Consider the following 57,671-nt stretch of genomic DNA (forward strand, 5'->3'; position numbering starts at 1 on the left):
CTCCCGTACGGCACCCCCGACGCCCCCCGCCTCGCCGTGCGCGGCGAAGCCCGCCTCGAGGTCGACCCCGAAGTCGCCCACCTCACCATCACGGTCAGCGCCCGCGGCACCGACCGCACCACCGCGCTCACCGACCTCACCCGCCGCAACGACCACGCCCTCACCCTCATCAAGAGCTACGGCACCGCCGTCGAAAAACTCGAAACCGGCAGCTTCACCCTCACCCCCCAACTCACCGACAAGGGCCGCCACGAACGCGTCCGCGCCTACCACGGCCGCGTCACCCTCACCGCCACCCTCAACGACTTCACCGCCCTCGGCGAACTCACCACCCGCCTCGCCGACCTCGAACTCACCCGCGTCGACGGCCCCTGGTGGGCCCTCCGCCCCGACTCGCCCGCCCACCGCACCGCCCGCACCCAGGCGGTCCGCGAAGCCGTCCAGCGCGCCCGCGAATACGCCGAAGCCCTCGGCGCCGACCTCGACGCCGTCCTGGAAATCGCCGACCTCGGCGCCGAAAACCAGCCCCCCGCCTACGGCTACGGCATGCCCGCCGCCCCCGGTGGCGCCCGCGCCGCCCTCCAGGAATCCGCCCCCGCCCTCGACCTCGAACCCCGCCGCCAGACCGTCTACGCCGGCGTCAACGCGCGCTTCACCATGACCCGTCCCACGCTGTGAGACGACCCGCGCGAAGCCGCATTTTCCGCTCATCGGAGCGGCTTCGCGCCCATTCCAAAAGTTGTCAACAGCCTTTCACCCAACGGTCGTTGAGCAGTCATGTCCCCACAGTTCCCTACCCCCCGGTAAGTCATAGGGTCGACCCATGCGCCGAGCAAAAATCGTCTGCACCCTGGGACCCGCCACCGACTCGTACGAGCAGATCAAAGCCCTCGTCGACGCCGGAATGGATATCGCCCGCTTCAACCTCAGCCACGGCACCTACGCCGAACACGAAGCGCGTTTCGACCGGGTCCGCAAAGCCTCCGAGGAAGCCCACCGCAGCGTCGGCATCCTCGCCGACCTTCAAGGCCCGAAGATCCGCCTGGGCCGTTTCCGTGAAGGCCCCGTACTTCTCGAACGCGGCGACGAGTTCACCATCACCGTGGAGGACGGCGTAGAAGGCGACCGCCACCTCTGCGGCACCACCTACGCCGGCCTCGCCGACGACGTCACCCCCGGCGAACGGATCCTCGTCGACGACGGCAAGGTGACCCTCGAAGTCACCGCCGTCGACGGCCCCCGCGTCCGGACCACCGTCCTCGAAGGCGGCATGGTCTCCGACCACAAGGGCCTCAACCTCCCCGGCGTCGCCGTCTCCGTCCCCGCGCTCTCCGAAAAGGACCAGGACGACCTGCGCTGGGCGCTCCGCTACGGCGCCGACGTCATCGCCCTTTCCTTCGTCCGCAGCGGCCGCGACATCACCGACGTGCACCGCATCATGCGCGAGGAGAACCGCCGCCTGCCGGTCATCGCCAAGGTCGAGAAGCCCCAGGCCGTCGAGAACATCGACGAGATCGTCGCCGCCTTCGACGGCATCATGGTCGCCCGCGGCGACCTCGGCGTCGAAATGCCCCTGGAAACGGTCCCGATCGTTCAGAAGCGCGCCATCAAACTGGCCCGCCGCAACGCCAAACCGGTCATCGTCGCCACCCAGATGCTCGACTCGATGATCGACAACTCCCGCCCCACCCGGGCCGAGGCCAGCGACGTCGCCAACGCCGTCATCGACGGCACCGACGCCGTGATGCTCTCCGGCGAGACCAGCGTCGGCAAATACCCGGTCGAAACGGTCCGCACCATGAGCCGCATCGTCGAGGCCGCCGAGGAGGACATCCTCGCCAACGGCCTCCCGCCGCTCACCGAACGCAACAAGCCCCGCACCCAGGGCGGTGCCGTGGCCCGCGCCGCCGCCGAGATGGGCGACTTCCTCGGCGCCAAGTTCCTGGTGGCCTTCACGCAGTCCGGCGACACCGTCCGCCGCCTGTCCCGCTACCGCTCCCCGATCCCGCTCCTCGCCTTCACCCCGGACCCCGCCACCCGCTCCCAGCTCAACCTCACCTGGGGCGTGGAGACCTTCCTCGGCCCGACCGTCGACTCCACCGACGAGATGGTCGCCCAGGTCGACGAGCAGCTCCTGAAGATCGGCCGCTGCCGCAAGGGCGATGTCGTGATCATCACCGCCGGCTCCCCGCCCGGCGTCCCCGGCTCCACCAACCTCGTCCGCGTCCACCACATCGGCGAGGACGACCTCCCGCACCAGTAGCCCCACCCGCACGCCGATCCCCCTGGGCCGAGGTACCTGACTGCCGTCCCGTCAGGACTTCGGCCCGATGTGTGCGTGCGGGGGCGCGGCATCGGCGGTGGTGTTCCGGGGGTGGCGGTGCGAAGGACGATCATGCCGGCCGGCCGGCGCTCGTACACGCGGGCGGGACCGCCGCGTGGAGCATCCGCGAGAGGTCATCGGAGTGGCGGTTCGCCTCATCGGGCGAACTTCGCGGTAACTCAGGTGACCTTGGAATCGAAGGTAAAGTGCCCCGGGTCGGACTCGAACCGACACTGTATGGGTTTTGAATCCATTGCCTGCTGCCAATTGGGCTACCGGGGCCAGCGGATCCAAGGTTTGTACCTACCTGCTGTGGGACCACCCTACAGGAGATAGGTAGGCTCGTGGGGCACCACCTGCCTGGAACGAGGAGTCCCCTTGAGCGCCGCCGAGCCCCAGCAGCCCGTCGCCGATGGCGACCAGTCGCACGTCCCGCCGCTGACCACGCGCGTCGTGATCGCCGAGGACGAGGCGCTGATCCGCCTCGACCTCAAGGAGATGCTGGAGGAGGAGGGCTACACCGTCGTCGGTGAGGCCGGGGACGGCCAGAAAGCCGTCGAGCTGGCCCGGGAGCACCGCCCCGACCTGGTGATCCTGGATGTGAAGATGCCCATCCTGGACGGTATCTCCGCCGCCGAGCAGATCGCCGAGGAGTCCATCGCGCCGGTCCTGATGCTGACCGCGTTCTCGCAGCGCGAGCTGGTGGAGCGGGCCCGGGACGCCGGGGCGATGGCGTATCTCGTGAAGCCGTTCAGCAAGAGCGACGTCGTGCCCGCGATCGAGATGGCGGTGTCGCGCTTCACCGAGCTGAAGGCGCTGGAGAAGGAGGTCGCCGACCTCAGCCAGCGGCTGGAGACGCGGAAGCTGGTGGACCGCGCCAAGAGCATTCTGCAGACCGAGTACGGGCTGAGCGAGCCGGCCGCGTTCCGGTGGATCCAGAAGACGTCGATGGACCGGCGGCTGTCGATGCACCAGGTGGCCGAGGCGGTCATCCAGGACGCGGCGGAGCGCCAGCAGCAGAAGCAGCAGAAGGAGCCGGGGAAGGGCCAGTAGGAGGCCGGGGCCCGGTTCGCGGATCGCCGGCGGTGCCCGTGGGGGCGCCGCCGGCGATTTTTCGTACGCGTCGCGCGCGGGCCGTACGCGTTCCCGCGCCGGGCCCGTGGCCGGTCAGGCGCGGTACATGCCCGGGTCGGCGTCGCGCAGCAGGCAGGTCAGGCGGGCGCTGCACACCCGCTTGCCGTCCTCGTCGGTGATGACGACCTCGTAGGTGGCGGTGGTGCGGCCGCGGTGTACGGGGGTGGCGGTGCCGGTGACGAGTCCGGAGCGGACGCCGCGGTGGTGGGTGCAGTTGAGGTCGACGCCGACCGCGGCCTTGGTGGGGCCGCCGTGCAGCATCGCGCCCACGGAGCCGAGGGTTTCGGCGAGGACGGCGGAGGCGCCGCCGTGCAGCAGGCCGTAGGGCTGGGTGTTGCCCTCGACGGGCATGGTGCCGACGACGCGGTCCGGTGCGGCCTCGGTGACGTGGACGCTCATCCGCTCGCCGAGGTGGCCGGCGGAGAACAGGGCGGGCAGGTCGATACCGAGGCCGGACCACTGGTCGAGGACTTCCTGCGGGAAGGTGGTCGTGCGCTGCTCACCCATGGGTGCTCCGTTTCGCTCGCCGTGGACGTGCCCTGGGCGCGCCGGTGGACGCGCCGTTGATCGTCGCGGATGTGCGCCTGTTCCTATCAGGCCGGCGGGTGGGCGTGGCCTCCGGGGTGTCCGTTCGCCGCTTCGGGCCGGGGGGCCGCGGGGGCGGTGGTGGGTTCCAGCCGGATGACGAGGGATTTGGAGGCGGGGGTGTTGCTGGTGTCGGCGGTGTGGTCGAGGGGGACCAGGACGTTGGTCTCGGGGTAGTAGGCGGCGGCGCAGCCCCGGGCGGTGGGGTAGTGGACGACGCGGAAGCCGGGGGCGCGGCGTTCGCTGCCGTCGGTCCATTCGCTGACGAGGTCGGCGTAGCTGCCGTCGGGGAAGCCGAGTTCGCGGGCGTCGTCGGGGTGGACGAGGACGACGCGGCGGCCGTTCTTGATGCCGCGGTAGCGGTCGTCGAGGCCGTAGATGGTGGTGTTGTACTGGTCGTGGGAGCGGAGGGTCTGGAGGAGCAGCCGGCCTTCGGGGAGGGCGGGGTGTTCCACGGGGGCGGCGGTGAAGTTGGCCTTCCCGGTGGCGGTGGGGAAGCTGCGGCTGTCCCGGGGGGCGTGCGGGAGGGCGAAGCCTCCGGGGCGGGCGACCTTGGCGTTGAAGTCCTCGAAGCCGGGGATGACGCGGGCGATGCGGTCGCGGATGGCGGCGTAGTCGCGCTCGAACTCCTCCCAGGGGGTGCGGCTTCCGGGGCCGAGGACGCGGCGGGCGAGGCGGGCGACGATGGCGGGTTCGGAGAGCAGCTGGGGGCCGGCCGGTTCGAGGCGGCCGCGGGAGGCGTGGACCATGCCCATGGAGTCCTCGACGGTGACGAACTGGTCGCCGCCGGCCTGGCGGTCGCGTTCGGTGCGGCCGAGGGTCGGCAGGATCAGGGCGTGGGCGCCGGTGACGGTGTGGGAGCGGTTGAGCTTGGTGGAGACGTGCACGGTGAGGCGGGCGCGGCGGATGGCGGCTTCGGTGACGTCGGTGTCGGGTGTGGCGGCGACGAAGTTCCCGCCCATGGCGAAGAAGACCTTGGCCTGGCCGTCGCGCAGGGCGCGGATGGCGCGGACGACGTCGTAGCCGTGCTCCCGGGGCGGGGCGAAGCCGAACTCCTTCTCCAGGGCGTCGAGGAAGGCGGGTGCGGGGCGTTCGAAGATGCCCATGGTGCGGTCGCCCTGGACGTTGCTGTGGCCGCGGACGGGGCAGACGCCGGCGCCGGGGCGGCCGATGTTGCCGCGCAGCAGGAGGAAGTTGACGACTTCCTGGATGGTGGGGACGGAGTGCTTGTGCTGGGTGAGGCCCATGGCCCAGCAGACGATGGTGCGCTTCGACGCGAGGACCATGGCGAGGGCGCGTTCGATCTCGTCGCGTGACAGGCCGGTGGCGCGGAGGGTTTCGTCCCACTCGCCGGTGCGGGCGAGGTCGGCGAAGTCCTCGAAGCCGTGGGTGTGGTCGCGGATGAAGTCGGTGTCGAGGGCGCCGTCGGTCTCCAGGATGCGGCGGTTGAGGGCGCGGAAGAGGGCTTGGTCGCCGCCGATGCGGATCTGGAGGAAGAGGTCGGTGAGGGCGGTGCCGCCGCCGGCGAGGCCGCGCGGGGTCTGCGGGTTCTTGAAGCGTTCGAGGCCGGCCTCGGGCAGCGGGTTGATCGAGATGATCTTGGCGCCGGCGGCCTTGGCCTTCTCCAGGGCGCTGAGCATCCGGGGGTGGTTGGTGCCCGGGTTCTGGCCGGCGACGATGATCAGGTCGGCCTGGTAGAGGTCGTCCAGCAGGACGCTGCCCTTGCCGACGCCGAGGGTCTCGGTGAGTGCCGAGCCGGAGGACTCGTGGCACATGTTGGAGCAGTCGGGGAGGTTGTTGGTGCCGAATTCGCGGGCGAAGAGCTGGTAGAGGAAGGCGGCTTCGTTGCTGGTGCGGCCGGAGGTGTAGAAGACGGCTTCGTCCGGGGTGGCCAGGGCGGTGAGTTCCCCGGCGATGATGTCGAAGGCGCGGTCCCAGGTGACGGGCTCGTAGTGGGTGCCGCCCTCGGGGAGGTACATGGGGTGGGTGAGGCGGCCCTGCTGGCCGAGCCAGTAGCCGCTGCGGTTGGCGAGGTCGGCGACCGGGTGGGCGGCGAAGAAGTCGGGGGTGACGCGGCGGAGGGTGGCTTCCTCGGCGACGGCTTTGGCGCCGTTCTCGCAGAATTCGGCGGTGTGGCGCTTGTCGTCCTCGGGCCAGGCGCAGCCGGGGCAGTCGAAGCCGTTCTTCTGGTTGACGCGCAGGAGGGTGAGCGCGGTGCGGCGGACGCCCATCTGCTGCTGGGAGATCTTCAGGGCGTGGGTGATGGCGGGGATGCCGACGGCGGAGTGCTGGGGGGAGCCGACCTCGGGGGCGTCCTGGACGGGGTCCGTCGCGGGCGGCTTGCCTGCCATTGCGCTCTCCTCGGGGCGTGCGCCGGGCGGGGCCGCCGGGTGGTGGCGGGCGGGTGCCGGCGCGGGTGGGTGCTGGTCTTCGATCCTGTCATGGACGGTGCGCGGGGAGTAAGGCGCCGGGGCGGTGTACGGGCGGGTGGCAGGGGGCGTCGTCCGGCGCGGCGGGGATTGTCAGTGGGGCGTGGCAGGATCGGGGGCGTGGCAGGAAAGGCAGTGACAATGAGCGAAGCGACCGGCACCGAGGCGGCGGGCGGCCGTCCGCGCCTGCTCCTGATGGACGGGCATTCCATGGCATACCGGGCGTTCTTCGCCCTGCCCGTGGAGAATTTCACCACCGCGACCGGGCAACCGACCAATGCGATCTACGGCTTCGCGTCGATGCTCGCCAACACGCTGCGTGATGAGGCGCCCACGCACTTCGCGGTGGCGTTCGACGTCTCCCGGAAGACCTGGCGCTCCGAGGAGTTCCCCGAGTACAAGGCGAACCGCTCCAAGACGCCCGACGGCTTCAAGGGCCAGGTCGAGCTGATCGGCGAGCTGCTGGACGCGATGCACGTCCAGCGCTTCGCGGTGGACGGCTTCGAGGCCGACGACGTCATCGCCACGCTGGCCACGCAGGCCACGGCGCTCGGTTTCCAGGTGTCGATCGTCACCGGTGACCGCGATTCCTTCCAGCTGGTCTCCGAGGACGTCACGGTCCTCTACCCGACCAAGGGTGTCTCCGAGCTGACGCGCTTCACGCCGGAGAAGGTCGCCGAGAAGTACGGCCTGACCCCTGCCCAGTATCCGGACTTCGCCGCGCTGCGCGGCGACCCGTCCGACAACCTCCCCGGTATCCCGGGCGTCGGCGAGAAGACCGCGACGAAGTGGATCAACCAGTTCGGTTCGTTCGCCGAGCTGGTGGCGCGCGCCGACGAGGTGAAGGGCAAGGCGGGCCAGAATCTCCGCGACCACCTGGAGTCGGTGAAGCTGAACCGCCGGCTGACCGAGATGGTCCGCGACGTCGAGCTGCCCTGCGGCCCCGCGGACCTGATCCGGCAGCCGTACGACCGCGAGGCCCTCAAGGTGTTCCTGAACGCCCTGGAGATCCGCAATCAGGGCCTGCGGGACCGCCTCCTGGCGGTGGACCCGGGGACCGGCGAGGGCGACGAGGCCGTCGAGCCGGCGGCCGGCGTCGAGGTGGACGGCACGGTCCTGGGCACCGGCGAGCTGGCCCCGTGGCTGGCCGAGCACGGCACCGGCCCGCTGGGTGTGGCCACGGTGGACGTGTGGGCGCTGGGCAGCGGCAGCGTCGCCGAGGTGGCGCTGGCCACCGGGCACGGCCCGGCCGCGTGGTTCGACCCGGCCCAGCTGGACGAGGCCGACGAGCGCGCGTTCGCCGCCTGGAGCGCGGACCCGGCGCGGCCCAAGGTGATGCACAACGCCAAGGGCCTGATGCGGGTCTTCGGCGAGCACGGCTGGCGCATCGAGGGCGTCTCGATGGACACCGCGCTGGCCGCCTATCTGGTCAAGCCGGGCCGCCGCTCGTTCGCGCTGGACGCGCTGTCGATCGAGTATCTGGGCCGGGATGTGGCGCCGGCCGCGGCCGGCGACGGCCAGCTGGCCTTCGGGGCGGACGAGGAGGCCGAGGCGGAGGCGCTGATGGCGCAGGCCCGTACGGTCCTCGACCTCGGGACGGCGTTCGGCACCAAGCTCGCCGAGGTCGGCGCGGCCGATCTGCTGAAGGACGTGGAGCTGCCCACCAGCGATCTGCTGGCCCGGATGGAGCGGGCGGGCATCGCCGCCGACCGGGGCTGGCTGGAGCGGATGGAGCAGCAGTTCGCCGGGGCGGTCCAGCAGGCCGTCAAGGAGGCGCACGCCGCGGCCGGCCGGGAGTTCAATCTCGGCTCGCCCAAGCAGCTCCAGGAAGTCCTCTTCGGCGAGCTGGGCCTGCCGAAGACCAAGAAGACCAAGACCGGCTACACCACCGACGCCGACGCCCTGGCCTGGCTGGCCGCCCAGACCGAGAACGAACTCCCGGTGATCATGCTCCGCCACCGGGAGCAGGCCAAGCTGCGCACCACGGTCGAGGGCCTGATCAAGTCCATCGCCGCGGACGGCCGGATCCACACCACGTTCAACCAGACCGTCGCGGCCACCGGCCGGCTCTCCTCCACCGACCCCAATCTGCAGAACATCCCGGTGCGGACGGACGAGGGCCGGGCGATCCGCCGCGGTTTCGTCGTCGGCGAGGGCTTCGAGTCGCTGCTGACCGCGGACTACAGCCAGATCGAGCTGCGGGTGATGGCGCACCTCTCCGAGGACGAGGGCCTGATCGAGGCGTTCACCTCCGGTGAGGACCTGCACACCACCGTCGCCTCCCAGGTCTTCTCGGTCGCCAAGTCCGAGGTCGACCCGGAGATGCGCCGCAAGATCAAGGCGATGTCGTACGGCCTGGCCTACGGACTCTCGGCGTTCGGGCTGTCGCAGCAGCTGGGGATCCAGGCCGACGAGGCCCGGAAGCTGATGGACACCTTCTTCGAGCGGTTCGGCGGGGTGCGGGATTATCTCCAGCGCGTCGTCGAGGAGGCCCGCGCGACCGGTTACACCGAGACGATCCTGGGCCGCCGCCGCTATCTGCCGGACCTCAACAGCGACAACCGCCAGCGCCGCGAGATGGCCGAGCGGATGGCGCTGAACGCCCCGATCCAGGGCACCGCCGCCGATATCGTCAAGATCGCGATGCTGCGGGTGGACACGGCGCTGCGCGCGGCGGAGCTGTCGTCCCGGATGCTGCTCCAGGTCCATGACGAAATCGTGGTCGAGGTGGCCCCGGGCGAGCGCGCCCGCGTCGAGGAGCTGGTCCGCCGGGAGATGGCCGCGGCCGTCGAACTCCGCGCACCGCTGGACGTCTCGGTGGGTTCGGGCGCGGATTGGGAGTCGGCGGCGCACTGAGGGGGTGGCGGGGGTACGCGGCTGGGGGTGCGGGCTTGCGCTGCGTGCGTGCCCCTGCCGCTGCTCGTGCTCCGGCCTCCTGCCCCTGAGCGCTGGGGGCCGGCTCCCGTTCGTGGTGGCGCGCTGCTGGGGACGGGGGCGGCCAACCTCCCCTGCGCCGCCCCCCGTTCGCCGTTCCCCGGATGGCCGGCGGAGCGGCCAGGTCGTATCGGCCGCATCCCTCAACGGGCCGGTATCCGCCCACCGTTGATCGATTCGGCTCGTTATGTGGCCGATGGGAGTGGTGGCCGTGCGGCCCGAGTTGTCGTAGTGTCGCCGCAGTTGACGCGCGGGGGAGCGCGCTACGGCGTCGTACGCGGCGGTCGGCCACCGGTGCCGAACGGGCGGCGCGGTAGGCCGACATGGAGGGGACACCAGAAATGGCAGCCACATTCCGGCGGCGGCTCCACAGGGGAGTGGCCTCGACGGCGGTGGCGGCGCTGGCGCTGGCCGCGCTGACCGCTTCCCAGGCGCCCGGAGCCGCCGACCAGGCGCCCGCCCGCACCGAATCGGCGCCCGGGCCCTCCAAAGACACCCCGATAGACGGCGGCTCGTCCTTCTACACCGACCGCCCGCCCGCCAAGTCCCCCGCGCCACCGCATGATTCCGGCCAACCCGGCGGCTCCGGGACCGTCGTCCACGGCCCGTCCCAGGCGGGCATCCCGGCCACCGTCCTGGCCGCGTACAAGAACGCCGAGGCCCGGCTGCACGACTCGGCTCCGGGCTGCAAGCTGCCCTGGCAACTGCTCGCCGCGATCGGCGAGGTGGAGTCCGGCCACGCCCGCGGCGGCGCGGTCGACGCCCGGGGCACCACGCTCCGGCCGATCCTCGGCCCCCAGCTCAACGGCCAGGGCTTCGCCCTGATATCCGACACGGACGGCGGCCGCTACGACGGCGACACCACCCACGACCGCGCGGTCGGCCCGATGCAGTTCATCCCGTCCACCTGGTCGCAGGGCGGCCCGGAGGGCGCGGGCTGGGGCGCCGACGGCAACGGCGACGGGGTCAAGGACCCCAACAACGTCTTCGACGCCGCCCTCGCCGCCGGGCGCTACCTCTGCGCCAACGGGCGGGACCTCTCCGTCCAGGGCGACCTGGACCGCGCCGTCCTCGGCTACAACTACTCCGGCGAGTACCTCCGGCTGGTGCTGTCCTGGTACGGGTTCTACCGGAAGGGCACGTTCGAGGTACCGGACGGTACGGGTGTGGTCCCCGTCCGGCGCGGCGGCGGCACCTCCGCCACGGCGGGCGGCCCGGCCGGGAAGCCCGGCCGCGGCGGCGCCAAGGGGACGCCGCCGGCCGCGGGCGGCCAGGGCGGCGGCACGTCCGGCAAGGGCCCGGCGCACCGGCCGGGCGGCCAGCCCGGAACGGGTGGTTCCACCGCGCCCTCGCACGACGGCACGCCCGCCCCGGGGCCGTCCCCGAAGCCCACTCCGGACCCGAAGCCCACCCCGACGACCCCCACCCCGAAGCCGCCGGCCGAGCCCGCCCCGCTCGCCACCCTCGAAGCGGCCGGCGCGAACGGCGGCACGGAGCCCGCGAAGCTGACCGCCACCGCGGGCACCGACTTCCCGACCGCCCCGCGGGTCCTGGCCAAGGACGCGGGCGGCAAGCCGGTGGCCGGCGCCGCCATCCGCTTCACCGTCACCGGCGGCACGGGTACCCGCTTCGCCGGCGGTGCCGCCGAGGTCACCGTCACCACCGGCAAGGACGGCCTGGCCGCCGCTCCGGTGCTGCACGCCGGCGACACGCCCGGCCGGTTCACCGTCCGCGCCACCGCCGCCGTCCGCGGCGTCCACCCGGTCGACTTCACCGGCACCGTCACCGCCCGGCCCGCCCCGAAGGCCGACGCGCTGGTCCGGACCTCCGACGACAAGAAGCTGACCGCGGCCGCCGGCGGCGCGTTCGCCGACGACGCCGTCCAGATCAAGGCCACCTGCCGGGGCAAGGCGGTGGCGGGTGTCCCGGTCACCGCCACCCTGGTCACCGACGACCCGAAGCAGCCCGTGGAGAACGACCGCGGCCCCTATTTCAAGGACCCCGCGGCCACCGGGGACGCCAAGGACAAGCCCATCCGCACCCTGACGGGCCTCACCACCGACGCCGACGGCCTGCTCACCCTCCCGAAGCTGTACACGGACGCCCACCCGGGCACCTTCCGGCTCCGGCTGACCACCGCCGACGGCACCGTCCTCACCGTCACCCTCACGGTGACAGCCCCGGCGGCTTCCTGACCGATCCGGTCGCTTTCCGGCCGCCCCGGCCGCTTCCCGACCGTCCCGGCTCCGGCCTCGGCCGGACTGCCCGCCGCCGCCCCGCCCGTACACCGGACGGGGCGGCGGCGGTGCAACGTGTTCTCATCTGCGCCGCCCGTTGCTACGGTGCCCCCGCCCTGACGCTGCATCAGTTCAGTTCTCCGGGAGGACGGCCATGCGCGCCCTGACAGCAGCCGCGATCGGCCTGGTCGCCGCGCTCGCCCTCATCGCCGTCGTCACCGCGATCGGCGCCCCCGAGGGGCAGACCTCTCCGCAGCCGCTGCTCACCACCGTCCCCGCGCACCCCTGAGGGGAGGGACGCCACGCCATGCGCCGAACCCCGCCCGCCACCGGGAGCCGCCCGCCGAAGCCGCCCAAGGGCATGCGCCGCACCGCGAGCCTCGTCCTGCTCGGCTTCGCCGTCTTCTTCACCGCGCTGTCCCCGCTGCTGCGGTGGTACGCCTTCCCCCGCCTGGCCAAAATCCCGGCCGGCCAGTACCAGACCATGGTCCTGGAGGCCCAGCCCGCCACCCTCCTCGACTACGGCACCATGAAGGCCCGGCAGGTGCCCCGGGTCACCATCGTGCAGACCCTCAAGGGCGACGTCGCCGAGGCCCGCCGCGTGAAGACGGCCACCGGCCGCTCCGTCGTCGTCTGGGACACGCTCTCCTACGTGGCCGGACCCGACGGCAAGATGGTCTCCGAGATCCCCGAGCGCTACGTCTTCGACGCGCACAGCCAGGAACCCGTCCACGCCGCCGGGGAGATGGTCGACGGCGACCCCGTACGCCGCACCGGCATCGAGTACAAGTGGCCGTTCCTCACCCAGAAGCGCGACTACGCCTACTTCGACCCGCAGACCCGCGCCGCCGCCCCCATCCACTACAAGGGGACCCGCACCTTCCACGGCCTGGAGGTCTACTACTTCGAGCAGACCATCCCGTGGACGAAGGTGCCGCTCCCCAAGAAGATGCCGGTCCAGGGCATCACCCCGGAGACCGTCGCCAAGACGGGGACCACCCGGTGGTACTCCACGACCCGGATGTTCTGGGTCGATCCGGTCACCGGCGCCCCCGTCAACGGCGAGGAGATCCACAAGGAGGAGCTGCGCGGCGGCCAGCTGGTGCCCGGCGGCGGCACGGTCACCGCCTTCGCCGGCCATGTGAAGATGCGCGCCGACTACGTCGACGCCACCGTGGCCCTGGTGTCCTCCCAGCGCACCCTCGTCCTGCTGCTCACCAGCTACCTGCCGTGGGGCTTCCTCGCCCTCGGCGCCGCGCTGCTGGCCCTCGGCCTCCTCCTCGAAGCCCGCGCCCGGCGGCCCCGCCCGGCCGCCGCGCCGCCGTCCGGCGGCGTTGTCAGTGGTGGGTCGTAACGTGGAGTCATGGCATCGACACAGTACGCACAGCGCCCGACGAGCCCCCGACGCGCCTTCCGCGCACGGCAGTTGACGCACCCCGCCGGCCGGGACGGAGCGGGCCCGCCGGCGCGTCCACCGCGCCCCGGGTCCGGGCCGCCCGGCCGGTCCTCACCCCCGCCGCAGCCGCGCAGAGGTGTGCCGGGTCGGCTCGGCCGACGAAGGGTCCTCCGGCCAGGGGTGCTTGGGGTAGCGGCCGCGCAGCTCGGCGCGCACGGCCCGGTAGCCGTCCCGCCAGAAGGACGCCAGATCCGCCGTGACCGCCGCCGGCCGCCCGGCGGGCGAGAGCAGATGCACCAGCACCGGCACCCGCCCCCCGGCCACCCGCGGCGACTCCCGCAGCCCGAAGAGCTCCTGGAGCTTCACCGCCAGTACGGGCTGCTCGCCGCCGTAGTCCAGCCGCACCCGCGATCCGCTGGGCACCTCGATCCGCTCCGGCGCCAGCTCCTCGAAGCGCGCCGCCTCCCCGGTCGCCCACGGCAGCAGCCGGGTCAGCGCCTGGCCCGCGTCGATCCGGGCCAGATCGGCCCGCCGCCGGGCCCGCCCCAGCTCGGTGCCCAGCCACTCCTCGACGCGCTCCAGCAGCGCCGCGTCGGAGACATCCGGCCACGGCGCGCCCAGCTCCCGGTGGAGGAAGGCCATCCGCTGCCGCACCGCGGCCGCCGCGGCCGTCCACCGCAGCAGCCCGAGCCCCTCCCGCCGCAGCCCGTCCACGACCGCGTCCCGCAGCAGTCCGGCATCCGGTTCGGCCAGCGGCCGGGCGGCCAGCTCGATCGCCCCCAGCCGGGACACCCGCCGGGCCACGACCTCCCCGTCCGCCCAGCGCACCTCCTCCCCGGAGGAGCACAGCGCCCCGGCCGCCGCCCGGGCGGTCTCCTCGTCGATCACGGCCGCCAGCCGCACCCGCGCGGACGCCGCCGCCACCGGCCGGTCGGCGACCGCGACCGCCAGCCACTGTGCGTCCCGCAGCCGCGACCCGTCCCCGGACAGCTCCGCCCCGGTGCCGGACGCCATCAGGAAGCTCCCGCCGCCGCGCGCCCGCGCCACCCGCTCCGGGAAGGCCAGCGCCGCGACCAGCCCGGCCACCGCGTCATCGGAGCGCGCGCCCCCTGGCCGGCCGGGGGCCTCGCCCCGGCCCTGGCCCTGCTGCTGGTGCGGGCCCTGGTCCCGGCTCTGGCCCTGCTGCTGCTTCGCATCCTGGTCCCGGTCCTGCTGCGGGTCCCCGGCCGCCGAGGCGAGCCGGCGCGCCTCCTGCCGCCACCGCGCCGCGTAGCCGTCACCGCCCCGCCGCGCGGCGCGCCAGGCGGCCGCCAGATCGTCCCCGTAGGTCCGCGGCGGCTCCTCGCTGAGCAGCGCCACCACCTCGGCGGCGCGCCGCACCCCGACCTCCGGCGCGCCGTCCAGCAGCGCCCGGGCCAGCCGCGGATGCAGCCCGAGGCGCGCCATCCGGACGCCCCGCCCGGTGGCGCGCCCGGCGCCGTCCACCGCGCCGATCGCCGTCAGCACGTCCCGGGCCGCGGCCAGCGCCCCGGCAGGCGGCGGGTCGAGCAGCGCCAGCCCGCTCGCCGACGGATCTCCCCAGCACGCCGCCTGGAGGGCGAAAGCGGTCAGGTCAGCGACCTTGATCTCCGGGTCCGGGAAGCGCGGCAGCCGCCCGTCCTCCCCTTCGGACCAGCAGCGGTAGACGACGCCGGGCCCCTGCCGTCCGGCCCGTCCGGCCCGCTGCCGCGCGGCCGCCCGCGAGGCCCGTACGGTCGCCAGCGCGCTCAGCCCGCGCGCGTGGTCCATCCGGGGCACCCGCGCCAGCCCGCTGTCCACCACGATCCGCACCCCGGGCACGGTCAGGCTGGACTCCGCCACCGAGGTCGCCAGCACGACCCGCCGGGCGCCGTCCCCGCCGGCCAGCACGGCGTCCTGCACCTCGGCCGGCGCCCGCCCGTGCACCTGGAGCACCTCGGCGTCCACGCCCGCCAGCAGGCCGGCCACCCGCGCGATCTCCCCGACCCCGGGCAGAAAGCACAGCACGTCACCGGCCCGCTCGCGCAGCGCCCGCCGGACCACGGCGGCGACGTGCGCCAGCAGCGCCGGGTCCACCCGCGTCCCGTGGGGCGGCGCGACCGGCCGCTCCGGGGGCGCCCACTCCACGTCCACGGGGTGCGAGACGCCCTCGGCCACGACCACCGGCGCCGGTTCCCCGCCGCCGCCCAGCAGCCGCGCCCAGCCCTCGGCGTCCGTGGTGGCGGAGGCCGCCAGCAGCCGCAGTTCGGGCCGCAGCGCCGCCCGTACGTCCAGCAGGAAGGCCGCGCAGGTATCGGCGTCCAGATGCCGCTCGTGGCACTCGTCCAGCACGACGGCGTCCACGCCGGCCAGCTCCGGATCGCGCTGCAGCCGCTGGAGCAGTACGCCGGTGGTCACCACCTCCACCGCCGTACGGGGCCCGGCCCGCCGCTCGCCGCGCACGGTGAAGCCGACGCTGCCGCCCACCCGCTCGCCCAGGAGCCAGGCCATCCGCCGGGCCGCCGCCCGGGCCGCGATCCGGCGCGGTTCGGCGACGACGACCCGCCGCCGGGGCCCCGTCCCGGTCAGTCCGGCCAGGTCCAGCGGTACCAGCGTCGTCTTGCCGGTGCCCGGCGGGGCGCACAGCACCGCCGTCCCGGCCGTGTCGAGGGCGGTGCGCAGCGCGGGCAGCGCGGTGCGGACGGGCAGCCGGTCCAGGGCGCCGGCGGGCGTGTCCGCGGGCGGGGAGGAGGGGAGGGAGCTCACCGCTCCAGTCTGCCGCCCGGGCCGCACGGCCCCGGCGCCCGCCCCGGTACCGCCCCCGGGCGGTCCGCTACGGCCGCTGCGCCGCGTCCGCCGTGCACACGAAGATCGCCGTGCCGGGGATCAGATGGCCGCGCAGCGGGGACCAGCCGCCCCACTCCTGGGTGTTCCAGTCCGGCCACTCCGGTTCCACGAGATCCACGAGCCGGAAGCCGGCCGCCACCACGTCCCGCACCCGGTCGCCCAGCGTCCGGTGGTGCTCCACGTACACCGCCCGCCCGCTCTCGTCCTGCTCGACGTACGGCGTCCGGTCGAAGTAGGAGGCGGCCACCGACAGGCCCTCGGGCCCCGGCTCGTCGGGGAACGCCCAGCGGAGCGGGTGGGTCACCGAGAAGACGAACCGCCCGCCCGGCCGCAGCACCCGCCGGACCTCCCGCAGCACCCGCACCGGATCCGCGACGAACGGCAGCGCCCCGTAGGCCGAGCACACCAGATCGAAGGAGCCGTCGCGGAACGGCAGCGCGCCCGCGTCCGCCTCCACCAGCTCGACGGGGGCACCGCCGGCCTCGGCGGCGATCCGCAGCGCGTGCTGGAGCTGCCGGTGGGAGAGGTCCAGCGCCACCGGCAGGGCGCCCTGCGCCGCCAGCCAGCGCGAGCACTGCGCCGCGCCGGCGCCGATCTCCAGGACGCGCCGCCCCTTCAGGTCGGCGGCCGGCCCCAGCAGTGCGGCGTCCGCCTCGTCGAGCCCCTCGGGCCCCCAGACGAAGCGGTCGTCGCCGAGGAACGCGCCGTGCTCCCGCTGGTAGTCGTCCGCGTTGCGGTCCCACCAGCCGCGGCTGGCCCGGCTGCTCTCGGCGTCCGAGGCGGTCCGGCGGGTCGCCTCGGGCTCGCTGTCGTTGGCGTTGGCGTATTGGCTCATCGCGCCCGTCGTCGTAGTCTTCGCTGTGCTTGTCGCAGCGGGGGATCGCGGGGCCTTTACGACCTCGCGGAACATCATGTCTGCCGGTTATGGGGCGGTCTGCCCCCGGTGCGCGCCTTTCGCGCATTGACCCTGTCCGGCTGCCCCCGTATGCTACAAGTTGCGCTGCGGGCCTGCGCGCCTCGGACGGAGCAGGCCGCGCTCGCATCTGTATGAATGCCCCCTCGGTTGTGAGGCGTTTCAGGTTGCTCCGGTTTTCGCGGGGTCTCCGCCAGGAAGCGTCTCAGACGCTGTCCGGTCTTATGCAGAGGCGATACGGGCTCTCGGCGTAGCAGTACCTACGACTTCAATGTCCGTACCGGAGCCCTTTCCCACATGACGAGCAGCACCGAGACCACCGCCACCACCCCGCAGGTTGCGGTCAACGACATCGGTAACGAGGAAGCTTTCCTCGCCGCGATCGACGAGACGATCAAGTACTTCAACGACGGCGACATCGTCGACGGCGTCATCGTGAAGGTCGACCGGGACGAGGTCCTGCTCGACATCGGTTACAAGACCGAAGGCGTCATCCCGAGCCGTGAGCTCTCGATCAAGCACGACGTCGACCCCAATGAGGTCGTCGCCGTCGGTGACGAGATCGAGGCGCTTGTCCTCCAGAAGGAGGACAAGGAAGGCCGCCTGATCCTCTCGAAGAAGCGCGCCCAGTACGAGCGTGCCTGGGGCACCATCGAGAAGATCAAGGAAGAGGACGGGATCGTCACCGGTACCGTCATCGAGGTCGTCAAGGGTGGTCTCATCCTCGACATCGGCCTCCGCGGCTTCCTCCCCGCCTCCCTGGTCGAGATGCGTCGTGTCCGCGACCTCCAGCCCTACGTGGGCAAGGAGCTCGAGGCCAAGATCATCGAGCTGGACAAGAACCGCAACAACGTGGTCCTGTCCCGCCGCGCCTGGCTGGAGCAGACCCAGAGCGAGGTCCGCCAGACCTTCCTCACCACCCTCCAGAAGGGCCAGGTGCGCTCCGGCGTCGTCTCCTCCATCGTCAACTTCGGTGCCTTCGTGGACCTGGGCGGCGTCGACGGTCTCGTTCACGTCTCCGAGCTGTCCTGGAAGCACATCGACCACCCGTCCGAGGTTGTCGAGGTCGGCCAGGAGGTCACGGTCGAGGTCCTGGACGTCGACATGGACCGCGAGCGCGTCTCCCTGTCGCTGAAGGCGACCCAGGAAGACCCGTGGCAGCAGTTCGCCCGCACCCACCAGATCGGCCAGGTCGTGCCCGGCAAGGTCACGAAGCTGGTGCCGTTCGGTGCGTTCGTCCGCGTGGACGAGGGCATCGAGGGTCTGGTCCACATCTCCGAGCTGGCCGAGCGCCACGTGGAGATCCCGGAGCAGGTCGTTCAGGTCAACGACGAGATCTTCGTCAAGGTCATCGACATCGACCTCGAGCGCCGTCGCATCAGCCTCTCGCTGAAGCAGGCCAACGAGTCCTTCGGTGCCGACCCGTCGGCGGTCGAGTTCGACCCGACCCTGTACGGCATGGCCGCGTCCTACGACGACCAGGGCAACTACATCTACCCCGAGGGCTTCGACCCCGAGACCAACGACTGGCTCGAGGGCTACGAGAAGCAGCGCGAGGAGTGGGAGCGCCAGTACGCCGAGGCGCAGGCTCGCTTCGAGCAGCACCAGGCGCAGGTCATCAAGTCCCGCGAGGCGGACGAGCAGGCGGCGGCCGAGGGCGCTGCGGCTCCGGCGGCCTCCGGCGGCCAGGGCAACGTCTCCGGCGGCTCGTACTCCTCGGAGTCGGCGGACAACTCCGGCGCCCTGGCGTCGGACGAGGCCCTCGCCGCGCTCCGCGAGAAGCTCGCCGGCGGCCAGAGCTGAACGGCTCCGCCCCTCGGCGCTAGCTCCTAGCGGCAGCTGACGACGCAAGGCCCGCTCCCTTCGGGGGGCGGGCCTTCGGCGTGTCCGGGGCCGGGCGTGCCGGGGCGGCGGCCGGCCGGGTGGGCGGCTGGGCGGGGGCCGGGCGGCCGCTCGGGTCGTAGCCGGTGGGCTCGCCTTGCCCCGAGGCACCTGGGACGGACGCAACTGCCCTCCATGGACGAACGTTGGGCGGGAATGTGAAGGGTGGGAGCGGTGGGGAGGCCGGAGATCGGGATCAACGGGCCTCGGGGGAGCGGCAGTCCGGGGTGGCGGGAGCGGGGCGGTGCTCCGATGGCGCGATGTGGTGCGTGGGGCGGGAATGCCGGGGGCGGTCCGGGACGTTCTTGACCATGGACACAAGGAGGAGCGGTCACTGTGTTGGATCCCCAGGGGTTGTACGAATGGGAGCCGAGCGGGCTGGCGGCGGTCGATGCCATCACCGCCAGGGACTCCGCCGGTCTGGTGCTGCTGTACCACTTCGACGGCTACATCGACGCCGGTGAGACCGGCGACCAGATCGTGGACAGACTGCTGGAGGGCCTGCCGCACCGGCTCGTGGCCCGCTTCGACCACGACCGGCTGGTCGACTACCGCGCCCGCCGCCCGCTGCTCACCTTCGAACGGCACCGGTGGACCGCCTACGAGACCCCGAGCATCGAACTGCGCCTGGTCGAGGACGCCACCGGCGCGCCCTTCCTGCTGCTGTCCGGGCCCGAACCGGACGTGGAGTGGGAGCGGTTCGCGGCCGCGGTCCGCCAGATGGTGGAGCGGCTCGGCGTCCGCCTGTCGGTCAACTTCCACGGCATCCCGATGGGCGTCCCGCACACCCGCCCCGTGGGCCTGACCCCGCACGGCAACCGCACGGACCTGATGCCCGGGCACAGCAGCTTCTTCGACGAGGCGCAGGTGCCGGGCAGCGCGGAGGCGCTGATCGAGTTCCGGCTGGCCGAAGCGGGGCACGACGTCCTGGGCGTGGCGGCCCATGTGCCGCACTACATCGCCCGGTCCGCGTACCCGGACGCGGCGCTGACGGCCCTGGAAGCGGTGACGGCCGCCACCGGCCTGGTGCTGCCGAACGCCGCGCACGCCCTGCGCACGGAGGCGCTGCGCACCCAGGAGGAGATCGAACGGCAGATCTCCGAGGGCGACGAGGAGCTGGTCGCCCTGGTGGCCGGCCTTGAGCACCAGTACGACGCGGTGGCCGGCGCGGAGATCCGCGGCAACCTCGTCGCCGAGCCGATCGAACTCCCCACCGCCGACGAGATCGGCCGGGAACTGGAACGCTTCCTGGCGGACCGCGAGGCCGAGGGCGGCGGGGGGCTGGGCTGAGCCGGGGCGGCCGTTCCTCGGCTCCAGTTGGTGGCCGGCTGCCAGCCGGCAGGCTGAGGGGCGGCGCGCCGCTGGAGGCGCGACCGGCCCGGCGTGCGGGCGGGCGGCGCCCGGCCGTTCGTCCGTTCCGCCGGGCGTATAGCGTGGGGCCATGGTGAAGGTGGGGCTGACCGGCGGAATCGGAGCCGGCAAGAGCGAGGTGTCGCGGCTGCTCGCGTCGTACGGCGCGGTGATCGTGGACGCGGACAAGATCGCACGCGAGGTCGTGGAGCCGGGCACGCCCGGACTCGCCGCGGTGGTCGCGGAGTTCGGGGCGGACGTCCTCGCCCCGGACGGCACGCTGGACCGCCCCAAGCTCGGCGCCCTCGTCTTCTCGGACCCCGAGAAGCTCAAGGCGCTCAACGGGATCGTGCACCCCCTCGTCGGCGCGCGGTCGGCCGAACTGGAGGCGTCGGCCGGACCGGACGCGGTCGTCGTCCATGACGTGCCCCTTCTGACCGAGAACGGCCTGGCGCCGCTCTACGACCTGGTCGTGGTGGTCGACGCCGCGCCGAGCACCCAACTCGACCGGCTGGTACGCCTGCGCGGTATGTCCGAGGAGGACGCGGCGCAGCGGATGGCGGCCCAGGCCACCCGCGCGGAGCGGCTGGCCGTCGCCGATCTGGTGATCGACAACGACGGCTCGCTCGAGGCGCTGGAACCCCAGGTCCGCAAGGTGTGGGAGCGCCTGCGGGACGCCTGAGACCGGGCGATAACCTCACCGCCATGACACGAACCGATCTTGACCCCAACTCCCTTCCCGTTGGCCCGGAGAACTCCGCCTCCTCCGCTGGCTCCTCTGCTGCCTCCTCCGGCGGTTCCGCTTCCGTGCCGGACGCCCCCGCGTCCTTTGTGGTGAACGTCCCCGGCCTCGCCGACACCGACCTGGAGCCCGAGCCGCTCGACCCCGGGCAGATCGTCTCCGGCGATCCGGTGGTCACCGGCAAGGTGCTCTGGGAGTCGCCGGACGGCCGCCAGATCCGGGGCATCTGGCAGATCACCCCCGGTGTCGTGACGGACACCGAGGCGAACGAACTCTTCATGGTCGTCAGCGGCCGCGCCACGATCGAGGTCGAGGGCGGCCCGACCCTGGAGGTGGGACCGGGCGACGCCTGCGTCCTGCGCGAGGGCGACCGTACGCGGTGGACCGTGCACGAGACGTTGCGCAAGGCGTACCACATCAGCCTCTAGCCGCGTGTGCATCGGCGTCAGCGTGAGGGGCTGACGTCGGTGCGGGTACGACCCGCCGACGCGGGACACCCGGCACCCGCCGCGAGCAGCCGCCAGTCCTTGAGCCGTCGGTCCGGGAATGCGGCGCCCGCTCCCGCTGTTGACGACGTGGTTACCGCACCTATGTACCGGTGCACCGTCGCACCGCGCAGATCGCCGTAGGGAGCTTGGCCCGGCCGGGCCCGCGCTGATGGCCCCGGAGAGGAGACGGCCGTGCCCGAGCGCAGTCCCGAGACGCACGTCATCGACTACCGCGCCGCGGAGCAGCTGCTGGCCGCCCGCGACCCGCGCGGCGCGATCCGGCTGCTGGACTCGGTCATCAGCGCGCACCCGGAGAACACCGCCGCGCGACTGCTGCGCGCCCGCGCCTTCTTCCTCGCTGCGCAACTGCGACCGGCGGAACTGGAGTTCCAGATCGTGCTGGAACGTGAGCCGGACAACGCCTTCGCCCACTTCGCCCTCGGCCGCACGCTCGAACGTGCCCGCCGCCCCGATGAGGCGCAGCGCCACTTCCGCCTGGCGGCGGCCCTCGAACCGCGCCCCGAATTCCTCGAAGCCGCCCGCTTCGCCCCGGGTCGGGGCGACGGGGACCGCCCGGCGGAGGGCCGGGACAACAACGAGGACCGATGAAACGAGGACCGATGATCAGCGGCGTCCGATAGCCGAAGGCATCGGCGACGCCGGTGCCGGCGGGCGGTACCCCCGCCGGCACGGGCCGGTTCGTTCCCCTACGGTCTGGAGTCGCGGCGCCGGCCGGCCCGGTCGCGTAGGACATTGCGGCCCCGGTCGGGCGCGTACGGCGGTATCTCCCTGCCGGGCTGGTAGTGCGGCCCTTGGTGGATGTGCCGGATCACCAGGACCAGATCCGTAGCGGTCACCAGGGCCAGGGCGGCGCAGGCCGCGGCCCATTGCGGGCGGCCGGCCATGACGAACGCCACCGCGCCGGCGACCGTCCACAGCAGCCCCCACAGGGCCAGCCCCAGCCGCATCCTCAGCGGGCTGCGCGCGTGCAGTGGTTCATCTCCGGTACGCATTCGCGACCATCTCCCACCTCCAGCATGCTCCTCCTCGATACGGGCGTCACGCGCCGTCCACGGAAACCTCACCGGGCCGGCGCCGTGGCGCGTCCGGGCCTCCTTGGGCCGTGCGGCGGCGGCTTGCCGGGGCGCGGATCGCCGGCCGGGTGGCTGTTGATCCACGACAGCCCGCCGAGGTCCAGCTGCTCCCGGGCGCGGGTCACGGCGACATAGGCCAGCCGGGCCTCGTCCAGATCCACCGGGCCGGGCAGCGGCAGACCGTCCTTGTCGCAGTCGTCGAGATCGTCCGGGGCCGTGAAGTCGTCCGCGATACGAACGGTCGACCACTCGCGGCCCTTGGCGCGGTGCGCCGTGGAGACCGTGACCTGTGCGGACTCCTCGGGCGAGAGCCGGTCCAGGGCCTGCAGCACGGTCGCCGCCCCGTGCTCGTCGACGAGCTCCACCAACGGCAGCAGATCGCGCCCGGCCGGGTCGTACTCGGCGTACTCGCGGAGCTCGGCCCACGTCTCGAAGAGCATCAGCTCGGGGTGCGCGGTGCGGCGGCCCGACGAGAGGTCGTCAGCGGCGCGGGCCAGGGCGCTCAGGGCCTCCCCGCCGCCCGCGAGCGCGACCCGGCGGTTCTCCGCCAGCTGCCGTATCACCTCGACCATCGCGCCCACGTTCGTCCGGCAGAGGATCGCCTCGGGGACGGGGACGGGCCGCATCTCGGTCTTCCGGCAGGGGGACCCGGTGAGCCGGAGCGGGGTGCCGACGATCGCCAGCCAGCGGTTGGCCTCCGCGGCGAGGTCCGGGCCGAAGCGGAAGGAGCGGGAGAGGCTGAGGTGGGTGCCGTCGAAGCCGGTCAGCACATCGCGGGCGCCGCGCCAGCCGTAGATGGCCTGTGCGGAATCCCCGACCAGAACCAGCTGTGCGTGCGCGCGCTGCGCGGTGAGGACCTGCTCGACCACCGGGTTGGTGTCCTGGGCCTCGTCCAGGAGGAGGAAGTCCGCCGGGATGACGGGGTCGCTCAGGGCCCACATCTTGAGGTAGTGGTCGTGCTCGAAGCGGACCACGCCGTGGTCCGGATGCTGCAGATCGGCCCATGCCTTGCGGGCGTAGGGCAGCACCACCTCGGCGAGCTGGGTGTGCAGCGGCTCGGACTCGGCTCCGCGCAGGGGCGGGACGTGGTGGTGGGCGATCTCCTTGTCGGCGGACTGGCAGAAACGGGTGACGGTGCGCAGGGCCGTATAGGAGAGGGCCTTGTTGGTGACATTGCGGGGGCCGAGGCGTAAGCGCATACCGTCCTCGATCCCGAGGGCGGCGCCGGTGCGCCAGCCCGCCTGGCGGGGGGCGTTCAGCCGTGACCGGTAGTGCTTGCCCACGGCGGTGAACGCGAGGGCGTGGGCCGTGCCGCAGTGCACCTCGGACGGGAAGGTGCGGGCGGCGTGCTGTGCGACGGCGCGGTTGAAGGCGATGTAGCGGCCGGTCCGGCGCTGCCTGCGCGCGGCGTGCGCCAGCATCGCGAGGGTGGTGGTCTTCCCCGTGCCGGCGCCGGCCTGGATCGCGAGGTGGGCGCCGGTCGGGAACGCTTCGGCGGCGGCGGACTGTTCGGCGGTGGGGGTGTGCGGGGTGTGCATGACGTCTCCTTACCGAGGTTTTTCGTTCGACTGCGGAAAGTAGTTACGTCACTGACTGTAACCGCATCGCGGTGCGGGCGGGAAGGTTCGCAAGGGCCTGTGGATAACTTTTTCGAGGTGGGCTCCGGGCGGGCTCACGAACGAGGTCCCGACGGGCGTTTGGGCTGGTGAGCGTCGTGCGATCGACGGTTTCCGGGACGTTCGCGGCGGGCGCGGCGGAGGTCGCGGGCGGGTGCGGGCGAGGGGATTGTCAGTGGCGTCTGCTTCCATCGACAGCACGCAGATCCGCTGCGGAGAGCGACGGGGGAGAGGCATGGCGACGACCGTAGACTCGCAGGTCGGGGGTGTAGCGGAAGAAAGCCGGGCGTGGGCCCGGCGGGCGCCGGCAGGGGCGCGGAAGGACCCGGCGACAGGGGTTGGCATGGCGAGAAGGCAGGAGGCGCCGGGACGGGCGTTCCGGCCGCCGGTCGCCGCTGCCGCGGCACTGCCCGGGGTGCGGGAGGATGCGGACGGGCCCGCGGCGGCCCTGACCGGCTGCGCCGCGATTTTCCTGCCCGCCGCCACACCGCGCGCGGGAAGAGTCGCGTTCTGGCGGCCGGACGGCGGACCGCTTCCCTCGGCGGCAGCCGGAGCGGCCGGAGCGGCCGAAGGGGGAGACGTGCCCGGGGCGATGGCCGGCCGGGAGGTCGCCCCGCTGGCCGTTGCCCGGCGCCACGGCAGCGGCGCGCGGAGCCGCACGGTGTCCGCGCTGCTGCTTCCGCTGCCGGAGGCCGTTCCTCTGCTGGTGCGGGCCCGGCACGACCCCGGTGCGCATCCGGCCGCCGCCTGCTGGGGCGCGGCCGCCCTGCACGCCCTGCACCTCGCCGCGCGCGGACGGCTGCTGCCCGGCCTGACCGGTGAGGACACCGACGCCTGGCGGGCCGGCCCGCTCGACCCGGATGACATCGCGCACCTCCGGGCCATCGCCGCCGCCATGCCCGGGGAGGCGTATGCCGTGCCACTGCCCGGCAGCCGCCCGCTCCAGCTGCCCGAACCGGCTGCCCTGGTGCGGCAGTTCATCGACGCCGTGGCGGACACCCTGCCGCGCACCCCGGCGGCCGGGCTGGTGGCCGGCGCCCCGTTCGCCGCGGCGGAGCCGCAGTACCTCCCGGGCGCGCGGGAGTGGGCCGCCGAGGTCGCGGCCGGTTCCGACGCCGGAGTGGCGCTCTCGCTCCGTCTGGACCTCGCCGCGCGCCAGCTCTTCGACACCCGGGACGAGCGCCCGGCCAGCGGGGTGGATGAGGCCGCGGGCGGGGAGGCGGGGGGCGAGCCGTGGGACCGGTCGCCGTCCCGGCCCGGTGCCGCCGAGACGCAGGGGGCGGCCGCGGCCGTCCTCCAGGTGCACAGCCGCAGCGATCCGACCCTGGTGGCCGACGCCGTCCAGGTATGGGAGGGCGACGTCCCCGAGGCGTTCGGCCCCCGGGCCCGCGCGGACACCCTGCTCGCGCTGCGCCGGGCCGCCCGCGTCTGGCCCCCGCTGGGCCGCCTCCTGGAACGGCCCGTGCCCGACGTCCTGCCGCTCACCGAGGACGAGCTGTCCGACCTGCTGGCGGAGGCCGCGCCGCGCCTGGGCGCCGCCGGGGTGGCCGTCCACTGGCCCAGGGAACTGACCCGCGGCCTGACGGCGACGGCCGTGGTGCGGCCCGCGCCGGGTTCGGCCGCGGACGGTTTCGGATTCTTCGACGCCGGGCAACTGGCCCAGTTCCGCTGGCAACTGGCCATGGACGGCGTGCCGCTCAGCGAAGCCGAGATGGACGCGCTGGCGGAGGCGCACCGCCCGGTCGTCCGGCTGCGCGACCAGTGGGTGCTGGTCGATCCCGCGCTGGTCCGCAAGGCGCGCAAACGCGAACTGGGCTATCTGGAGCCGGCCCAGGCCCTCGCCGCGGCACTCGACGGCAGCGCGGAGGTGGACGGCGAAGAGGTCGAGGTGGTGCCGCTGGGCGCGCTCGCCGACCTGCGCGGCCGGCTCACCGCCCCGGCACGCCCGCTGCCCCCGCCCCCCGGGCTCCGGGCGACCCTGCGCGACTACCAGCTCCGCGGCATGGCCTGGCTCGACACCATGGTCGCCACCGGGCTGGGCGGCTGCCTGGCCGACGACATGGGCCTGGGCAAGACCATCACCGTCATCGCGCTCCACCTCCACCGGCGGCCCACCGCCCCCGTCCTCGTCGTCTGCCCCGCCTCCCTGCTCGGCAACTGGCAGCGCGAGATCGCCCGCTTCGCGCCCGGCACGCCCGTACGCCGCTTCCACGGCGCCGGCCGCAGCCTCGACGGCCTCGACGGCGGCTTCGTCCTGACGACCTACGGGACGATGCGCAGCAGCGCCGCCGAACTGGCCGATCGCACCTGGGCGTGGATCGTCGCCGACGAGGCGCAGCACGTGAAGAACCCGCGCTCGTCCACCGCCAGGGCGCTGCGCCGCATTCCGGCACCGGCGCGGATCGCCCTCACCGGCACACCCGTCGAGAACAACCTCTCCGAGCTGTGGGCGCTGCTGGACTGGACGACCCCCGGGCTCCTCGGCCCGCTCAAGACGTTCCGCGCCCTGCACGCCCGCGAGGTCGAGGGCGGCGAGGACCCGCGCGCGGCGGAGCGGCTGGCGGGACTGGTGCGGCCGTTCATCCTGCGCCGCAAGAAGTCCGATCCGGGGATCGCGCCCGAACTACCGCCCAAGACCGAGACCGACCACCCCGTCCCCTTGGGGCGCGAGCAGGCCGCGCTCTATCAGGCCGTGGTCCGCGAGACCCTGGCCCGTATCGAGGCCGCCGAGGGCATGGCGCGGCGCGGCCTGGTCATGAAGCTGCTGACCGCCCTCAAACAGATCTGCAATCACCCCGCGCAGTACCTCAAGGAGACCGCCCCCGGCCTCGCCGCGCGCTCCGGCAAGCTCGAACTCCTCGACGAACTCCTCGACACGATCCTCGCGGAGGACAACGCCTGCCTGGTCTTCACCCAGTACGTCGGCATGGCGCGGCTGCTCGAACGGCACCTGGCCGGGCGCGGCATCCCCACCCAGCTGCTGCACGGCGGGACGCCGGTGGCCGAACGGGAGAGGATGGTCGACCGCTTCCAGTCGGGCCGCACCCCGGTGTTCCTGCTCTCCCTGAAGGCCGCCGGCACCGGGCTGAACCTCACCCGCGCCGGCCATGTGATCCACTACGACCGCTGGTGGAATCCCGCGGTGGAGGACCAGGCCACCGACCGCGCCTACCGCATCGGCCAGACCCAGCCCGTCCAGGTCCACCGGCTGATCACCGAGGGCACCGTGGAGGACAACATCGCCCAGCTCCTGGCCGCCAAGAAAGCGCTCGCCGACGCGGTGCTGTCCGGTGGCGAGAGCGCGTTCACCGAGCTGACCGACGCCGAGCTCGCCGACCTCGTCTCCCTCAGGAGGCCCGGATGAGCCCCGGATACCGCCGCCGGCCCGCCGCCACCGGGCGCGCCGCCGCCGCGGACCGCCTGGTCCGCGCCGACCGCTCGCGGACCTTCCCGCCGCTGCCGGCGGACGGGGGCGCCGGCGGCACGGGCGCGGCGTCCTGGTGGGGCGGCGCCTGGCTGGACGCGCTGGAGCGCGGCGCGCTCGACACCGCCCGCCTCGCCCGCGGCCGGGCCTACGCCCGCGACGGCCATGTCGACACGATCAACATCACCCCGGGCCGGGTGATCGCCACCGTCCGCGGCAGCCGGCCCCGCCCGTACAGCGCCGAGATCCGCGTCAGAACGCTCTCGGCGGAGGAGTGGGACGCCCTGCTGGACGGTGTCGCCGCCCACCCCGACCGGCTCGCCGCGCTCCTGGCCAAGCGGCTGCCCGGTGAACTGGCCGAGGGGCCGGTGCGGCTGCTGCCCGGCCCCGGCGACCTGGTGCCCCGGTGCTCCTGCCCGGACAGCGGCCGGCCCTGCAAGCACGCCGCCGCGGTCTGCTTCCAGGTGGCCCGGCTGCTGGACGCCGACCCGTTCGTCCTGCTGCTGATGCGCGGCCGGGGCGAGCGGGAGCTCCTCGACGACCTCACCCGCCGCAGCGCCGGCCACGGGGCCCGCGAGGGACGGCCCGCCCCGGGGGCGGCTTCCGCGGCCCCTGTCCTGAGGGGCCCGGCGGCCGGCGCCCCGCCCGTTGCCGCGGACCCGGCCGCCACCAGGGGCGCGTTCCAAGCCGAGCCCTCCGCGGCCGGCTCCGGGGCGGACGGGCGCACGCCATCGGGGAGTTCCGGCCCGGACCCGGCGGTCACCGAGGGCGGGGGAGTGGCGGCGCCCCGTGGTGTACTCGCCCGGGAGGCGCTCGCCGAGCGGCGCCGGCCGCCGCTGCCGCCGCCCCTGCCCGCGCCGGAGCGGCCCGGTGAGCCGCCCGCCCTCCCGGACGCCGGCAGGCTCCCGTTCGACGCCACCACCCTCGAACTCCTCGCCGCGGACACCGCCGCCCGCGCCCACGCCTGGCTGACCGACGGCGGTCCGGCCCCGGCACTGTCCCCGTACGAGGACGCCATCCGGCTGGCCGCCACCGCCCACCCGACCGCCGGGCTCACCGCCACCACCCGGGCGCTCTACCGCTCCCTCGCGGCGGCGACCGGCCGCACCCCCGCGGACATCGCCCGCGCCGTCGCCGCCTGGCGCCAGGGCGGCCCCGAAGGGCTCGCCCTCCTGGAGCGCACCTGGATACCGCCCGCCGGCGACTTCGACCGCGCCCGCAGCGCCCTCCTGGCCGCCGGGCTGCCCGCGCTGCGCCCGCACCACAACCACCTCACCGACCCCGCCCGCGGCGTCCAGCTCCGCTTCGGCCGCGACCACCGCTGGTACCCGTACGAATCCGAGCCGGGCAGCGACGACTGGTGGCCCACCGGTGCCGCCGACCCCGACCCCGTGACCGCCCTGACCCCCCTGTTCGCACCATGACTAACCTCAAGGCCGTGGAAGGTCTCGACGTACTCACCCGCTCGCTCGCGCGGCGCACCCCCGAACAGCTCGCCGCGCTCCTCATCCGCCACGCCGAACCGCTCGCCCGGCGCCCCGCGCCCACCGAACTCCGCGGCCTGGCAAGCGCGTTGTGGTCGTACGAAACCCTCCACCACGTGGTGCTGCACCTCGACCACCCCCGGCTCCAGATGCTCGCCACCACCGCCCGCATCAGCCGCCGGCGGGCCGCCCGGGACGCCGCCGCGCCCGCCGCCCCCGCCCCCGGCGCCGACTACCAATCCCTGATGGCCCACCGGCTGTCCTTCCCGCAGCTGGCCACCGAACCGGTCCCGCCGGGGGACATCCGGGCCGCGCTCGGCGCCACCGACCCCGGCCCCGCCCGGGACGCCGCCGACGCCGCCCTGGACGCCCTGTGCGCCGACGGCCTCGCCGCGCTCACCGACGACGGCGCCGTGGTCCTCCCGCCGCGCGTCCTCCAGCTCCTGGACGCCCACGACCTCGGCCCGTTCACCCCGCACCCCCCGGCGCCCGCCCCTGAGGACGCCGCCCCGGAGGTCCGCGCAGTCGCCGTACCCGCCCCACGGACCACACCGGCCGAGGAATCCCAGGCGGCCGCGGCGCGGCTGGCCACCACCATGGAGCGCCTGCTCGACTCCCTGGCCACCGAGCCCGCCACGCTGCGCAAATCGGGCGGGCTGACCGTCCGCGAGCTCAAGCGGCTCACCAAGGCGGCCGGCGCCACCGAACCGCACACCCGCCTCCTGCTCGACCTCGCCCTGGCCGCCGGGCTGATCGCGCTGACCCGCAGCCCCTCGGGGATCACCGCGCTGCCCACCACCGCCTACGACGACTGGCTCGCCCGCCCGCCCGGCGAACGCCTCGCTCCTGTAGTGGCTGCCTGGTACGCCCTCTGGGACATCCCCACCCACACCCCCTTCGGCGAGACCCCGACCGCCCTGGTACGCGGACACGACCGGCACGCCCCCGCCCTCCGGCACGCCCTCCTGGCCGCCCTCGCCGATGTCCCCCCGGGTGCCGGAGCGCCGCTCCCGCCCCTGCCGCTCCCCGACGCACCGGAGGACGCGGGCGCCCTCGCACCGCTGCGGCGGCTGCTCCGCACGGCGGACTGGCACCGTCCGCTCGCCGTCACCGAGCAGCCGCTGGCCGAGGAGCGCGCCGCCCACACCCTCCACGAGGCGGCCGCCCTCGGTCTCACCGCCCACGGCACCCTCACCCCTCTCGGCCGGGCTCTGCTCGCCGGCCCACCGCAGCTGGACGAGGCCCTGCGAGACCTGCTCCCGCCGCCCGTCGAACGGGCCCACTTCCAGGCCGACCTGACCGCGGTGGTGGCCGGCCGCCCGGCCCCGCGGCTCGCCGGACTCCTCGCCTCCGCCGCCGACCGCGAATCCGAGGGGCACGCCGTGACCTGGCGTTTCACCCCCGCATCGGTCCGCCGGGCACTGGACACCGGCCACACCGCCGACACCCTCCGGGACGCCCTCGCCGCGGTCTCGGCCACCGGCACCCTGCCGCAGCCCCTCGGCTACCTCCTCACGGACACCGCCCGCACCCACGGCCGGATGCGGGTCGTGCCCGCCGCCTGCTGCGTCCGCTCCGAAGACCCCGCCCTGATCGCCGAACTCGCCGCCCACCAGGCCCTGCGCCCGCTGGGCCTGCGGGCCTTGGCCCCGACCGTCCTGGTCAGCGCCCGGCCTCCGGCCGCCACCCTGGAGGCGCTGCGCGCCGCGGGCTACGCCCCCGCTCTGGAGGCCGACGCCGGTACCGGCACCGCCACCGTCGAACGGCTCGCCGGCCACCGCGCCCCGGTCCCCGGCCCGGTCCGCGACCCGCACGCCCCGCTCGCCCTCGCCCGGCGCCTCCTGGGACACCCGGCGGAGGGCCGGGGGACCGCCGTTAACGGAGGCGGCTGAGCCGGTCCGGGCCGCCCCGGCCACGCGCGCCGGGGCGTTTCTGTGCGGTGGCCCACTCCTCGTCCACCGCTCCCCGCGCCTCAGCTCAGCGAGGCGGACTGACGCCTTCCGCCGCCCTGTGATCGCTCACCGAGGACCGAAGACCGACTCTCACCGAATTCGAGCGTTTATGGCCGGATGAGGAGGTGAGCGGCGCTGCCGTGTCCACCGGCACGCCGCATTGTCAGTGGCGTCAAGTAGCGTTTGGTGACAGGGAATCGACCGCAGCGATCGACCGGGGCGGGGGAGCACACGGTGGAAGACAACGGGGCGGGCACCGAGCGGGTGCGGAACGTTTTCAGTGGGACGGCACACGGCCCGCTGATCCAGGCCGGGGTGATCGAGGGCGGTGTGCACCTCGCGCCCCCGCGGCCGGAGCCGCCGGTGCCGCGGCAGGTGCCGCCCGGCTCACCGCAGTTCGTCGACCGCGAGCCGGTGCTGGCGGAGATCGACGGCTGGGTGGGCGAGGGAGGAGGGATGGCCGTCCTCAGCGGCCTTCCCGGGGTGGGCAAGAGCGCCACCGTCCGCAGATGGGCGCAGGAGGGGCGCGGCCGCTTCCCGGGCGGCGAGTTCTACGTCGACTTCGCCGAGCTGCGGGCGCAGGCGGGCGGCGACGTCTCGGCCGGGGTGAGCCGCTGCCTGCGAGCCCTCGGCGTCGAGGATCAGTATCTGCCCGGCACGCTCGGCGAACTGACCGCCCTGCTGCGCAGCCTGACGGCGGACAAACGGGTCTTGATGGTGCTCGACGACGTGACCGAGCCGGCCCAGGTCCGGGCGCTGGTGCCGGGCGCCCCCGGCAGCGTCGTCCTGGCGACCAGCCAGTCGATGCTCGGCGAACTCCTCGATGACGGCGCCCGGCTGATGCCGCTGGAGCCGCTCTCCCCCGAGCACGGGCTGCAGCTGCTCCGCCGGCTGTGCGGGGAGCAGCGCATCACCGCCGGGGACGAGGACGCGGCCCGGCGCATCGTGGCGAGTTGCGGCGGGCTCCCGGTGGCCCTCCAGGTCGCCGCCGCCCGGCTGGTGATGCATCCGCGTTTGACGGTCGCCGCGCTGGCCGAGGAACTGGCCGACGACCGGCGCCGGCTCGACGCCCTGCGCCGGGGAGGGGAGCGACCGGTGTCCGCTGTGCTCACAGTGGCGTACGAGGGCCTGCCGCGGCCCGCCGCGCGGCTGTACCGCCTGCTGGGTCTGCACCCCGGCCGCCGCTGGGACGCCGCCTCGGCCGCCGCGGCAGCCGGGTGCACGATCGCCGACGCGACCGAGCGGCTCGAGGTCCTGGAGACCGCCAGCCTGATCGCGGTGGCCGCCGACGGGCGGTACGAGTTCCATGACCTGGTGCGGCTGCACGCCCGGGAACGGGCCGCCGAGGAGGACGGCGAGGCCGAGCGCACGGCGGCCGTCGCCCGGGTCGTGGATCATCTCCTCACCCGCGCCGCCCAGGCCGATCTCGCCGTCATGGGCCGCCGGATGCGCATCGGCACGTACACCGACCGGCTGGGCGAGGCCGACCGGGCCACGGCCTTCGCCGACCGGCAGCAGGCACTGGACTGGCTGGACGTCTGGCGCGCGGAGCTGCTGGCCGCCCAGCAGGCCGCCGCCGAGCACGGCTGGCACCGGCAGGTCTGGGAGCTGGCCGAGGCGCTGACCGCGCTCTTCCTCAACCGCCGCTACCTCAACGACTGGGTCCGCAGCGGCGAACTGGGCGCCCGGCACGCCGCCGCGGACGGCCACCCCGCCGCCGAGGCCCGGCTCCGCTCGCTGCTGTCCCGCCCGCTGATGGACCGCGACGAACTCCGCCGCGCCCGCCGGGAGCTGGAGACCGCCGTCGCCCGGGCCGACGAGTCCGGCCACCCCCTGCTGCGCGCCTCCGTCCGCGAGTTCCACGGCCGCTACTGGGACCGCTGCGACCCGGCCCGCGCCGTGGCCGTCTACGAGGAGGCGATGGCCTTCTACCGCGCCGCGGGCGACGAACGGGGCATCGCCATCGGGCGCTACTTCATGGGCTGCGCCCTGCACGCCGTGGGCCGCACGGCGGAGGCCCGGTCCACGCTCCAGGACGCCTATGACGGCTTCCTCGCCCTCGACGACCGCCGGATGGGAGCCCGCGCACTGGCCGCGATCGGCGGCGTCCTGCGCGACTCGGGGCAGAGCGCGGAGGCGGTGGCCGCGCTGGAGGAGGCCGCCGCCATGCTGCGCGAGCGCGGCGCCGTCCACTACGAGGCCCCGGTCTACGAGACGCTGGCCGAGCTGGCCGAGGAGCGCGGCGACCGCGAGCAATGGCGGTGGTATCTGACGCGGGCGCTGGAGATATACGAGGCGGGCGGCGGCCCGCGCGCCGTGGATCTGCGCCGCAAGCTGGCGGACGCGGCGAACGGCGACTCGGCGAAGGGGGACGCGGCGAACGGCGACGCGGCGGACGACGGACCAGCGGACGGCGATGCCGCGGACGGGGACGTCTGACGGCAGCCCGGGAGGCGGCCCAGGGAGGGGCCCCTACCCCGCCGCCCCCGCCCGCCGGGTGAGCCGGAGGGAGACGTCCTCGGTGCGATTGCCGAGGGCGAGGGTGACGAAGCCCTCCAGGGGGTGGTGGGCGCGCAGGCAGGTGTAGACGACTGCGGCCAGGACGGCGGGGTCGTCCAGCGGGCCGGTGGCGGAGGTCTCGACCGTACGGCCGTCGCGCAGCCCGACCCGGCAGCCGCGGCCGGCGACGGTGGCGGCGGCGAGCAGGCTGCCGGGGTAGCGGGCGAGGGCGTCATCGATCCACCGGTCGGCGGTCACGACGGTGCCGGCCTCCTCCCGGCGGAACAGCACCGACGCGCTCTCCGGCCACTGGCGGTCCGTCTCGTCATCGGCGCAGGACAGATGGCGGAACGGCCCGCCGGGAGCGTCGGCCCGCGCCACGGACGAGAAGGCGGCCACGGCGGCCGGGGTGCGTTCGACCGTGACGACGGGGCCGCCGGGCCCGTCGGACAGGGAGGTGTGGACGTGGCAGGCGGTGGGCGCTTCCGGGCGGTCCGGGAGGACCGGCGGTGCCGGCGCCGGGCGCGGGGGCGGCGCGGCGGCCGGTTCCTGGAGGCGCAGCAGGTCGTAGACGGCGGTGCGGAGGAGATGCAGCGCGCGGCCGGGGGCGGCGAAGGCGCTCTCGCCGACCTTGCGCAGCCGGTCCGCGGTGTCGTCCCCGGGCGGCTGCCCGTCGCCGAGGGCCCGCTCGATCTGCGGCCGCAGCGGCGCCTCCGGGCGCAGCCGCGGGGCGATCCGGCCCAATTCAGCCATGGGCGTGCCGGCGACGGCCTCGTCCTCGCCGAACGCGCCGAGCAGCAGCGGGGTGCCGAGCGCCGCGCCGTAGAAGGTGACCGACCCGTGGTCACCGATCAGCAGGTCGGCGGCGAGCAGGGTGGCCTGCCAGCCGGCGGTCGGCGGGATGGTCAGCAGACCGGCGTCCCGCGCGGACGCGAGGTGCGAACGGAGGGTGTAGGCGCCGTGGGCGGAGACGATGTTGGGGTGGGTGACGAGGGCGACGGCGTAGTCGTCCAGGGGGAGTTCGGCGAGCAGCCGGGCCGGGAGGGCGGCGTCCCGGCCGAGGACGGAGTGGTCGCGCCAGGTGGAGCTGAGCATGATCAGCCGCCGGCCGTCCCGGATGCCGAGCGCCTGGCGGTAGGTGTCGCGCAGCTTCCGCCCGTCGAGCAGCGCGTCATAGCAGGGGTCGCCGATGAGCAGAGTGCGGCCGGCGGCGGCGGGGTGGGCGGCGGCGAGCTGGGCGGCCTGGTCCGGGTGCGAGATGGTGAGCCAGGCGCGGCCGCTGCGCAGCAGCGCGTCCGGGACGAGACCGGCGAGCCGGTCGCGGTCGCTGCGGGAGTCGGGGACGGTCTTGTGGAAGCCGGCGCCGTGCGGCAGGACGAGGACCGGGCAGTCGTGGCCGGCGGTGGTGAGGTCGGCGTTCTCCGTCGCGGTGATGATCAGGTGCGGGTGCGCGCGGGCGAACTGCGGCCAGGGCAGGACCCGGGCGCCGACCGAGCGGAGCAGGGCGTGGACGCCGTCGTTGAAGGCCGAGGTGGGGTCGTAGGCGAAGACCAGGTCGATCCGCGGGTCGTCTCGCAGGGCCGGCCCCAGGACGTCCAGGAGCCGGACAGTGGAGGTGACGGTGCGGGCGATCGCGACCACCAGGCGCTCGCCGGGGAACGTCCGCCAGCGCGCCGCGTCCTCGCCCACCGGCACCCGCAGTGGCGGCAGCAGCCCGAGGGTGGGGTCATATCCGTCCGCGGGCACGCCTACGCTGCCGTCCGCGCCCCCAACGACCGCCGGCCCGGCCGCGGTTCGCGGTTCGCGGTTCGCGGTTCGCGGTTCGCGGTTCGCGGTTCGCGGTTCGCGGTTCGCGGCCAGGCTGCTTTTAGCGCGCTCCACCGTTCTCCGCAACCCCCTGGTGAGGAACGAGTGCCGGCGGCCCTTCCGCCGGTGATCGGACGTACGTTCCCCGGCCCACCGTAATTCAGGCCGTTTCCGCGCGGTGCCAAGGGGCCGGTCTCAGCCGCCGCCCGGCTTCCGCTTGCCGCCGCCGAACCGCCGTAACCGCAGCGCCGTGGGGCCGAAACCGAGGGGCCGGGGGAGTCTGCGGGGCGCCTGCTCGGGGCCGGGCGGGCCCGGTACGGCCGGTGGCGGCGCCGCGAGCGCGGCGGCGGCCGAGGGGGTGAACAGGGCCGGCAGGGTGCTCGGCAGCTCGGCGGGCTCGGAGCCCGGGGGCAGGGCCGCCGGCGCGGCCGCTCCGGACGCCGGGTGGGCTTCGGGCGGCTGCGGCCGGCAGGCGGCCGGGACGGCGGGCGTGACCACGTCGACATAGGCCCGGCAGACCGGCGGCAGCGCCGCGTCCGGCGCCAGCACTCCGCCCACCGCGCCGCGCACGAAGCGGGTCGCCAGCGGCGACCGGGGCACGCCCGACCGCGGCAGCTCCTCGCCGGTGGCCAGCGCCCAGGGCGCGTCGACGAGCCCGCCGATGGTCCGCTGCACCCGGCGGCCCAGCCCCGGGTCGTCCAGGCCGTGGCGCCGCAGCGCCTCGCGGAGCGCGGCGGCCCCGTGCGCGGCGAGGGACAGCCCCTGCCCGCAGTCCGGGCGGACCGAGGCCACCGCGCCGCCCAGCGCCAGGAATCCGGTGGGCCAGCGGGACAGCCGCTCGTAGCGGTGGCGGTGGCTGGAGGTGTCGCGGGTCAGCCGCACCTCGCTGAGCGGTTCCGCGCCGGCGATGAGGTCGCCGATGACCGTGTGCGGGATCCGGCGGGCGAACGGCACGAAGTCGCCGGCACGTTCGGTGGGCGCGTCGCCGCCCGGGCCGCCGCCGGTGAGGGTGACCAGCCAGCGCCCGCCCTCGATCGGGACGAGGGTCGCCGTCCGGGCCGCCGCGAGGGGCGGTTCCGGCGCCGGGGCGCCCGCCTCCCCGTTCCGGCGCCGGTCCGAACGGGCGGTGATCACCGGGCAGTTCTCGTAGCCGGCCGGGGCGCGGAAGATCCGGGTGGCGCAGACGATGCCGGTATCCCGGACGTCCTCGGCTGCGGCGGGCAGCCCCAGCGCCGCCAGCCGGTCCGGCGTGGTGGAGGAGCGGCCGGTGGCGTCCACCACGAGATCCGCGTCGAGACGGTACGTTTCGCCGCTGGTGGTGTCCCGGACCCGCACCCCGGTGACGTGCTCGGCGGTCCCGGTCAGCCCTTCCGCCTCGGTGCCGTCGAGGACCGTCACCCCGGGGAGCGCCGGCACCTGCTCGCGGAGCACCCGGTCGAGCAGATCGCGGGAGCAGGCGAAGACATGGCGGGTCCGGGCGCGGCGGAGCGGTCGGCCGGGCGGGAGCGGACCGGTTGGTTCCGACGGCATCGCGAGCCGGTGCGCGCCCTCGGCCAGCCAGCGTTCGACCGTACCGGGCAGCAGGCTCTCCACGACCCGGGCGCCGTCCGCCGCCAGCAGATGGGCGTGCCGGGGCTGCGGCAGGTCCGTGGGCAGCGCGGGCGTGCGCGGCAGCCGCTCCCGCTCGACCACGATCACATCGGCGTGCTCCGACAGCGCCGCGGCCGCCAGCATCCCCGTGAAGCCGCCGCCGAGCACCACGGCGAGATACGGGTGGGTGAACTGGAGACCGGCGCTGCTCATCCTGCTCGACGCGTTCATGGGCGGTCCCTTTCTCGGCGGTGGCGCGCGAATCCCGGACCGGGCCGGGCCGCGTCCAGAAAGGGCGGAGCGGCGTACGGCCGGGAGCGGCGGCGCGCGGCGGCGATGACGGCGTCGGTGGCGGCGGTGACGCGCGCCGTCAGCGACGGCAGGGAAGCGGACGCGGTCCGCAGCAGGCGCACGGGCGCCGGTGGCAGAGGCAGCGCGCGTTGCGGGTCCCGGCAGGCCGGCGCGAACGCCGGCCTGCCGCCCCCCGATTTCCCCATCATGATTCCCCCTCAGGCCGTGCCCGCCGTGCCGCGGCCCGGTCCGCGTCCCCCGCCACCGTCCGCCCGGGTCACCGGGCGGACCGGGCCGGCACCGCTGCCTCGCACGCCGTGCCCTGCCCTTGGGGACGCGGCCGCCGCCTCTCGCCAACGGCGGACACACGTCCGGATCGTAGGCGGCGTCGATCACTTCCGGTAGCCGGACGCGAGTGAGGGATGTGTGGGAGCCACCCGCCGTATACCGCCGGGTAGATCTACAGCAAAACGGCGCAATGGGTGGAAAACGACTCGCGGTTTTCTCGCGACACGAGAAAACCCGGGGGAAACCGGCGCACGGAAGAGACCGCCGGACCCCGAATGTCCGGAGCATTGGCGCGAATTGATCGGGGAGCGGCGCACCGGCGGCAGCCATGCCTACCCTGTGCGGACACCGCACCGGAGAACCAGAGGGAGAGTCGTGCGCGCGATCGTGATGCGGGAATTCGGCGGCCCGGACGTGCTCCGGCTGGAGGACGCCCCCGAACCGGCGCCCCGCGCCGGGCACGCACTGGTCGACGTCACCCTGGCCGGCGTCAACTACGCCGATGTGCACGTACGGGGCGACACCTACCTCGCCCCCGTCGACCTGCCCTACATACCGGGCAACGAGGTCGTGGGCACCACCGGCGACGGGCGGCGGGTGGTCGGCCTGACCCGCGGCGGCGGATACGCGCAGCGGGCGCTGCTGCACCGCCGCGTCACCTGGGAGATACCCGACGCCCTCACCGACGCGCAGGCGGTCGCGCTGGCACTCCAGGGCAACAGCGCCTGGCACCTGCTGTTCACCGCGCTGCGCCTCACCGAGGGGGAGACCGTCGTCGTACCGGCCGCCGCCGGCGGGGTCGGCTCGCTGGCCGTCCAGCTCGCCGCGCGGGCCGGCGCGAAGGTCATCGCCCTGGCCGGCTCCCCGGACAAGCGCCGCCTCGCCCTCGACCTCGGCGCGCACGCGGCCGTCGACTCCACCGCCGAGGACCTCACCGAGCGCATCCTGGACGCGGCCGGCGGGCCCGTCCAGACGGCACTGGAGATGACCGGCGGCGCCACCTTCGCCCGGACCCTGGCCGCCGTCGCGCCGCGCGGCCGGCTCGCGGTCTACGGCTTCGCCGGCGGCGAACTGGCGAGCGTCTCCACCCGCGAGCTGATGGAGCGCTCGCTGACCGTCTCCGGCTTCTGGCTGCCCCAGCTCTACGCGGACCGCACGGCGCTGCCGACGTCCATGCGGGCGCTCTTCGACGCCGTCGCCGACGGCAGCCTCACACCGCTGACCGGCACCACCTACCCGCTCGGGGACGCGGCGCGGGCCCACCGCGACCTCGCCGCCCGCACCCCGACCGGGAAACTCGCCCTCGACGTCACCCGCTGACACCGGTGCCATCGGGGGCGGGGCGCCCCGTACCGCACACGCCGCGCGCCTTCGGGCGCGGAACACCGCCAGGGGAGAGAGCACACGATGGGCAATCGCACCGCAGCGCCGCAGTCCACGGCCCCGGAGGCCCCCGCGCCGCCCACCGGCCGGGCATCCGGGAGCGCGGCCGCCGCCGGCCCCCGGACGTCCGGATCCGGCCATGCCGAGCGGGTCTTCCTCGTCCAGACCGCCTTCGCCGAACTCGGCGGATCCGCCCACGGGCCCGGTGAGATCGCCGACTTCACCGGCCTGGACGACTCCGTCGTCTACCGCATCCTGCAATCGGGCGTCTACCAGCGGATCTTCGAGCGCGTGGACCGCGGCCTCTACCGCCTGCGGACCTCCGCCGCCCAGCTCGCCTTCACGGCCCTGGACCACCGCCTCGACGGCGCCCAGGCGGTCCTGCGCGAGCTGCGCGCGGCCACCGGCAACGGGCTGGCCTTCCTCTACATGGTGGCGCCGTTCTCCGGGGCGCAGCGGCAGTGCGTCGACATGGCCGTCGGCGACTCCGACCTGGCCGAACTGGGCATGACCCCGCGCGATGTGCTGTCCGTGACCCGCTCGCTGCGCACCGGCGCCTCCGGGCGCACCATCCTCGCCTACCTCCCCGAGGTCCTCCAGCAGCGCGTCCTGGCCGAGCCCGTCCCCGAACAGGCCGGTCCCGGCGTCTACCGGGACAACGACGCGCTGCTGGCCTCCCTGGCCGAGGTCCGCGACGTCGGCTACGCGCTCGGCTACGAGGAGTGCATGGCCGGCTGGAACTCCTGTGCCGCGCCGATCATGTGGGACGGCGCCATCATGGGCGCGGTGCTGCTGCTCAAGCAGAAGTCCGTGATGCCGAAGGCCCCCGGCGGCGTCATCGAGGCGACGAAGGAGGCGGCGGCCGTCCTCAGCCGCTACGGAGCGGCCCGGCCGGCGATGGAGGGCTGACACCCGGCCGCCCCGCCCGGCCGGGCGGGTGTTCAGGAGGCGGTGCGCTTCTCTACCGTGGCACCGTGCGCGGCACCTCGCGCACCACGCACAAGGGGGTCCGATGGAAACGGAACTGGTGGCGCTCGCCACGGCGGGGGCGACCACGCTCGTCCAGCAGATGGCGACCGAGGGCTGGGCCGTCGTCCGCCGGCGGGCGGCGGCGCTGCTCGCCCGGCGCCGGGACAGCGGCGACGAGGCGTCGGTGGAGCGGGAGTTGGACGCGGCGCGGAACGACGTCCTCGACGCCCGGGAGGACGGCGACGAGGCGGTGCCGCAGGGCGTGGCCACGGTGTGGGGCGCCCGGCTGCGGCGGCTGCTCGCCGAGGACCCTGCCGCGGCGGATGAACTGCGGGCCCTCCTCGACGAGGTGGCGCCCCGGCGCGACCAGGGCACCGCCAGGGACATCCACAACACCATCAGCAACAGCGAGATGCACGGTGTGGTCATCCAGGCCGGTTTCGTCAACGGCGGCGTCCACCACCACGGCGGCGGGTCCGGCGGGCCGCACGCCCGCTGAACCGGCTCGCCCGGCCGCCGGCGGGGCACAATGGCCCGGTGCGGCTCGAAGCGATCACCTGGGAACGGCTGACCGACGCGCTCGCCGGGCGCATCGACGCGCTGACGGCGCACGACGGGAGCCCCTGGCTGCGGGTGGCGGTCGACGGGGCTCCCGCGGCCGCCCCCGGCGACCTGGCCGGGCGGCTCGCCGAGGAGCTGCGGCTGCGCGGGCGGGCGGTCCACAAGGCCGGTGTCCACGGCTTCCTGCGGCCCGCCTCGCTGCGGCTGGAGTACGGGCGTCAGGACGCGGACGCCTACCACGACGAGTGGTTCGACCGGCGGGCCCTGTGGCGCGAGGTCTTCCAGCCGCTGGAGCCGGGCGGCACCGGGCGGGTGCTGCCCGACCTGTGGGACCCGGTGACGGACCGCGCCACCCGCAGCCCCTACGCCGAACTGCCGCCCGGTGGCGTGCTGTTGCTGCATGGACCGCTGCTGCTCGGACATTGGTTCCCCTTCGACCTCACCGTGCATCTGACGCTGTCACCGGCCGCGCTCGCCCGCCGGACCCCGCGGGACGAGCGCTGGACGCTGCCCGCCTTCGCCCGCTACGAGGCGGAGACCCGGCCCGAGGAGGCGGCGGACGTCGTCGTACGCGCTGACGACCCCCGCCGGCCGGCCTGGAGCGGTACGGCCGGCTGAGCGGCCGTCCCGCTGCCACAAACCGTACGGCCGACCACTGACAATCGGCCCGCGGCGGCCGAACGCGGGCCGCCTGCCTGCGCGTTCGGGCCGGCCGGTAGCGTGCGGGGGTGACCACTTCGTTCAACGCAGCAGACCCGCATCCGCCGCTGCCCGGCAGCCACGGGCCCACCGCGACGGTGGAGATCGCGCCGCGCGCCGTCCGCGCCGTGGCGATGTCCTACGCCCCGGACCCGGACGGCGATCCCGACCCCGGCGAAATCGTCTGGACCTGGGTGCCGTTCGAGGAGAACGACGGGCGCGGCAAGGACCGGCCGGTGCTGGTCGTCGCCCGGGAGGCGACCGGGACGCTGCTGGCCGTGCAGCTGTCGAGCAAGCGCCACAGCGACGACCGGGACTGGGTGGCGATCGGCGCCGGGCCGTGGGACCGGGCGGGGCGCGACTCCTGGGTGGCCGTGGACCGCGTGCTGCGGGTCCACCCGGAGGGCATGCGGCGGGAGGCGTGCGCCCTGGACCGCGGGCGCTTCAACCTCGTCGCCAACCGGCTGCGGGAGCTGCACGGCTGGCGTTGACGCCCGCCGGGCCCGGGCGCGCCGCCGGCGGACACCCCTGGCGGCGACCCCGGCGGCGGCTCAGGCGTCGGCCAGCGCCAGCAGCTTGGTGACGGTGTTCCAGTTCCGGGACGTGGCCGTCACGCCCAGGCGGGCGCGGCCGACCGCGTCGGCCAGTTTGGAGCGCCCGATGCCCTGGGGACACCACAGGTACAGCTCGCGCCCGATCAGCCGGAACCGGTCCGGGACGAACGCCTCCGCGTCCAGCGCGTCCAGCCGGGCGGTGTCGGCCGGCACGCCGGACAGGAACGTGACATGCAGGGTCTTCGGCTCCGGCACCGCCTGGGGGAAGGGGTTCCCGGCGATCGCGGCGGCCAGCTCGTCCCGGGTCCGGACCACCACCGGCACCGTCAGGCCCAGCTCGGCCAGGATCCGCTCCTCGATCCGGTGGGCGGTCCGCTCCGGTGGGGTCCCCGGGTCGGCGAAGACGAGGTTGCCCGTCTGGAGCAGGACGGTCACCTCCCGGAGGCCCAGGGAGCGGGCCAGCTCCAGCTGGCGGGCCTTGGGAAAGGCGTTGCGGCCTCCGACGTTGATACCGCGGAGCAGGGCTATCTGACGGGACATGCGGGGGCCTCCGGGACGGAACGGGCGGGACAGCAGGGGGCGATCGCTCAGAACAGGGGAGCGGGCAGCACGCCCTCCAGGGCCAGCAGCAGCCGCTTGGTCTCCAGGCCGCCGCCGAAGCCGCCGATCCCGCCGTCGCTGGCCACGACCCGGTGGCAGGGCACCACCACGGGGAGCGGGTTGGCGCCCATCGCCGCGCCCACCGCGCGGGCCGCGCCCGGCTCCCCGACCCGGTCGGCGAGGTCCTGATAGCCGACCACGGCGCCGTACGGGACACCGCCGGCCAGGGCACGCAGTACCCGGGCGTTGAAGCCGGAGGCCAGCGACCAGTCCAGCGGCACCGTGAAGCTCCGCAGCGCACCGGAGAAGTAGCGGCCCAGCTCGGCGGCGGCCGTCTCCAGATGGGGTATGCCCGGCACCGGGGGCCCGCCGAAGAGGTGCTCCAGACGGGTCAGCGCCCGCCGCGCCACCCGCTCGTCCGCGTGGAAGACCACCTGGACCAGGCCCTCGGGGGTCGCCGCCAGCAGCAGCGGGCCGATCGGCGCCTCGACGCGCCGCCAGCCCCACGCGCGGCGGGCCGGGCGGGCCTCCTCCGGGGCGGCGTCCGGCGCCGCGGCCGGTCCGGGAACGTGCTCTGCGTTCGTCACGTCGTCCAGCCTAGGACCGGCCACTGACAACGCGGCGGGGAACGGTCCCGGCGGCCGCCGCCGGACCCGCTCCCCGCCGCTTCCCGGCCGGTCAGTAGCCGGCGTCGTCCAGCGCCTGGCGGACCACGTCGGGCTTGTTGCTGATGACCCCGTCGACGCCCAGGCCGGCCGAGGCGACCGCGGTCTTGGCGTCGTCGACGGTCCAGGTGTACAGCTCCAGCCGGCGGCCGTGCGGCCCCCGGAGCGCGTGCACGGCGTTCACGTACGGATGGGTGACGGCCGTGTGGGGCGGGTTGATCTGGTCGCAGTACGCGGCGTACTTGGGCAGGTCGGCCACCGGGGGGCTGCCGAGGAAGCCGGTCTTGACCGACCGGTTGAGCTGGTGGACCTTCTTGATCGCGTCGGCGTTGAAGCTCTGGATGATCAGCCTCCGCTTGAGGTGGCCCTTGTCCAGCCAGCCGTCCTGGCGCAGCTCCCTCAGGGCCTGCCGCTCGATGCCCGGATACAGCTCGGGGTTCTTCAGCTCCATCAGGAGCCGCTGGCCGTTGTGCTCCACCTCGTCCAGGTAGTCCTCCAGGGTCGGCACGCGCTCCCCTTTGAACTTCGCCCCGTACCAGCTGCCCGCGTCCAGCTTCTCGATCTCCCGGAGCGTGAAGTCGCCGACGTTCCAGGGGGCGCGGTCCGGGAAGACCTTCTTGGCGTCGGTCGTCCTGGCCAGCGAGGTGTCGTGCAGGACGACCAGCTCGCCGTCCTTGGTGCGCTGGACGTCGTTCTCGACCCAGGTGATCCCGCGCCGGTGCGCCGCGTCGACGGAGGCGAGCGTGTTCTCGGGCGCGTACGCCGCGGCGCCGCGGTGGCCGACCACCACCGGGGGATGCCCGTGGGCCGCGGCCCCCTGGGCGCCGGTGGCGGGGAGGACGAGCGCGGACAGACCCAGGAGCGCGCCGGCGAGGGCGGCGGCGGGGCGGATACGCATACGGACTCCTCGTGACGTCGTGGACGTGAGCTGAGGTGCGGTGGGTGGCGGGTGAACGGGGCGGACGGACGGAGACTCGCAGCCGGGCCGGAGGAGGAGGCGGACGGGCGGTAACCGGGCGCTGAACGGAAGACGGCCGGTGTTCCGTGCGGAGCGTCGCAGTTGCAGGATGCCCGGAATGGCCGTGCAGCAGACGTACGTCCCGACGTCGTCCAACTTGCCGGAGGCGCGGCATCCGCGCATCTCGGCCGACGAGGAGTCACCCGTCGCGCAGTTGACCGTTTTTGCCGGCCGGGTCCGGGGCACACCCGCGCGGGCGCCCGCCGCGCCGCGCCCCGCGCCGTCCGCGCGACCGGTCCCGCGCCGTCCGCGCCCCCGCCGCGCCCGCGCGCCGGACCCCGCGGCCCGCCGCCGCACCGCGGCTCCGGCCCCCTCCGGAAAGCCGCAGGTCAGAGCCGATGCGGCACCGATTGTCAGTGGTGGGTCGTACGGTGGATCCCATGCGGCCCGTTTCACAGATCGAACGCACGGTGGCGCCCTTCGAGGTCGTCAGCCCCTACCAGCCCAGCGGCGACCAGCCGGCGGCCATCGCCGAGCTGGAGCGACGCATCCGCGGTGGTGAGAAGGACGTCGTCCTGCTGGGCGCGACCGGCACCGGCAAGTCGGCGACCACCGCGTGGATGATCGAGAAACTGCAGCGCCCGACGCTCGTCATGGCGCCCAACAAAACCCTCGCGGCCCAGCTCGCCAACGAATTCCGCGAGCTGCTGCCCAACAACGCCGTCGAGTACTTCGTCTCCTACTACGACTACTACCAGCCGGAGGCGTACGTCCCGCAGTCCGATACGTACATCGAGAAGGACTCCTCCATCAACGAGGAGGTCGAACGGCTGCGCCATTCCGCGACCAACTCCCTCCTCACCCGGCGGGACGTCGTCGTGGTCGCCTCGGTGTCCTGCATCTACGGTCTGGGTACGCCCCAGGAATACGTCGACCGGATGGTGCCGCTCAGGGTCGGTGACGAGATCGACCGCGACCAGCTGCTGCGCCGCTTCGTCGAGATCCAGTACACCCGCAACGACCTGGCGTTCACCCGGGGCACGTTCCGGGTCCGCGGCGACACCATCGAGATCTTCCCGGTCTACGAGGAGCTGGCCGTCCGGATCGAGATGTTCGGCGACGAGATCGAGGCGCTGTCCACCCTCCACCCGCTCACCGGCGAGGTGATCAGCGACGACCAGCAGCTGTACGTCTTCCCCGCCAGCCACTACATCGCCGGCCCGGAGCGGATGGAGAAGGCGATCGCCGGCATCGAGGCGGAGCTGGCGGACCGGCTGGCCACGCTGGAGCGGCAGGGCAAGCTGCTGGAGGCCCAACGGCTGCGCATGCGCACCACCTACGACATCGAGATGATGCGCCAGGTCGGCTCCTGCTCCGGTATCGAGAACTACTCGATGCACCTCGACGACCGCGAGCCCGGCTCGGCGCCCAACACCCTCCTCGACTACTTCCCCGACGACTTCCTGCTGGTCATCGACGAGTCGCATGTCACCGTCCCGCAGATCGGCGCGATGTACGAGGGCGACGCCTCGCGCAAGCGCACCCTGGTCGACCACGGCTTCCGGCTCCCCTCGGCGCTGGACAACCGGCCGCTGAAGTGGGAGGAATTCCTGGGGCGGGTCGGCCAGACCGTCTACCTCTCCGCCACCCCCGGCCCGTACGAGCTCTCCCGCGGCGACGGCTTCGTGGAGCAGATCATCCGCCCGACCGGACTGGTCGACCCGGAGGTCGTCGTCAAGCCCACCGAGGGGCAGATCGACGACCTGGTGCACGAGATCCGGCAGCGCACCGAGAAGGACGAGCGGGTCCTGGTCACCACCCTCACCAAGAAGATGGCCGAGGACCTCACCGACTACTTCCTGGAGCTCGGCATCCAGGTCCGCTATCTGCACAGCGACGTGGACACCCTGCGGCGCGTGGAGCTGCTGCGCGAGCTGCGGTCCGGCGAGTTCGACGTCCTGGTGGGCATCAACCTCCTCCGGGAGGGCCTGGACCTCCCCGAGGTCTCCCTGGTGGCGATCCTGGACGCCGACAAGGAGGGCTTCCTGCGCTCCGGCACCTCGCTGATCCAGACCATCGGCCGCGCGGCGCGCAACGTCTCCGGCCAGGTGCACATGTACGCCGACAAGATCACCCCGGCGATGGCGAAGGCCATCGACGAGACCAACCGCCGCCGGGAGAAGCAGCTGGCCTACAACAAGGCGCACGGCATCGACCCGCAGCCGCTCCGCAAGAAGATCGGCGACATCGTCGCCACCCTGGCCCGCGAGGAGATCGATACCGAGCAGCTGCTCGTCACCGGCTACCGCAAGGCCGCCGGCAAGGACGGCAAGCCCGCCAAGGCCCCGGTGCCGTCGCTCGGCGGGAAGGCGGCCGGCAAGGCGGCCAAGGGGAAGGGCAAGGGCGGCAAGGCCGGCGAGGTCCTGACGGACCGCCCCGCCGCGGAGCTCGCCGAGATGATCGAGGAGATGACGGACCGGATGCGGGCCGCCGCGGCGGAGCTCCAGTTCGAGGTCGCCGCCCGGCTCCGCGACGAGGTCGGCGAGCTGAAGAAGGAGCTGCGGCAGATGAAGGAGGCCGGTCTGAAGTAGCGACCGGGACGGCGCGGGGCGGCCGCCTCACCAAGGGGCACCGTCCCGCCGAAGGGGCGGCGGCCGCCTCGCCAAGGGTGCGGCGGCCGCCTCACCAAGGGTGCGGCGGCCGCCTCACCGAGGCCGCCCCACCAGCGCATTTGCACTTCCCTTTACCGTTCCATGGCTTTCCTTTACCCTTCCTCATATGGAGGGGCACCGGAGTCCCCCGGCAGCGACGACGCTGTGAGTGCCGTACGACCATGCCGGAGGAGCCATGGACGTTTCACCGACCCTGTGGGCCCTGACCATCCTCGGTCTGGCCGCCCTGATCGCCGCCGACTTCTTCATCGGCGGCCGCAAGCCCCACGAGGTGTCCCTCAAGGAAGCCGGGATCTGGACCGGCGTCTGGGTGGCGCTCGCCGCGCTGTTCGGCCTCGGCCTGCTGGTGTTCGGCGGCGGCGCGCCGGCCGGTGAGTTCTTCGCAGGCTTCATCACCGAGAAGTCGCTCAGCGTCGACAATCTCTTCGTCTTCGTCCTGATCATGGGCAAGTTCGCGGTCCCGGCCGTCTACCAGCAGCGGGTGCTGATGGTCGGGGTGCTGATCGCGCTGGTGCTGCGGGCCGGGTTCATCGGCGCGGGCGCCGCGATCATCGCCAACTTCTCGTGGGTGTTCTACCTCTTCGGCGCGTTCCTCGTCTGGACGGCGTGGAAGCTCATCCAGGAGGCGCGCTCCGGCGAGCAGGACGAGGAGTTCGAGGAGAACCGCTTCCTGAAGGCGGTGGAGCGCCGCTTCCCGTCCACCGACCGCTACCACGGCACCAGGCTGTTCGTGGTCGAGAACGGCCGGCGGCTGATGACGCCGATGCTGATCGTCATGCTGGCGATCGGCACCACCGACGTGCTGTTCGCCCTGGACTCCATACCGGCGATCTTCGGCCTCACCCAGGACCCGTACATCGTCTTCACCGCCAACGCCTTCGCCCTCATGGGGCTGCGCCAGCTGTACTTCCTGATCGGCGGCCTGCTGAAGAAGCTGGTGCACCTCTCGTACGGCCTGTCGGTGATTCTCGGGTTCATCGGCGTGAAGCTCGTCCTGCACGCCCTGCACGAGTCCGGGGTGGCCGTCCCGGAGATCAGCATTCCGGTCTCGCTGGGCGTGATCTGCGCGGTGCTGATCATCACCACGCTGACCAGCCTGCGCGCCGCGAAGCGCCAGGGGGTCGAGGCCGGGACGGAGCCGCTGACGCCCGCCGGGGAGCCCGCCGCCCCCGCCCCGGACGCCGCCGCCGAGACCGAGGAGGCCGGCGCCCGCGGCTGACGCCCGGGCGCCGGCCGGTCCGCCCGTTACCCGCTACCAGCCGCGCTCCCGCCACTCGGTGAGGTGGGGGCGTTCGGCGCCGAGGGTGGTGTCGGCGCCGTGGCCCGGGTAGACCCAGGTCTCGTCCGGGAGCTGGTCGAAGAGCTTGTGCCGGACGTCGTCCAGCAGGCTGGTGAACCGCTCGGCGCTGCCCCAGGTGTTGCCGACCCCGCCGGGGAAGAGGCAGTCGCCGGTGAAGACGTGCGGATGGCCGTGCGGGTCGTCGTAGATCAGCGCGATGCTGCCCGGGGTGTGGCCGGAGAGGTGGCGGGCGGTCAGCCGGACCCGGCCGACGCTGATCGTGTCGCCGTCCTCCACCAGGACGTCCGTGGGGACCGGGATGCCCTCGGCGTCGTACCGCCCGGCGTACGTCCGGGCGCCGGTCGCGTCGACGACCTCGCGCAGCGCTCCCCAGTGGTCACCGTGCTGGTGCGTGGTGACCACGGACGCCAGGCCGCTGTCGCCGATCAGGGTGAGCAGCGTGTGCGGCTCGGCGGCCGCGTCGATCAGCAGCTGCTCGTCGGTCGCACGGCAGCGCAGCACATACGCGTTGTTGTCCATGGGACCGACCGCGACCTTCGAGATCATCAGGTCGGTCAGCTCGTGTACGTCGGCCGGTCCGCCGACCTTCACCGCTCCGCTGTAGGTCATGGCACCAACTCTAGAGCGGCGGGACGGCCGGCAGCGGCCCGCCGTGGGCCGTCAGCCGCCCGGCGTCGGCGCGCCCGGTGAGCCAGCCGACCAGGTCGGCCGGGGCGCCGGTGACCACCACGTCCGGCTCGGTGCCGGCGCCGCCGGAGGCGCCGCGTCCGGTGCGCCAGCGGCGGCCGTCGGGGGCGCGCAGTTCCAGGGCGGGCAGGTCGGGGTGGCCGGCGAACTTCACCTCGGAGAGGAACGCCAGCTCGCTGTCCAGGAAGGACGGCGGCAGCTGCTCGACCGGATAGCCGACGCCCAGGTCCACATGGTGGAGTTCGACCTCGGCGAGCCGGCGCAGCGGCAGCCGGTCGGCCCGTTCGACCACGCCGTTGCGCATCTCGACGGTGTACTCCCGGCGGTCCTCCGGGAGCGCCCGCGCCGCCTCCGTGAACCGGGCCGCGCTCTCCCGCAGATCGTCCAGATGGGACGCCAGCGGGCGGGCGGCGTCCCGTTCGATGTCGCCGTCGCGCGCCTCGGCGCTGGTGTACATCGGCGTGCGGACGCCGGTGCGCGCCCAGGTCAGGAGGTTGACCAACGCGTCGGCATTACGGGCCAGATGGGCCAGGACGTGGCCCCGGGTCCAGCCGGGGAGCAGCGACGGTTCGCCGACCGCCTCGTCGTCGAGCTTGCCCAGGGAGACCAGCAGCCGCTCGGTGGAGTCGTGGACGGCGGCGATATCGCGCGGGAAATCGGGAGGGGTGGAGCCGGGAGGCACGGAGCCAGGAGGGATGGTCATGGGCCGACGCTAGCGCCGGGAGGGCGGCTACGGGAGGCGGACGGAGCCGTTCCGGGTGGAAGAGGGGTGGTGCCGGTGGCACGGGTGGGGCACGGGGGTGTGGAGGGGGCGGACGGACCGCCCGCCGCCGCCACACCTCCGCCGCCCCCGCGCCCCTGGGGCGCCCTACGCGGCCGGTGCCCCCTGGGCCGGCACCGCCGCCGGTGCCCCGAACCACCGTTCCAGCGCGGCGTCCAGCTCCCCGTACGGGTCCCCGGAGCCGTCCGCATCCCCGGACCCGTCCCCGGCCCCCGCCGCCCAGGCCACGAAGCCGTCCGGGCGGACCAGCAGCCCCTTCAGACCGGGCCGCTCCGGGCAGCCGGCCGTCACCACCCGGACCCGGTCGCCGTGGCCGGCCGCCCGCTCCCGCAGCGCGGGGTCGTCCGCGAGGTCGAGCAGCAGCCCGCCGCCGCCGTGCAGATGGTCCGCGAGCCGGCGGCCGTCGGAGAGCCCCAGGTCGGGGGCGCTGCGGCCGGTCAGCGGATGGCTGCCCGGGAGGTCGTAACGCTGCCAGACGCCGGAGATCTTCTTGACGAGGTAGGTGGTGGCGTCGGTCGTCGCGGAGAGCTCGGCGACGACGTCGCGCAGCGCCGCGGCGTGCGACTCCGGCCGCATCAGCGCCACTTGGGCCCGGGTCCACTCCAGCACCCACGCGCCGATCGGGTGCCGCTCGGCGGTGTACGTGTCGAGCAGGCCCTCCGGCGCCCAGCCGCGCACCGTGGCGGCCAGCTTCCAGCCGAGGTTCATCGCGTCGCCCAGGCCGAGGTTGAGGCCCTGGCCGCCGAACGGCGCGTGCACATGGGCCGCGTCGCCGGCCAGCAGCACCCGGCCGCGGCGGTACTCGGGCACCTGGCGGGCGTTGTCGGTGAAACGGGTCGCCGAGACCACGCCGGTGATCGTCACGTCCGGGACGCCGGAGACCCGGCGCAGCGAGGTCTGCAACTCCTCGGCGGTGACCGGGGCTTCGCGGTCAGCGGGCGGGCCGTCGAACTCCACGGTCAGGATCCGGCCGGGCAGCGGCCCGTGCACATACGTCCCGGTGGCGGTCCAGTTCCAGCCCGCCCCCAGGGCCTCGGAGCCGGTCATCTCCACGATGGCCTGGTGGCCGGTGATCGACGGGGCGGTCCCGGGGAACGGGAATCCGGCGAGCCGGCGGACCGTGCTGCGGCCGCCGTCGCAGCCCACCAGCCAGCCGGCGTGCAGCGGGCCCTCGGAGGTGTCCACGCGGACGCCGTCGCCGGCGGCGTCGAAGCCGGTCACGGTGACACCGCGGCGCACCGTGACGCCGAGTTCGGCGGCGCGGGCGCCCAGGAGCCGCTCCAGCGCCTCCTGGGGGACGAGCCCCACCTCGCCGGCCGGGCCGCTGCCGGCGAAGTCCGGGTCGGACGTGTCGAGCAGGTCGCCGCGGAGCATGATGCCGGCGAAGTGCCCGGCGAAGCGCGGCACCGGCCGCACCGTCGACGCGCCGGCGGCCTGCCGCTGCCGGGCGAACGCGCCGAACCGCTCCATGGCGGCGCGCTGCACCTCCGCCACGGCCGGCAGCAGCCCGCGCCGGTACAGCGCCTCGGCGCTGGGGGTGTTGATGGCCCCCGCCTTGATTGTCGTATCCACCTCGGTCAGCCGCTCCAGGACGACGACCCGGACCTCGGCCAGTGCCAGTTCGCAGGCGAGCATCAGCCCCACCGGGCCGCCCCCTGCCACCACTACGTCTGCGTCGTACTTCATGAGCGCGAGTGTAGTCACTAAAAGTTTGTTTCGGATAAAGTTTTTTCGGAGGGCGGGAGTCCGGTCAGGGATGATGCGAACGCCCCACAGGACGGCGGAAGGCGGAGACGGTGAGCGGCAGCGGGTCGGCGGGGGAGCGCGAGCGGGAGCGGGACGGCGGGGTGGTGCCGGCGTCCGGGGAGGCGGCGGAGGACGGGCTCGGCCTGCGGGAGCGCAAGAAGCTGCGCACCCGGCAGCGGATCTCCGGGGCCGCGACGCGGCTGTTCATCGAGCGGGGCTTCGACAACGTCACGGTGGCCGAGGTGGCGCGGGCCGCCGAGGTCTCCACGATGACGGTCTTCAACTACTTCCCGCGCAAGGAGGACCTCTTCCTGGACCGCATCCCGGAGGCGAGCGACCTGCTCGTCAGCGCGGTCCGCGAGCGGGGCCCGGACGAGACGCCGCTGGCCGCGCTGCGCCGGCTCGCGCTGGACCTGCTGGCCCGGCGCCATCCGCTGGGCGGGCCGGGGGAGGGGTTCGCGTACTTCTGGCGGACGGTGCTGGACGCGCCGTCGCTGCGGGCGCGGGCGCGGGAGGCCGCCGAGGAGATCGAGGGGGCGCTGGCCGGGGCGCTGGCCGAGGCGGCCGGCCAGGACCCGGCGCGGCCCGGCCGGGAGGTCCGGCTGGCCGCGGCGCTGATCGTCGCCGGCTGGCGGTCCCTCTACGTCGAGGCCGTCGGCCGGCAGCTGGCGGGTGACCCCGCGGACGCGGTGGCCGCCGACCACGAAGAGGTGATCCGGCACACGTTCGACGTGCTGGAACGGGCGCTGCCGGACGGCGGGCTGGTGCGCGGCGGATCGGAGGGCGCGACCGGCCGGACGGCGTAACGGCAGGTCACGGGGGCGGGAAGAGTGCGGGGCCGCCACACGTTCGAGTGAAGAGGGCCGATGAGGCCCGTAAATCGAATGCACGTGCTATAGGCTCGTGTCTGGCATCCCAACGACAGTGCCGCGACGGCCCCCATACCCTTGGTCGGGGGGCCCGCTCCGCTCCGCCGCCTCTGCTCGCTCACCGCGCGGCGGACGCGAGCCCGTGGCTCCCGCCCCTCTCCAAGAAAGGTGCCGACCGGCGTGGCCGACCGTCTCATCGTCCGTGGCGCTCGCGAGCACAATCTCCGCAACGTCTCGCTCGACCTCCCCCGCGACTCCCTCATCGTCTTCACGGGGCTCTCCGGGTCGGGCAAGTCCTCGCTCGCCTTCGACACGATCTTCGCCGAGGGGCAGCGGCGCTACGTCGAATCGCTCTCCTCGTACGCCCGGCAGTTCCTCGGGCAGATGGACAAGCCCGATGTGGACTTCATCGAGGGACTGTCCCCCGCGGTCTCGATCGACCAGAAGTCGACGTCGCGCAATCCGCGCTCGACGGTCGGCACGATCACCGAGGTCTACGACTACCTCCGCCTGCTCTTCGCCCGGATCGGAAAGCCGCACTGCCCCGAGTGCGGCCGGCCGATCGCCCGGCAGTCGCCGCAGGCCATCGTCGACAAGGTCCTGGAGCTCCCCGAGGGCAGCCGCTTCCAGGTGCTCTCCCCCCTGGTGCGCGAGCGCAAGGGCGAGTTCGTGGATCTCTTCGCCGACCTCCAGACCAAGGGCTACAGCCGCGCCCGGGTCGACGGCGAGACCGTCCAGCTCACCGACCCGCCGAAGCTGAAGAAGCAGGAGAAGCACACCATCGAGGTGGTCGTGGACCGCCTCACGGTCAAGGAGAGCGCCAAGCGCCGGCTGACCGACTCCGTCGAGACCGCCCTCGGGCTGTCCGGCGGCATGGTCATCCTCGACTTCGTCGACCTGGAGCCGGACGACCCGCAGCGCGAGCGGATGTACTCCGAGCACCTCTACTGCGCCTACGACGACCTCTCCTTCGAGGAGCTGGAGCCCCGCTCCTTCTCCTTCAACTCCCCCTTCGGGGCCTGCCCGGACTGCACCGGCATCGGCACCCGGATGGAGGTCGATCCGGAGCTGATCATCCCGGACGAGGAGCGCTCGCTGGACGAGGGCGCCATCCACCCCTGGTCCGGCGGCCACACCAAGGACTACTTCGGCCGGCTGGTCGGCGCGCTCGCCGACGCCCTCGGCTTCCGTACGGACATCCCCTGGGCCGGGCTGCCGCAGCGCGCCAAGAAGGCCCTGCTGTACGGCCACAAGACCCAGATCGAGGTCCGCTACCGCAACCGCTACGGCCGCCAGCGGGCGTACACCACCGCCTTCGAGGGCGCGGTGCCGTTCGTCAAGCGCCGGCACAGCGAGGCGGAGAGCGACAGCAGCCGGGAGCGCTTCGAGGGCTATATGCGCGAGGTCCCCTGCCCGACCTGCGAGGGCACCCGGCTCAAGCCGATCGTGCTCGCCGTCACGGTCCAGGAGAAGTCGATCGCCGAGGTCGCGGCCATGTCGATCAGCGACTGCGCCGACTTCCTCCGCTCCATGACGCTCAGCGACCGCGAGAAGACCATCGCCGAGCGGGTCCTCAAGGAGGTCAACGAGCGGCTGAAGTTCCTGGTCGACGTCGGCCTGGACTACCTCTCGCTGAACCGCGCGGCCGGCACCCTCTCCGGCGGCGAGGCCCAGCGCATCCGCCTCGCCACCCAGATCGGCTCCGGCCTGGTCGGCGTGCTCTACGTCCTGGACGAGCCGTCCATCGGCCTGCACCAGCGCGACAACCACCGCCTGATCGAGACCCTGGTCCGGCTGCGCGACATGGGCAACACCCTGATCGTGGTCGAGCACGACGAGGACACCATCAAGATCGCCGACTGGGTCGTGGACATCGGCCCCGGCGCCGGCGAGCACGGCGGCAAGGTCGTCCACAGCGGCCCGATGAAGCAGCTGCTGGCCAACAAGGACTCCATCACCGGCCAGTACCTCGCCGGCAAGCGGTCCATCGCGACGCCGGACCTGCGCCGCCCCACCGACCCGGCGCGGCAGCTGACGGTCCACGGCGCGAAGGAGAACAACCTCCGCGACATCGACGTCTCCTTCCCGCTCGGGGTGCTCACGGCCGTCACCGGAGTCTCCGGTTCCGGTAAGTCGACGCTGGTCAACGACATCCTCTACACCCACCTCGCGCGCGAGCTGAACGGCGCCAAGTCGGTCCCCGGTAGGCACACCCGGGTCGCCGGCGACGACCTCGTGGACAAGGTCGTGCACGTCGACCAGTCGCCGATCGGCCGCACCCCGCGGTCGAATCCGGCCACGTACACCGGCGTCTTCGACCACATCCGCAGGCTCTTCGCGGAGACCATGGAGGCCAAGGTCCGCGGCTATCTGCCGGGGCGCTTCTCCTTCAACGTCAAGGGCGGCCGCTGCGAGAACTGCTCCGGCGACGGCACCATCAAGATCGAGATGAACTTCCTCCCGGACGTCTACGTCCCGTGCGAGGTCTGCCACGGCGCGCGCTACAACCGCGAGACGCTGGAGGTCCACTACAAGGGCAAGTCCATCGCCGAGGTGCTGGACATGCCGATCGAGGAGGCGCTGAGCTTCTTCGAGGCGGTCCCCACCATCGCCCGCCATCTGAAGACGCTCAACGAGGTCGGCCTCGGCTACGTCCGGCTCGGCCAGTCCGCGCCGACGCTCTCCGGCGGTGAGGCGCAGCGCGTCAAGCTCGCCAGCGAGCTGCAGAAGCGCTCCACCGGCAGCACGGTCTACGTCCTGGACGAGCCCACCACCGGCCTGCACTTCGAGGACATCAGCAAGCTGATCAAGGTCCTCTCCGGTCTGGTCGACAAGGGCAACACGGTCATCGTCATCGAGCACAACCTCGACGTGATCAAGACCGCCGACTGGGTCGTGGACATGGGCCCCGAGGGTGGCAACGGCGGCGGCACGGTCGTCGCCGAGGGCACCCCGGAGCAGGTCGCGGCGGTCCCGGCCAGCCACACCGGCAAGTTCCTGCGGGAGATCCTCGGGGACCGGGTCAGCGACGCCGCGCTCGTGAACGGCTCGGCCCGCAAGCCGGCCGCCCGCCGGACCGCGGCGAAGAAGGCGGTGGCCGCCGCAGCGACGGCCAAGACGACGGTGACCGCTCCGGCCACGGCGCGGAAGACCGCCAAGAAGGCGGCGAAGAAGGCCGTGGATGGCACGGCCACGGCCAAGGCCGACGCCGCGACCACGAAGCCGGCGAAGAAGACGCCGGCCAAGAAGGCGACGGCGCGGGGCCGCCAGTCTTCCTGACGCCGCACCGCCGCATCACCGCGCCGCCGCGGGGGCGGAGCCTCGTATTCCGAGGTTCCGCCCCCGCGGCGCGTCCGGAGCCGGACCGGGATCGGTGGGCACCGGGCAGACCTCGCGGCCCGCCCCCTACACCTCCCCTACGTCTCTAAGCCCCTACGCCGCCAACTCCGCCGCGAACGGCGGTTCGGCGCCCGCGCGGGAGCAGGTCACCGCGGCCGCCCGGGCGGCGAAGCGGAGGATGTCCGCCCAGTCCGCCCGGGTCAGCCCCGCCACCGCCGCGTACGACAGCGCGCCATGGGCGTCCAGGCGGTGCAGCAGCGCCGCGTTGACGGTGTCGCCGGCGCCGATGGTGTCGACCACGGCGACCCGTTCGCCGGGCACCGCGACCTCCCCGCCGTCCCGGGTCAGCACCGTCAGCCCGTCGCCGCCGTGGGTGAGCACGATCGCCGCCGGACCGGCGGCCAGCCACTCCCGGGCCGCGGCCACAACCGCCGCCCGGCCGGTCCCGGCACCCGCGGCCGAGCCCGTCGTGTCGGCCCCGGCCCCGGCCCCCGCCCCGGTGTCAGCGGCCGCCCCGGCCCCCGCCAGCCACCCCGCGTCCTCCTCCGACAGCTTCAGCAGGCCCACATCCGGCAGCCAGGAGCGGAAGCGGGCGCGGTAGGCGTCCGGGTCGGGGATCAGGCCGGGCCGGATGTTCGGGTCCAGCGCGGTGAAGACGCCGCGCCGGGCCTCCCGCCGCAGCAGCGCCTCGTACGCGCTCGCGCCCGGCTCCAGCACCAGCGAGCAGGTGCCCAGCGACAGCGCCCGGGCCGCCGCGGGCAGCGCCGGCGGCAGCGTGAAGTACCGGTCCGCGGTGCCCTCCACGTAGAAGCCGTAGCCGGCCGAGCCGTCCGGGCTGATGTCCGCCACCGCCAGCGTGGTCGGCTCCGCGCCGCGCTGCACCAGCGAGAGGTCCACCCCGCCGTCCCGCAGCCCGCGCAGCAGCGACTCCCCGAACGTGTCGGTGGAGACCCGGGAGCAGAACGCGGCGGGCGAGCCCAGCCGCCCCAGCGCCAGCGCCGTGTTGTACGGCCCGCCGCCGCGCCGCGGCAGCAGCGCCGGCAACGGGCCGTCCGGGGACGGCTGCGGGCTGGGGACGAGGTCGATCAGCGCCTCGCCGGCGACGACGATCACGGTGCGGGGGTCCTTTCCTGAGCGGCCGGGGCCCGGCCGGGCGGGGCGGGTCGGGCGGCGGCCGGCCGGGGCTCCCGGTCCCCGGGGCAGCCGCACGAGGTGCGGTGCACGAAGGCGCAGGGCAGCCGGACGGTGCGCGGCGGCCGGCCCGGGTCGTCGAGCCGTTCCAGCAGCAGCCGGACCGCCGCCGCGCCCAGCTCCTTGCTGGGCTGGGCGATCGCGGTCAGCCGCGGGGTGAACAGATCGGCCCAGGAGAAGTCGTCGAAGCAGGCCAGGGCGATGTCCCGGGGGACGTCCAGGCCGAGGTCGCGCAGCGCCCGGAGCGCGCCGATGGTCATGGCGTTGTTGGCGGTGACGATCGCGGTGGGCGGCTCCGCGGCGGCGAGCAGCTGCCGGGTGGCGTGCTCGGCGCCGTCCGCCTCGGAGTTGCCGCCGGCCAGCAGCTCGGGCGCGAACGGCAGCCCGGCGGCGCGCAGCCCCGCGCGGTAGCCCTCGACGCGTTCGGTGGTGGTGCTGAGCCCGGGCAGCCCGGCCACCAGGCCGATCCGGGTGTGCCCGAGGCCGGCCAGATGCGTCACGAGGTCGCGCACCGGACCGGTGCTCTCCGCGCACACCTGGTCGAAGCCGTCGCCGACCAGCCGGTCCAGGAACACCACCGGCACCTGACGCTTCGTCACATACTCGGTCGTCCCGGACGGTTCGGCGGACGGCGCGACGATCATGCCGTCCACCCGCCGCTCGTGCAGCAGCTGGACGACCTTGCGCTCGTGGTGCGGATCGTCGTGCGGATCGGCGATCAGCAGGCTGTATCCGGCCGCCAGCGCCTCCGCCTCGACGCCCTGGAGGATCTCGGTGAAGTACGGGTTGCTGATCGCCGAGACCGCCAGCCCGATGGAGCGGGTGCGGGAGGTGACCAGCGAGCGGGCGAGGGTGTTGTGGGTGTAGCCGAGCTCCTCGATGGCGGCCAGCACCGCGGCCCGGGTGCCCGGGCGCACCGGCCGGGTGTCGTTCACCACGTGCGAGACCGTGGCCACCGAGACGCCCGCGCGCCGTGCCACATCCACCATCGTCGTCATCGGCTCTGTCCTTCCCGACGCCCGGCGCACCGTGCCCCGGCCGGGCGGCCGGCCCGCGTGCCCGTCCGCCCGTCGCAGTCCATCACAGTACGTCGCCGGAGGCTAAGCGTAAACGCTTGCGTAAGCGTTTACGTCCTGGCGGTTCTTCTGTAGTGTCCCCGCCATCGAACCCCCACGACGACGTGAGGAGGCGCCGATGCGCGCTCTCGTGGTCACCGCCCCCGGCCCCCGGGCCGCCACCGCGGTCACCGAGCTTCCCGATCCCCGCCCGGAGCCCGACGAGGTGATCGTGCGGGTCGCCTCCTGCGGGCTGTGCGGCACCGATATGCACCTCCTCGGCGGCGAACTGCCGGTGGTCCGCTATCCGTTGGTGCCCGGGCACGAACTCACCGGCGAGAT

At 74.0% G+C, this 57,671-nt stretch carries 42 protein-coding genes and 1 tRNA gene (1 of these 43 running past the window's edge); 26 read left to right on the forward strand and 17 right to left on the reverse strand.

All coding sequences use genetic code 11. From position 1 onward, the window contains the following. Both ADL22_RS02590 and pyk read left to right on the forward strand, forming a co-directional pair. On the forward strand, nucleotides 1-678 hold a 678-nt coding region (locus ADL22_RS02590; RefSeq protein ID WP_066973364.1), incomplete at its 5' end, for an SIMPL domain-containing protein. Between the two features lie 145 nt (nucleotides 679-823). Next, complete coding sequence (pyk, locus tag ADL22_RS02595) at nucleotides 824-2,263, forward strand: pyruvate kinase (RefSeq protein WP_066973366.1); 1,440 nt, start codon at nucleotides 824-826, stop codon at nucleotides 2,261-2,263. Nucleotides 2,264-2,530: 267 nt separating this feature from the next. On the opposite strand, the gene ADL22_RS02600 is transcribed toward pyk, so the two are convergent. Continuing rightward, nucleotides 2,531-2,605: transfer RNA gene (locus ADL22_RS02600), tRNA-Leu, on the reverse strand. Between the two features lie 96 nt (nucleotides 2,606-2,701). Here ADL22_RS02600 and ADL22_RS02605 point away from each other — a divergent pair. After that, nucleotides 2,702-3,376: an ANTAR domain-containing response regulator gene (locus ADL22_RS02605; RefSeq protein WP_066973369.1), complete on the forward strand. Its 675-nt coding sequence runs from the start codon at nucleotides 2,702-2,704 to the stop codon at nucleotides 3,374-3,376. Between the two features lie 114 nt (nucleotides 3,377-3,490). Here the strand turns inward: ADL22_RS02605 and ADL22_RS02610 are convergent, their stop codons facing one another. Both ADL22_RS02610 and ADL22_RS02615 read right to left on the reverse strand, forming a co-directional pair. After that, entirely contained in the window at nucleotides 3,491-3,964 is a 474-nt protein-coding gene (locus tag ADL22_RS02610) for a PaaI family thioesterase (protein WP_066973371.1), read from the reverse strand. 86 nt (nucleotides 3,965-4,050) lie between these two features. Next, a complete protein-coding gene (locus ADL22_RS02615) occupies nucleotides 4,051-6,393 on the reverse strand; it encodes an FdhF/YdeP family oxidoreductase (protein ID WP_066973373.1) in 2,343 nt (780 codons plus the stop codon). 219 nt (nucleotides 6,394-6,612) lie between these two features. Here ADL22_RS02615 and polA point away from each other — a divergent pair, with 219 nt between their 5' ends. The 4 genes from polA (at nucleotide 6,613) to ADL22_RS02630 (ending at nucleotide 12,996) form a co-directional block, all read left to right on the forward strand. Further along, the gene (gene polA, locus ADL22_RS02620; RefSeq protein WP_066973374.1) at nucleotides 6,613-9,327 is read left to right on the forward strand and encodes a DNA polymerase I; all 2,715 of its coding nucleotides are present in this window, start codon (nucleotides 6,613-6,615) and stop codon (nucleotides 9,325-9,327) included. Between the two features lie 419 nt (nucleotides 9,328-9,746). Next, nucleotides 9,747-11,600 carry a lytic transglycosylase gene (locus tag ADL22_RS02625; RefSeq protein WP_066973376.1) on the forward strand — a complete coding sequence of 618 codons (1,854 nt, stop codon included), beginning with the start codon at nucleotides 9,747-9,749 and terminating at the stop codon, nucleotides 11,598-11,600. Between the two features lie 196 nt (nucleotides 11,601-11,796). Beyond that, a complete protein-coding gene (locus ADL22_RS34440; RefSeq protein ID WP_107116210.1) occupies nucleotides 11,797-11,931 on the forward strand; it encodes an SPW_0924 family protein in 135 nt (44 codons plus the stop codon). A 72-nt stretch (nucleotides 11,932-12,003) separates the two neighbouring features. Next, nucleotides 12,004-12,996 carry a DUF3068 domain-containing protein gene (locus ADL22_RS02630; RefSeq protein ID WP_066973378.1) on the forward strand — a complete coding sequence of 331 codons (993 nt, stop codon included), beginning with the start codon at nucleotides 12,004-12,006 and terminating at the stop codon, nucleotides 12,994-12,996. A 153-nt stretch (nucleotides 12,997-13,149) separates the two neighbouring features. On the opposite strand, the gene hrpB is transcribed toward ADL22_RS02630, so the two are convergent. After that, a complete protein-coding gene (gene hrpB / locus ADL22_RS02635) occupies nucleotides 13,150-15,801 on the reverse strand; it encodes an ATP-dependent helicase HrpB (protein WP_066973381.1) in 2,652 nt (883 codons plus the stop codon). Nucleotides 15,802-15,868: 67 nt separating this feature from the next. Then, nucleotides 15,869-16,717, reverse strand: coding sequence for a class I SAM-dependent methyltransferase (locus ADL22_RS02640; RefSeq protein ID WP_066973383.1), 849 nt, complete (start codon nucleotides 16,715-16,717; stop codon nucleotides 15,869-15,871). Nucleotides 16,718-17,092: 375 nt separating this feature from the next. Here ADL22_RS02640 and rpsA point away from each other — a divergent pair, with 375 nt between their 5' ends. From rpsA to ADL22_RS02665, 5 genes are all read left to right on the forward strand, one after another. After that, complete coding sequence (gene rpsA, locus ADL22_RS02645; protein ID WP_066973384.1) at nucleotides 17,093-18,598, forward strand: 30S ribosomal protein S1; 1,506 nt, start codon at nucleotides 17,093-17,095, stop codon at nucleotides 18,596-18,598. Between the two features lie 414 nt (nucleotides 18,599-19,012). Beyond that, nucleotides 19,013-19,966: a PAC2 family protein gene (locus tag ADL22_RS02650; RefSeq protein ID WP_066973386.1), complete on the forward strand. Its 954-nt coding sequence runs from the start codon at nucleotides 19,013-19,015 to the stop codon at nucleotides 19,964-19,966. A 151-nt stretch (nucleotides 19,967-20,117) separates the two neighbouring features. Beyond that, nucleotides 20,118-20,708 carry a dephospho-CoA kinase gene (gene coaE, locus ADL22_RS02655; protein WP_066973388.1) on the forward strand — a complete coding sequence of 197 codons (591 nt, stop codon included), beginning with the start codon at nucleotides 20,118-20,120 and terminating at the stop codon, nucleotides 20,706-20,708. 23 nt (nucleotides 20,709-20,731) lie between these two features. Further along, complete coding sequence (locus tag ADL22_RS02660) at nucleotides 20,732-21,196, forward strand: cupin domain-containing protein (protein ID WP_324615503.1); 465 nt, start codon at nucleotides 20,732-20,734, stop codon at nucleotides 21,194-21,196. A 252-nt stretch (nucleotides 21,197-21,448) separates the two neighbouring features. Next, a complete protein-coding gene (locus tag ADL22_RS02665) occupies nucleotides 21,449-21,865 on the forward strand; it encodes a tetratricopeptide repeat protein (RefSeq protein WP_066973392.1) in 417 nt (138 codons plus the stop codon). 98 nt (nucleotides 21,866-21,963) lie between these two features. Here ADL22_RS02665 and ADL22_RS02670 read toward each other — a convergent pair whose 3' ends face one another. Next, entirely contained in the window at nucleotides 21,964-22,269 is a 306-nt protein-coding gene (locus ADL22_RS02670; RefSeq protein WP_066973394.1) for a DUF6343 family protein, read from the reverse strand. A 68-nt stretch (nucleotides 22,270-22,337) separates the two neighbouring features. Further along, nucleotides 22,338-23,888, reverse strand: coding sequence for a UvrD-helicase domain-containing protein (locus ADL22_RS02675; protein ID WP_066973396.1), 1,551 nt, complete (start codon nucleotides 23,886-23,888; stop codon nucleotides 22,338-22,340). Between the two features lie 421 nt (nucleotides 23,889-24,309). Here ADL22_RS02675 and ADL22_RS02680 point away from each other — a divergent pair, with 421 nt between their 5' ends. The 4 genes from ADL22_RS02680 to ADL22_RS02695 all read left to right on the forward strand — a co-directional run bounded on the left by ADL22_RS02680 (nucleotide 24,310) and on the right by ADL22_RS02695 (nucleotide 33,265). After that, nucleotides 24,310-27,330 (forward strand): DEAD/DEAH box helicase, encoded by a 3,021-nt coding sequence (locus ADL22_RS02680; RefSeq protein ID WP_079063796.1) that lies wholly within the window; start codon nucleotides 24,310-24,312, stop codon nucleotides 27,328-27,330. Further along, complete coding sequence (locus ADL22_RS02685) at nucleotides 27,327-28,814, forward strand: SWIM zinc finger family protein (RefSeq protein WP_066973397.1); 1,488 nt, start codon at nucleotides 27,327-27,329, stop codon at nucleotides 28,812-28,814. The genes ADL22_RS02680 and ADL22_RS02685 overlap by 4 nt, the downstream gene beginning before the upstream one ends. A 14-nt stretch (nucleotides 28,815-28,828) precedes the next feature. Beyond that, on the forward strand, nucleotides 28,829-30,766 hold the full coding sequence (locus ADL22_RS02690) for a helicase-associated domain-containing protein (RefSeq protein ID WP_234430511.1): 1,938 nt from the start codon (nucleotides 28,829-28,831) through the stop codon (nucleotides 30,764-30,766). Between the two features lie 294 nt (nucleotides 30,767-31,060). After that, nucleotides 31,061-33,265, forward strand: coding sequence for an NB-ARC domain-containing protein (locus tag ADL22_RS02695; protein WP_066973401.1), 2,205 nt, complete (start codon nucleotides 31,061-31,063; stop codon nucleotides 33,263-33,265). 33 nt (nucleotides 33,266-33,298) lie between these two features. Here ADL22_RS02695 and ADL22_RS02700 read toward each other — a convergent pair whose 3' ends face one another. Then, nucleotides 33,299-35,071, reverse strand: a complete 1,773-nt coding sequence (locus tag ADL22_RS02700; protein WP_234430512.1) for a CDP-glycerol glycerophosphotransferase family protein — start codon at nucleotides 35,069-35,071, stop codon at nucleotides 33,299-33,301. A gap of 255 nt (nucleotides 35,072-35,326) precedes the next feature. Then, nucleotides 35,327-36,952 (reverse strand): FAD-dependent oxidoreductase, encoded by a 1,626-nt coding sequence (locus ADL22_RS02705; RefSeq protein ID WP_066973403.1) that lies wholly within the window; start codon nucleotides 36,950-36,952, stop codon nucleotides 35,327-35,329. A 723-nt stretch (nucleotides 36,953-37,675) separates the two neighbouring features. Between ADL22_RS02705 and ADL22_RS02715 the strand changes: the two genes are divergently transcribed. The 5 genes from ADL22_RS02715 to ADL22_RS02735 all read left to right on the forward strand — a co-directional run bounded on the left by ADL22_RS02715 (nucleotide 37,676) and on the right by ADL22_RS02735 (nucleotide 41,403). Further along, entirely contained in the window at nucleotides 37,676-38,620 is a 945-nt protein-coding gene (locus tag ADL22_RS02715) for a quinone oxidoreductase family protein (protein ID WP_066973407.1), read from the forward strand. Between the two features lie 87 nt (nucleotides 38,621-38,707). Further along, nucleotides 38,708-39,592, forward strand: coding sequence for an IclR family transcriptional regulator domain-containing protein (locus ADL22_RS02720; protein WP_066973409.1), 885 nt, complete (start codon nucleotides 38,708-38,710; stop codon nucleotides 39,590-39,592). A 103-nt stretch (nucleotides 39,593-39,695) separates the two neighbouring features. Beyond that, nucleotides 39,696-40,151 (forward strand): hypothetical protein, encoded by a 456-nt coding sequence (locus ADL22_RS02725; protein WP_066973410.1) that lies wholly within the window; start codon nucleotides 39,696-39,698, stop codon nucleotides 40,149-40,151. A gap of 38 nt (nucleotides 40,152-40,189) precedes the next feature. Continuing rightward, nucleotides 40,190-40,831 carry a uridine kinase gene (locus tag ADL22_RS02730; protein WP_066973412.1) on the forward strand — a complete coding sequence of 214 codons (642 nt, stop codon included), beginning with the start codon at nucleotides 40,190-40,192 and terminating at the stop codon, nucleotides 40,829-40,831. A gap of 110 nt (nucleotides 40,832-40,941) precedes the next feature. Then, nucleotides 40,942-41,403 (forward strand): type II toxin-antitoxin system PemK/MazF family toxin, encoded by a 462-nt coding sequence (locus ADL22_RS02735; RefSeq protein WP_066973414.1) that lies wholly within the window; start codon nucleotides 40,942-40,944, stop codon nucleotides 41,401-41,403. A 60-nt stretch (nucleotides 41,404-41,463) separates the two neighbouring features. Here ADL22_RS02735 and ADL22_RS02740 read toward each other — a convergent pair whose 3' ends face one another. From ADL22_RS02740 to ADL22_RS02750, 3 genes are all read right to left on the reverse strand, one after another. Then, complete coding sequence (locus tag ADL22_RS02740; protein WP_066973416.1) at nucleotides 41,464-42,006, reverse strand: DUF1697 domain-containing protein; 543 nt, start codon at nucleotides 42,004-42,006, stop codon at nucleotides 41,464-41,466. A 47-nt stretch (nucleotides 42,007-42,053) separates the two neighbouring features. Continuing rightward, nucleotides 42,054-42,653 carry a methylated-DNA--[protein]-cysteine S-methyltransferase gene (locus ADL22_RS02745; protein ID WP_066973418.1) on the reverse strand — a complete coding sequence of 200 codons (600 nt, stop codon included), beginning with the start codon at nucleotides 42,651-42,653 and terminating at the stop codon, nucleotides 42,054-42,056. Nucleotides 42,654-42,744: 91 nt separating this feature from the next. After that, a complete protein-coding gene (locus ADL22_RS02750) occupies nucleotides 42,745-43,629 on the reverse strand; it encodes a glycerophosphodiester phosphodiesterase (protein WP_066973420.1) in 885 nt (294 codons plus the stop codon). Between the two features lie 500 nt (nucleotides 43,630-44,129). Here ADL22_RS02750 and uvrB point away from each other — a divergent pair, with 500 nt between their 5' ends. Beyond that, the gene (uvrB, locus tag ADL22_RS02755; protein ID WP_066973422.1) at nucleotides 44,130-46,280 is read left to right on the forward strand and encodes an excinuclease ABC subunit UvrB; all 2,151 of its coding nucleotides are present in this window, start codon (nucleotides 44,130-44,132) and stop codon (nucleotides 46,278-46,280) included. A 256-nt stretch (nucleotides 46,281-46,536) separates the two neighbouring features. Then, on the forward strand, nucleotides 46,537-47,580 hold the full coding sequence (locus ADL22_RS02760; RefSeq protein WP_066973424.1) for a TerC family protein: 1,044 nt from the start codon (nucleotides 46,537-46,539) through the stop codon (nucleotides 47,578-47,580). Nucleotides 47,581-47,613: 33 nt separating this feature from the next. Here ADL22_RS02760 and ADL22_RS02765 read toward each other — a convergent pair whose 3' ends face one another. The 3 genes from ADL22_RS02765 to ADL22_RS02775 all read right to left on the reverse strand — a co-directional run bounded on the left by ADL22_RS02765 (nucleotide 47,614) and on the right by ADL22_RS02775 (nucleotide 50,815). Further along, nucleotides 47,614-48,270, reverse strand: coding sequence for an MBL fold metallo-hydrolase (locus tag ADL22_RS02765; protein ID WP_066973427.1), 657 nt, complete (start codon nucleotides 48,268-48,270; stop codon nucleotides 47,614-47,616). A 10-nt stretch (nucleotides 48,271-48,280) separates the two neighbouring features. After that, on the reverse strand, nucleotides 48,281-49,051 hold the full coding sequence (locus ADL22_RS02770; RefSeq protein ID WP_066973429.1) for a maleylpyruvate isomerase family mycothiol-dependent enzyme: 771 nt from the start codon (nucleotides 49,049-49,051) through the stop codon (nucleotides 48,281-48,283). 165 nt (nucleotides 49,052-49,216) lie between these two features. Beyond that, a complete protein-coding gene (locus tag ADL22_RS02775; RefSeq protein ID WP_066973430.1) occupies nucleotides 49,217-50,815 on the reverse strand; it encodes an FAD-dependent oxidoreductase in 1,599 nt (532 codons plus the stop codon). 110 nt (nucleotides 50,816-50,925) lie between these two features. On the opposite strand from ADL22_RS02775, the gene ADL22_RS02780 reads away from it, so the two are divergent. Beyond that, on the forward strand, nucleotides 50,926-51,681 hold the full coding sequence (locus ADL22_RS02780; RefSeq protein ID WP_079063798.1) for a TetR/AcrR family transcriptional regulator: 756 nt from the start codon (nucleotides 50,926-50,928) through the stop codon (nucleotides 51,679-51,681). Nucleotides 51,682-51,924: 243 nt separating this feature from the next. Continuing rightward, entirely contained in the window at nucleotides 51,925-55,023 is a 3,099-nt protein-coding gene (gene uvrA, locus ADL22_RS02785) for an excinuclease ABC subunit UvrA (RefSeq protein ID WP_066973432.1), read from the forward strand. A 153-nt stretch (nucleotides 55,024-55,176) separates the two neighbouring features. On the opposite strand, the gene ADL22_RS02790 is transcribed toward uvrA, so the two are convergent. After that, complete coding sequence (locus tag ADL22_RS02790) at nucleotides 55,177-56,196, reverse strand: carbohydrate kinase family protein (RefSeq protein ID WP_066973527.1); 1,020 nt, start codon at nucleotides 56,194-56,196, stop codon at nucleotides 55,177-55,179. After that, on the reverse strand, nucleotides 56,193-57,272 hold the full coding sequence (locus ADL22_RS02795; RefSeq protein WP_066973434.1) for a LacI family DNA-binding transcriptional regulator: 1,080 nt from the start codon (nucleotides 57,270-57,272) through the stop codon (nucleotides 56,193-56,195). Before ADL22_RS02795 ends, ADL22_RS02790 begins: the two co-directional genes overlap by 4 nt. A 196-nt stretch (nucleotides 57,273-57,468) precedes the next feature. Between ADL22_RS02795 and ADL22_RS02800 the strand changes: the two genes are divergently transcribed. Further along, nucleotides 57,469-57,671, forward strand: the beginning of a protein-coding gene (locus tag ADL22_RS02800; RefSeq protein WP_066973436.1) for a zinc-dependent alcohol dehydrogenase family protein. 805 nt of this gene lie beyond the right edge of the window; 203 of the gene's 1,008 nt are visible here — the first part of the coding sequence; it begins with the start codon at nucleotides 57,469-57,471; the stop codon falls past the right edge of the window.

The sequence above is a fragment of the Streptomyces sp. NRRL F-4489 genome (assembly GCF_001509485.1).
In the GTDB taxonomy this organism is placed as follows: domain Bacteria; phylum Actinomycetota; class Actinomycetes; order Streptomycetales; family Streptomycetaceae; genus Streptomyces.

Bases quoted from the DNA above. Each gene is read 5' to 3' on its own strand.
- pyk (WP_066973366.1), top strand. From the start codon at position 824: ATGCGCCGAGCAAAAATCGTCTGCACCCTGGGACCCGCCACCGACTCG.
- ADL22_RS02610 (WP_066973371.1), bottom strand. From the start codon at position 3,964: ATGGGTGAGCAGCGCACGACCACCTTCCCGCAGGAAGTCCTCGACCAG.
- ADL22_RS02615 (WP_066973373.1), bottom strand. From the start codon at position 6,393: ATGGCAGGCAAGCCGCCCGCGACGGACCCCGTCCAGGACGCCCCCGAG.
- polA (WP_066973374.1), top strand. From the start codon at position 6,613: ATGAGCGAAGCGACCGGCACCGAGGCGGCGGGCGGCCGTCCGCGCCTG.
- ADL22_RS02625 (WP_066973376.1), top strand. From the start codon at position 9,747: ATGGCAGCCACATTCCGGCGGCGGCTCCACAGGGGAGTGGCCTCGACG.
- ADL22_RS34440 (WP_107116210.1), top strand. From the start codon at position 11,797: ATGCGCGCCCTGACAGCAGCCGCGATCGGCCTGGTCGCCGCGCTCGCC.
- ADL22_RS02630 (WP_066973378.1), top strand. From the start codon at position 12,004: ATGCGCCGCACCGCGAGCCTCGTCCTGCTCGGCTTCGCCGTCTTCTTC.
- ADL22_RS02640 (WP_066973383.1), bottom strand. From the start codon at position 16,717: ATGAGCCAATACGCCAACGCCAACGACAGCGAGCCCGAGGCGACCCGC.
- rpsA (WP_066973384.1), top strand. From the start codon at position 17,093: ATGACGAGCAGCACCGAGACCACCGCCACCACCCCGCAGGTTGCGGTC.
- coaE (WP_066973388.1), top strand. From the start codon at position 20,118: ATGGTGAAGGTGGGGCTGACCGGCGGAATCGGAGCCGGCAAGAGCGAG.
- ADL22_RS02660 (WP_324615503.1), top strand. From the start codon at position 20,732: ATGACACGAACCGATCTTGACCCCAACTCCCTTCCCGTTGGCCCGGAG.
- ADL22_RS02670 (WP_066973394.1), bottom strand. From the start codon at position 22,269: ATGCGTACCGGAGATGAACCACTGCACGCGCGCAGCCCGCTGAGGATG.
- ADL22_RS02675 (WP_066973396.1), bottom strand. From the start codon at position 23,888: ATGCACACCCCGCACACCCCCACCGCCGAACAGTCCGCCGCCGCCGAA.
- ADL22_RS02680 (WP_079063796.1), top strand. From the start codon at position 24,310: ATGGCGAGAAGGCAGGAGGCGCCGGGACGGGCGTTCCGGCCGCCGGTC.
- ADL22_RS02685 (WP_066973397.1), top strand. From the start codon at position 27,327: ATGAGCCCCGGATACCGCCGCCGGCCCGCCGCCACCGGGCGCGCCGCC.
- ADL22_RS02705 (WP_066973403.1), bottom strand. From the start codon at position 36,952: ATGAACGCGTCGAGCAGGATGAGCAGCGCCGGTCTCCAGTTCACCCAC.
- ADL22_RS02720 (WP_066973409.1), top strand. From the start codon at position 38,708: ATGGGCAATCGCACCGCAGCGCCGCAGTCCACGGCCCCGGAGGCCCCC.
- ADL22_RS02725 (WP_066973410.1), top strand. From the start codon at position 39,696: ATGGAAACGGAACTGGTGGCGCTCGCCACGGCGGGGGCGACCACGCTC.
- ADL22_RS02740 (WP_066973416.1), bottom strand. From the start codon at position 42,006: ATGTCCCGTCAGATAGCCCTGCTCCGCGGTATCAACGTCGGAGGCCGC.
- ADL22_RS02750 (WP_066973420.1), bottom strand. From the start codon at position 43,629: ATGCGTATCCGCCCCGCCGCCGCCCTCGCCGGCGCGCTCCTGGGTCTG.
- uvrB (WP_066973422.1), top strand. From the start codon at position 44,130: ATGCGGCCCGTTTCACAGATCGAACGCACGGTGGCGCCCTTCGAGGTC.
- ADL22_RS02760 (WP_066973424.1), top strand. From the start codon at position 46,537: ATGGACGTTTCACCGACCCTGTGGGCCCTGACCATCCTCGGTCTGGCC.
- ADL22_RS02765 (WP_066973427.1), bottom strand. From the start codon at position 48,270: ATGACCTACAGCGGAGCGGTGAAGGTCGGCGGACCGGCCGACGTACAC.
- ADL22_RS02770 (WP_066973429.1), bottom strand. From the start codon at position 49,051: ATGACCATCCCTCCTGGCTCCGTGCCTCCCGGCTCCACCCCTCCCGAT.
- ADL22_RS02775 (WP_066973430.1), bottom strand. From the start codon at position 50,815: ATGAAGTACGACGCAGACGTAGTGGTGGCAGGGGGCGGCCCGGTGGGG.
- ADL22_RS02795 (WP_066973434.1), bottom strand. From the start codon at position 57,272: ATGACGACGATGGTGGATGTGGCACGGCGCGCGGGCGTCTCGGTGGCC.